At 70.5% G+C, this 55,908-nt stretch carries 47 protein-coding genes and 10 pseudogenes (2 of these 57 only partly in view); 34 read left to right on the top strand and 23 right to left on the bottom strand.

The window, feature by feature from the left end; translation table 11 throughout:
• The 3 genes and pseudogenes from HK415_RS24220 to HK415_RS00590 form a co-directional block, all read left to right on the top strand.
• Positions 1 to 452, top strand: a pseudogene (locus tag HK415_RS24220) (alkene reductase); it begins 651 nt to the left of the window's first position.
• Between the two features lie 37 nt (positions 453 to 489).
• Positions 490 to 1,443 carry an enoyl-CoA hydratase/isomerase family protein gene (locus HK415_RS00585; protein WP_171556388.1) on the top strand — a complete coding sequence of 318 codons (954 nt, stop codon included), beginning with the start codon at positions 490 to 492 and terminating at the stop codon, positions 1,441 to 1,443.
• A gap of 116 nt (positions 1,444 to 1,559) precedes the next feature.
• Positions 1,560 to 2,573: a rhodanese-like domain-containing protein gene (locus HK415_RS00590; protein ID WP_171556389.1), complete on the top strand. Its 1,014-nt coding sequence runs from the start codon at positions 1,560 to 1,562 to the stop codon at positions 2,571 to 2,573.
• Here HK415_RS00590 and HK415_RS00595 read toward each other — a convergent pair.
• Positions 2,518 to 3,828, bottom strand: coding sequence for an MFS family transporter (locus HK415_RS00595; RefSeq protein WP_171556390.1), 1,311 nt, complete (start codon positions 3,826 to 3,828; stop codon positions 2,518 to 2,520). The two genes, HK415_RS00590 and HK415_RS00595, sit on opposite strands and share 56 nt — an antisense overlap.
• 239 nt (positions 3,829 to 4,067) lie before the next feature.
• On the opposite strand from HK415_RS00595, the gene HK415_RS00600 reads away from it, so the two are divergent.
• The 6 genes and pseudogenes from HK415_RS00600 (at position 4,068) to HK415_RS00625 (ending at position 12,690) form a co-directional block, all read left to right on the top strand.
• The gene (locus tag HK415_RS00600) at positions 4,068 to 4,616 is read left to right on the top strand and encodes an NADH-quinone oxidoreductase subunit NuoE family protein (protein ID WP_171556391.1); all 549 of its coding nucleotides are present in this window, start codon (positions 4,068 to 4,070) and stop codon (positions 4,614 to 4,616) included.
• Positions 4,613 to 5,957, top strand: a pseudogene (nuoF, locus tag HK415_RS00605) (NADH-quinone oxidoreductase subunit NuoF). The gene HK415_RS00600 and the pseudogene nuoF overlap by 4 nt, the downstream one beginning before the upstream one ends.
• Before the next feature lie 51 nt (positions 5,958 to 6,008).
• Entirely contained in the window at positions 6,009 to 7,238 is a 1,230-nt protein-coding gene (locus HK415_RS00610; RefSeq protein WP_171556392.1) for an efflux RND transporter periplasmic adaptor subunit, read from the top strand.
• A gap of 16 nt (positions 7,239 to 7,254) precedes the next feature.
• Positions 7,255 to 10,440 (top strand): efflux RND transporter permease subunit, encoded by a 3,186-nt coding sequence (locus tag HK415_RS00615; protein ID WP_171556393.1) that lies wholly within the window; start codon positions 7,255 to 7,257, stop codon positions 10,438 to 10,440.
• The gene (locus tag HK415_RS00620; protein WP_171556394.1) at positions 10,437 to 11,864 is read left to right on the top strand and encodes an efflux transporter outer membrane subunit; all 1,428 of its coding nucleotides are present in this window, start codon (positions 10,437 to 10,439) and stop codon (positions 11,862 to 11,864) included. The genes HK415_RS00615 and HK415_RS00620 overlap by 4 nt, the downstream gene beginning before the upstream one ends.
• Positions 11,865 to 11,934: 70 nt before the next feature.
• The gene (locus tag HK415_RS00625) at positions 11,935 to 12,690 is read left to right on the top strand and encodes a hypothetical protein (RefSeq protein WP_171556395.1); all 756 of its coding nucleotides are present in this window, start codon (positions 11,935 to 11,937) and stop codon (positions 12,688 to 12,690) included.
• On the opposite strand, the pseudogene aceE reads toward HK415_RS00625, so the two are convergent.
• A pseudogene (gene aceE / locus HK415_RS00630) lies at positions 12,687 to 15,378 on the bottom strand (pyruvate dehydrogenase (acetyl-transferring), homodimeric type). The gene HK415_RS00625 and the pseudogene aceE sit on opposite strands and share 4 nt — an antisense overlap.
• Positions 15,379 to 15,536: 158 nt before the next feature.
• Here aceE and HK415_RS00635 point away from each other — a divergent pair.
• Together HK415_RS00635 and HK415_RS00640 are read left to right on the top strand one after the other, a co-directional pair.
• Positions 15,537 to 15,965, top strand: coding sequence for a cupin domain-containing protein (locus HK415_RS00635; RefSeq protein ID WP_373684518.1), 429 nt, complete (start codon positions 15,537 to 15,539; stop codon positions 15,963 to 15,965).
• Between the two features lie 269 nt (positions 15,966 to 16,234).
• Positions 16,235 to 16,675: a carboxymuconolactone decarboxylase family protein gene (locus HK415_RS00640; protein WP_171563026.1), complete on the top strand. Its 441-nt coding sequence runs from the start codon at positions 16,235 to 16,237 to the stop codon at positions 16,673 to 16,675.
• On the opposite strand, the gene HK415_RS00645 is transcribed toward HK415_RS00640, so the two are convergent.
• Positions 16,672 to 18,624, bottom strand: coding sequence for a sensor histidine kinase (locus HK415_RS00645; protein WP_171556396.1), 1,953 nt, complete (start codon positions 18,622 to 18,624; stop codon positions 16,672 to 16,674). The genes HK415_RS00640 and HK415_RS00645 overlap by 4 nt on opposite strands.
• Before the next feature lie 183 nt (positions 18,625 to 18,807).
• On the opposite strand from HK415_RS00645, the gene HK415_RS00650 reads away from it, so the two are divergent.
• Positions 18,808 to 19,305, top strand: coding sequence for a DUF6130 family protein (locus tag HK415_RS00650; RefSeq protein WP_171556397.1), 498 nt, complete (start codon positions 18,808 to 18,810; stop codon positions 19,303 to 19,305).
• A 29-nt stretch (positions 19,306 to 19,334) separates the two neighbouring features.
• On the opposite strand, the pseudogene HK415_RS00655 reads toward HK415_RS00650, so the two are convergent.
• The 3 genes and pseudogenes from HK415_RS00655 to HK415_RS00665 form a co-directional block, all read right to left on the bottom strand.
• A pseudogene (locus HK415_RS00655) lies at positions 19,335 to 20,715 on the bottom strand (FAD-containing oxidoreductase).
• Between the two features lie 38 nt (positions 20,716 to 20,753).
• Positions 20,754 to 21,251: a hypothetical protein gene (locus HK415_RS00660; protein WP_171556398.1), complete on the bottom strand. Its 498-nt coding sequence runs from the start codon at positions 21,249 to 21,251 to the stop codon at positions 20,754 to 20,756.
• Between the two features lie 33 nt (positions 21,252 to 21,284).
• Positions 21,285 to 21,509: a hypothetical protein gene (locus HK415_RS00665; RefSeq protein ID WP_171556399.1), complete on the bottom strand. Its 225-nt coding sequence runs from the start codon at positions 21,507 to 21,509 to the stop codon at positions 21,285 to 21,287.
• 155 nt (positions 21,510 to 21,664) lie between these two features.
• Here HK415_RS00665 and HK415_RS00670 point away from each other — a divergent pair, with 155 nt between their 5' ends.
• Positions 21,665 to 21,928, top strand: coding sequence for a hypothetical protein (locus HK415_RS00670; protein ID WP_171556400.1), 264 nt, complete (start codon positions 21,665 to 21,667; stop codon positions 21,926 to 21,928).
• Positions 21,929 to 21,997: 69 nt separating this feature from the next.
• Here the strand turns inward: HK415_RS00670 and HK415_RS00675 are convergent, their stop codons facing one another.
• The 3 genes from HK415_RS00675 to HK415_RS00685 form a co-directional block, all read right to left on the bottom strand.
• Positions 21,998 to 22,525 carry a DUF4148 domain-containing protein gene (locus HK415_RS00675; RefSeq protein WP_216369699.1) on the bottom strand — a complete coding sequence of 176 codons (528 nt, stop codon included), beginning with the start codon at positions 22,523 to 22,525 and terminating at the stop codon, positions 21,998 to 22,000.
• Positions 22,526 to 22,647: 122 nt separating this feature from the next.
• Complete coding sequence (locus tag HK415_RS00680; protein ID WP_171556401.1) at positions 22,648 to 23,463, bottom strand: AAA family ATPase; 816 nt, start codon at positions 23,461 to 23,463, stop codon at positions 22,648 to 22,650.
• A gap of 107 nt (positions 23,464 to 23,570) precedes the next feature.
• Positions 23,571 to 24,203 carry a response regulator transcription factor gene (locus HK415_RS00685; RefSeq protein ID WP_171556402.1) on the bottom strand — a complete coding sequence of 211 codons (633 nt, stop codon included), beginning with the start codon at positions 24,201 to 24,203 and terminating at the stop codon, positions 23,571 to 23,573.
• Positions 24,204 to 24,460: 257 nt separating this feature from the next.
• Here HK415_RS00685 and HK415_RS00690 point away from each other — a divergent pair, with 257 nt between their 5' ends.
• The 4 genes from HK415_RS00690 to HK415_RS24230 all read left to right on the top strand — a co-directional run bounded on the left by HK415_RS00690 (position 24,461) and on the right by HK415_RS24230 (position 26,545).
• Positions 24,461 to 24,931: a MotA/TolQ/ExbB proton channel family protein gene (locus HK415_RS00690; RefSeq protein WP_171556403.1), complete on the top strand. Its 471-nt coding sequence runs from the start codon at positions 24,461 to 24,463 to the stop codon at positions 24,929 to 24,931.
• On the top strand, positions 24,921 to 25,580 hold the full coding sequence (locus HK415_RS00695; protein ID WP_171556404.1) for a DUF2135 domain-containing protein: 660 nt from the start codon (positions 24,921 to 24,923) through the stop codon (positions 25,578 to 25,580). Before HK415_RS00690 ends, HK415_RS00695 begins: the two co-directional genes overlap by 11 nt.
• Before the next feature lie 75 nt (positions 25,581 to 25,655).
• Positions 25,656 to 26,156, top strand: a complete 501-nt coding sequence (locus tag HK415_RS24225) for a hypothetical protein (RefSeq protein ID WP_253261711.1) — start codon at positions 25,656 to 25,658, stop codon at positions 26,154 to 26,156.
• A complete protein-coding gene (locus HK415_RS24230; protein ID WP_309246528.1) occupies positions 26,153 to 26,545 on the top strand; it encodes a nuclear transport factor 2 family protein in 393 nt (130 codons plus the stop codon). The genes HK415_RS24225 and HK415_RS24230 overlap by 4 nt, the downstream gene beginning before the upstream one ends.
• A 71-nt stretch (positions 26,546 to 26,616) precedes the next feature.
• On the opposite strand, the gene HK415_RS00705 is transcribed toward HK415_RS24230, so the two are convergent.
• The 3 genes from HK415_RS00705 to HK415_RS00715 are packed head-to-tail and all read right to left on the bottom strand — an operon-like array spanning position 26,617 to position 29,758.
• Positions 26,617 to 27,084 carry a RidA family protein gene (locus tag HK415_RS00705; protein ID WP_171556406.1) on the bottom strand — a complete coding sequence of 156 codons (468 nt, stop codon included), beginning with the start codon at positions 27,082 to 27,084 and terminating at the stop codon, positions 26,617 to 26,619.
• 17 nt (positions 27,085 to 27,101) lie between these two features.
• Positions 27,102 to 29,270, bottom strand: coding sequence for a xanthine dehydrogenase family protein molybdopterin-binding subunit (locus HK415_RS00710; protein ID WP_216369700.1), 2,169 nt, complete (start codon positions 29,268 to 29,270; stop codon positions 27,102 to 27,104).
• On the bottom strand, positions 29,267 to 29,758 hold the full coding sequence (locus HK415_RS00715) for a (2Fe-2S)-binding protein (protein WP_171556407.1): 492 nt from the start codon (positions 29,756 to 29,758) through the stop codon (positions 29,267 to 29,269). Before HK415_RS00715 ends, HK415_RS00710 begins: the two co-directional genes overlap by 4 nt.
• A gap of 250 nt (positions 29,759 to 30,008) precedes the next feature.
• Between HK415_RS00715 and HK415_RS00720 the strand changes: the two genes are divergently transcribed.
• From HK415_RS00720 to HK415_RS24235, 3 genes are read left to right on the top strand one after another with little or no spacing between them, the layout of a single operon-like run.
• Entirely contained in the window at positions 30,009 to 30,668 is a 660-nt protein-coding gene (locus HK415_RS00720; protein ID WP_171556408.1) for a response regulator transcription factor, read from the top strand.
• The gene (locus HK415_RS00725; RefSeq protein ID WP_309246529.1) at positions 30,665 to 35,968 is read left to right on the top strand and encodes an AAA family ATPase; all 5,304 of its coding nucleotides are present in this window, start codon (positions 30,665 to 30,667) and stop codon (positions 35,966 to 35,968) included. Before HK415_RS00720 ends, HK415_RS00725 begins: the two co-directional genes overlap by 4 nt.
• Entirely contained in the window at positions 35,923 to 36,195 is a 273-nt protein-coding gene (locus HK415_RS24235) for an ATP-binding protein (RefSeq protein WP_309246530.1), read from the top strand. Before HK415_RS00725 ends, HK415_RS24235 begins: the two co-directional genes overlap by 46 nt.
• 15 nt (positions 36,196 to 36,210) lie before the next feature.
• Here the strand turns inward: HK415_RS24235 and HK415_RS00730 are convergent, their stop codons facing one another.
• From HK415_RS00730 to HK415_RS00745, 4 genes and pseudogenes are all read right to left on the bottom strand, one after another.
• Positions 36,211 to 37,905, bottom strand: a complete 1,695-nt coding sequence (locus tag HK415_RS00730) for a sensor histidine kinase (RefSeq protein WP_171556409.1) — start codon at positions 37,903 to 37,905, stop codon at positions 36,211 to 36,213.
• 20 nt (positions 37,906 to 37,925) lie between these two features.
• Positions 37,926 to 38,546 (bottom strand): MEDS domain-containing protein, encoded by a 621-nt coding sequence (locus tag HK415_RS00735; RefSeq protein ID WP_171556410.1) that lies wholly within the window; start codon positions 38,544 to 38,546, stop codon positions 37,926 to 37,928.
• Between the two features lie 92 nt (positions 38,547 to 38,638).
• Positions 38,639 to 39,423, bottom strand: a pseudogene (locus HK415_RS00740) (ATP-binding cassette domain-containing protein).
• A pseudogene (locus tag HK415_RS00745) lies at positions 39,420 to 40,374 on the bottom strand (ABC transporter permease). The pseudogenes HK415_RS00740 and HK415_RS00745 overlap by 4 nt, the downstream one beginning before the upstream one ends.
• Before the next feature lie 184 nt (positions 40,375 to 40,558).
• Here HK415_RS00745 and HK415_RS00750 point away from each other — a divergent pair.
• From HK415_RS00750 to HK415_RS00765, 6 genes and pseudogenes are all read left to right on the top strand, one after another.
• Positions 40,559 to 41,553 (top strand): annotated as a pseudogene (locus tag HK415_RS00750) (substrate-binding domain-containing protein).
• Between the two features lie 2 nt (positions 41,554 to 41,555).
• Positions 41,556 to 42,527: a PAS domain-containing protein gene (locus HK415_RS00755; RefSeq protein WP_171556411.1), complete on the top strand. Its 972-nt coding sequence runs from the start codon at positions 41,556 to 41,558 to the stop codon at positions 42,525 to 42,527.
• Positions 42,479 to 42,685 (top strand): annotated as a pseudogene (locus HK415_RS24240) (PAS domain-containing protein); the annotation flags it as partial. The gene HK415_RS00755 and the pseudogene HK415_RS24240, both read left to right, overlap by 49 nt.
• 632 nt (positions 42,686 to 43,317) lie before the next feature.
• Positions 43,318 to 43,485, top strand: a complete 168-nt coding sequence (locus tag HK415_RS26760) for an ATP-binding protein (protein WP_373684627.1) — start codon at positions 43,318 to 43,320, stop codon at positions 43,483 to 43,485.
• 124 nt (positions 43,486 to 43,609) lie between these two features.
• Positions 43,610 to 44,188: a flavodoxin family protein gene (locus HK415_RS24245; RefSeq protein WP_253262009.1), complete on the top strand. Its 579-nt coding sequence runs from the start codon at positions 43,610 to 43,612 to the stop codon at positions 44,186 to 44,188.
• A gap of 166 nt (positions 44,189 to 44,354) precedes the next feature.
• The gene (locus HK415_RS00765; protein WP_309246531.1) at positions 44,355 to 44,708 is read left to right on the top strand and encodes a response regulator transcription factor; all 354 of its coding nucleotides are present in this window, start codon (positions 44,355 to 44,357) and stop codon (positions 44,706 to 44,708) included.
• 50 nt (positions 44,709 to 44,758) lie between these two features.
• Here the strand turns inward: HK415_RS00765 and HK415_RS00770 are convergent, their stop codons facing one another.
• Entirely contained in the window at positions 44,759 to 45,406 is a 648-nt protein-coding gene (locus HK415_RS00770) for a VOC family protein (RefSeq protein ID WP_216369701.1), read from the bottom strand.
• Between the two features lie 267 nt (positions 45,407 to 45,673).
• Here HK415_RS00770 and HK415_RS00775 point away from each other — a divergent pair, with 267 nt between their 5' ends.
• The 4 genes and pseudogenes from HK415_RS00775 (at position 45,674) to HK415_RS00790 (ending at position 49,938) form a co-directional block, all read left to right on the top strand.
• A complete protein-coding gene (locus HK415_RS00775) occupies positions 45,674 to 46,990 on the top strand; it encodes an epoxide hydrolase family protein (protein WP_171556414.1) in 1,317 nt (438 codons plus the stop codon).
• A 37-nt stretch (positions 46,991 to 47,027) separates the two neighbouring features.
• A pseudogene (locus tag HK415_RS00780) lies at positions 47,028 to 48,382 on the top strand (epoxide hydrolase family protein).
• Positions 48,383 to 48,403: 21 nt separating this feature from the next.
• Positions 48,404 to 48,859 (top strand): YybH family protein, encoded by a 456-nt coding sequence (locus HK415_RS00785; RefSeq protein ID WP_171556415.1) that lies wholly within the window; start codon positions 48,404 to 48,406, stop codon positions 48,857 to 48,859.
• Positions 48,856 to 49,938 (top strand): thioredoxin family protein, encoded by a 1,083-nt coding sequence (locus HK415_RS00790; RefSeq protein ID WP_171556416.1) that lies wholly within the window; start codon positions 48,856 to 48,858, stop codon positions 49,936 to 49,938. Before HK415_RS00785 ends, HK415_RS00790 begins: the two co-directional genes overlap by 4 nt.
• 10 nt (positions 49,939 to 49,948) lie before the next feature.
• Here the strand turns inward: HK415_RS00790 and HK415_RS26765 are convergent, their stop codons facing one another.
• The gene (locus tag HK415_RS26765; RefSeq protein ID WP_373684519.1) at positions 49,949 to 50,299 is read right to left on the bottom strand and encodes a hypothetical protein; all 351 of its coding nucleotides are present in this window, start codon (positions 50,297 to 50,299) and stop codon (positions 49,949 to 49,951) included.
• Here HK415_RS26765 and HK415_RS26770 point away from each other — a divergent pair.
• Positions 50,180 to 50,656, top strand: a pseudogene (locus HK415_RS26770) (alpha/beta fold hydrolase); the annotation flags it as partial. The gene HK415_RS26765 and the pseudogene HK415_RS26770 overlap by 120 nt on opposite strands.
• 400 nt (positions 50,657 to 51,056) lie before the next feature.
• Entirely contained in the window at positions 51,057 to 51,179 is a 123-nt protein-coding gene (locus HK415_RS25820) for a hypothetical protein (RefSeq protein ID WP_256373033.1), read from the top strand.
• Here HK415_RS25820 and HK415_RS00800 read toward each other — a convergent pair.
• Together HK415_RS00800 and HK415_RS00805 are read right to left on the bottom strand one after the other, a co-directional pair.
• Positions 51,176 to 51,523 (bottom strand): response regulator transcription factor, encoded by a 348-nt coding sequence (locus HK415_RS00800; protein ID WP_171556417.1) that lies wholly within the window; start codon positions 51,521 to 51,523, stop codon positions 51,176 to 51,178. The genes HK415_RS25820 and HK415_RS00800 overlap by 4 nt on opposite strands.
• A gap of 8 nt (positions 51,524 to 51,531) precedes the next feature.
• Positions 51,532 to 51,702 (bottom strand): response regulator, encoded by a 171-nt coding sequence (locus HK415_RS00805; RefSeq protein ID WP_171556418.1) that lies wholly within the window; start codon positions 51,700 to 51,702, stop codon positions 51,532 to 51,534.
• A 481-nt stretch (positions 51,703 to 52,183) separates the two neighbouring features.
• Between HK415_RS00805 and HK415_RS00810 the strand changes: the two genes are divergently transcribed.
• Positions 52,184 to 52,960 (top strand): sensor histidine kinase, encoded by a 777-nt coding sequence (locus HK415_RS00810; protein WP_171556419.1) that lies wholly within the window; start codon positions 52,184 to 52,186, stop codon positions 52,958 to 52,960.
• Here the strand turns inward: HK415_RS00810 and HK415_RS26775 are convergent.
• The 3 genes from HK415_RS26775 to HK415_RS00825 are packed head-to-tail and all read right to left on the bottom strand — an operon-like array spanning position 52,909 to position 54,658.
• Complete coding sequence (locus HK415_RS26775) at positions 52,909 to 53,256, bottom strand: helix-turn-helix domain-containing protein (RefSeq protein WP_171556420.1); 348 nt, start codon at positions 53,254 to 53,256, stop codon at positions 52,909 to 52,911. The genes HK415_RS00810 and HK415_RS26775 overlap by 52 nt on opposite strands.
• A gap of 8 nt (positions 53,257 to 53,264) precedes the next feature.
• Positions 53,265 to 53,969, bottom strand: coding sequence for a cupin domain-containing protein (locus tag HK415_RS00820; protein ID WP_171556421.1), 705 nt, complete (start codon positions 53,967 to 53,969; stop codon positions 53,265 to 53,267).
• On the bottom strand, positions 53,966 to 54,658 hold the full coding sequence (locus HK415_RS00825; protein ID WP_171556422.1) for a gamma-glutamylcyclotransferase: 693 nt from the start codon (positions 54,656 to 54,658) through the stop codon (positions 53,966 to 53,968). Before HK415_RS00825 ends, HK415_RS00820 begins: the two co-directional genes overlap by 4 nt.
• A gap of 617 nt (positions 54,659 to 55,275) precedes the next feature.
• Between HK415_RS00825 and HK415_RS00830 the strand changes: the two genes are divergently transcribed.
• A protein-coding gene (locus HK415_RS00830) for an SDR family NAD(P)-dependent oxidoreductase (RefSeq protein ID WP_171556423.1) crosses the window boundary here: on the top strand, positions 55,276 to 55,908 show its 5' portion. 105 nt of this gene lie beyond the right edge of the window; the window shows 633 of its 738 coding nt (coding positions 1–633); it begins with the start codon at positions 55,276 to 55,278; its stop codon lies beyond the right edge, outside the window.

Below are 55,908 nucleotides of genomic sequence, written 5' to 3' on the forward strand. Positions count from 1 at the left end.
TGCGAGGAGGTCGGCTCCGACCGCGTCGGGCTGCGGCTGTCGCCGGTGGCCACGGCCAACGACCTCGTCGACGAGGACGCGCAGCCGCTGTTCGACCATGTCGCCAGGCAGCTGGCCCCGCTGGGCCTCGCCTACCTGCACCTGGTCGAGGGTTCCCCCGGCGGGCCGCGCGAGGTGGAAGGCACGCCTTCGACTACGAGGCGATGCGGCGCGCCTGGCGCGATGCGGGTGCCACCGGCGCCTGGATGGTGAACAACGGCTACGACAAGGCGCTGGCCGCACAGGCGCTGGCGCAGGGCGCGGACCTGGTGACCTTCGGCCGGCCTTTCATCGCCAACCCGGACCTGGTAGAGAGATTGCGCCAGGACGCGCCGCTCAACGCCGTGGACTTCTCGACGCTGTACGGCGGCGGAGCGAGCGGGTACACGGACTACCCCGCCCTGTCCGCCTGACCCGCCCCCTCGCCCCCAACCGAACAGGACCTTTGCCATGAAAATGAAACTCGCCCTTCCTGCGCTCGTCGCCGCCCTTCTCGCGATCACGGCGCCTGCGCACGCGCAGGGGTCCTCCGCTGCGCCGGAGCCGGCCAAGCGCCGCTCGGCCACGGACGCGCAGGACCAGGTGCGTCTGACGCGCGTCACGGCGGAGTATTGGCGCGTCACCTTCCACAACCCTCCGTTCAACATCTACGGCCCGAACACGATGCCGCAGCTGAACAAGGTGGTGACGGCGATGGAGACCGACCCGCACGTGAAGGTGGTGGTCTTCGACAGCGACGTCCCGGGCTTCTTCCTGACGCACTACGACTTCGTGCCGCCGCTGACCGACACCACCCGCCTGCCGCCGGGGCCCACCGGGCTGCCGCAGCTGCCCGACATGCTGGTGCGGCTCAGCAAGGCGCCCGTGGTGTCGATCGCGTCGATCCGCGGGCGCGCCACCGGCGTCGGCAGCGAGCTGGCGCTGGCCGCCGACATGCGCTTCGCCAGCCGCGAGAAGGCCATGCTCTCGCAGTTCGAGATCGGTGCCGGCTTCGTGCCCGGCGGCGGCCCCATGGCGCGCCTGCCGCGACTGATGGGACGCGGCCGTGCGCTGGAAGTGCTGATGACGGGCAGCTACGTCGACGGCGAACTCGCCGAGCGCTACGGCTACGTCAATCGCGCGCTGCCCGACGCCCGTCTCGACGGCTTCGTCGACACCCTGGCGCGCCGCATCGCCGGCTTCGACAAGCAGGCGATCGCCGACATCAAGCGGCTGGTCGATGCCAGCAGCCTGCCGACCAACGATCAGATGGCAGCCGAGTGGGAAGCCTTCCTGGCATCCGTGCAGCGCCCGGCCGCGCAGCAGCGCATCGGCAAGCTGATGGAGCAGGGACTGCAGATCAACCCCGACCTCGAGAAGCGCCTGGACGACTACACGGGCAGGCTGGGCGGGCGCTCGAAGTGATGGACCCAGGCGCCGCCGCAGCCGGCAAGTGAGCAGCCCGGCCGGCGCTGCAATCCCGTGACGGGAGTGGGGAACGCGCACTCCCGATAATCTGTGGACCCAAGGAGCCGCCGACCATGACCGATGCCGCCCTCCTGTTCCATCACTACGGCGTGCTGGGCATCGTGCTCATCGTGTTCGCCAAGCGGATGGGCGTGCCCGTGCCCGCCATGCCCTTCCTCCTGCTGGCCGGCGCGCGGGGAGCGGACACCGCCTTCGCCCTGCATGCGGTGCTCGGCGCCTGCGCCGCCGCGGTGGCGGCCGACGGTGCGTGGTTCATCGCGGGCCGCCGCTTCGGGCGCGGCATGCTCGCGCTGGTGTGCAGGATCTCGATCGCGCCCGACACCTGCATCCGCAGGAGCGAGGTCTCCTTTGCGCGGCGCGGCGCCGCGACCGTGCTGCTGGCCAAGTTCATTCCCGGCGTCGCCGGCCTGGCGCCCCCGCTGGCGGGAGCCCTCGGCATGTCGGCCGTGCGATTCACGGGGCTCAACTCCGCGGGCACGCTGCTGTGGGTCGGCGGCGGGGTCGCCGCCGGCATGCTGCTGCACCGGCAGGTCATGCAGGTCGTCACGGCCTTGCAGGACCTGGGGAGCCTGGCGCTGCCGGTCGTGGTCGTCGCCGTCGGTGCCTACCTCGGGTGGTTGTCCCTGCGCCGCCGCATGATGACGCGCGCCGCCACGCGAACGCCGCGGATCGCGCCGCAGCAGGTGGCGGAGAAGATGGCCCGCGGAGAGCGCCTGCTGCTCGTGGACGTGCGCGGCCCGGAACCGGCCCTGGAGCAGAGGATCCCGGGAGCCGTTCACGCCTTCCTCGACGACCAGGTGGATGCATCCATCCCCGCGGACGCGGGCGTGCAGCTGGTGGTCTATTGCGACTGCCCGAGCGACGTCTCCGCCGCGCGCGTGGCCACGCGGCTGCGCAAGCGGGGCCTGCGGCCGCTCGTGCTCGCGGGCGGATTCCCCGCCTGGCAGGCTGCGGGCCTGCCGGTGGAACCCGCGCCGCACGCGGCGCCTGCGGCTGGAGCGCAGGCCATCGTCACGCATCCTGCCGCAGGTACGCCGCCTGTTCGGGAAGCCGCAGGCTCACCATGAACACGACGGCCATCATGGCCGTCACGTACCAGTAGAACGCCGACTCGTGTCCCGCGGACTTCAGTCCGAGCGCCACGTACTCCGCCGACCCGCCGAAGATCGCATTGGCGATCGCATAGGAGAGCCCCACGCCGAGGGCGCGGACGTTCGCCGGGAACAGTTCGGCCTTGACGATGCCGCTGATGGACGTGTAGAGGCTCACGATGGTCAGCGCCGCCAGGATTAACGCGGCCTGCGCGTACGGGCTGTCCACCGATTCGAGCGCGCTGAAGATGGGGACGGTCGCCAGGGTCCCGAGGGCGCCGAACAGCAGCATGCTCCTGCGCCGGCCGATGCGGTCGGACAGCGCGCCGAAGAGCGGCTGCATGCACATGTAGAGGAACAGGCAGGCGGTCATGACGCCGCTGGCGGCCTTGATCGAGAGGCCCGCGGAGTTGACCAGGTACTTCTGCATGTAGGTGGTGAACGTGTAGAAGATCAAGGAGCCGCCGGCGGTGTACCCGAGCACCGTGAGGAACGCCGAGCGGTGCCGCCCCAGCAGCTCCCTGACCTGCCCCGCGTTGCCGGCACCGCGTGATTCCGCCGTGGACGTCTCGTGCAGCGTGCGCCGCAACACGAGGGCCACGACCGCGCCCACGGCCCCGATGAAGAAGGGGATGCGCCATCCCCAGCGCCGCAGCTCGCCGTCGTCCAGCAGCTGTTGCAGGACGACGATCACCAGCACGGCGGCGAGCTGGCCGCCGATCAGCGTGACGTACTGGAAGGAGGAGTAGAAGCCGCGCCGGCCGCTCAGCGCCACCTCGCTCATGTAGGTGGCGGTGGTGCCGTATTCGCCGCCGACCGACAGGCCCTGCAGCAGCCGGGCGACCAGCAGCAGGCCGGGAGCCCATGCGCCGATGGCGGCGTACGAGGGCAGGCAGGCGATCATGAGCGAGCCGCCGCACATCAGCAGCACCGAGATCAGCATGGAGGCCTTGCGGCCGCGCCGGTCGGCGATGCGGCCGAACAGCCAGCCGCCGATGGGGCGCATGAGGAATCCGGCGGCGAACACTCCCGCGGTCATCAGCAGCTGCGCGGTCGGATCCGACGCCGGAAAGAAGACGGGCGCGAAGTAGATGGCGCAGAACGCGTACACGTAGAAGTCGAACCATTCGACCAGGTTGCCCGAGGATGCCGCGACGATGGCGGTGATGCGCTTGCGCTTCTCCGCGGCAGAGTAGGCGGGGATGGGGTGGTCGGCGGCGACGGGGCTCATCTCCTGCCTCCGCTTCGGGCAATGGTCGTCATGGGGCGCTCCTGTCCTGGTGGGGAAAGGCCTCCATCAGAGTCAAAGGCGCGCGCCGAATCCATCGGACCTTGGTGTCGGTCGGCCTCGGTGCCAGGTGCGACTCGTTCTTCCGGCGGGTGGGCGGGCATGCCGTCGTCGCATTGTCCGGAGATGCCGCGGATGCGAACGTGCAGCGCGGTGGCCCTTGCCACCGGGAAGGCCGCGCCATGACACCGGACACGATGAACGCCCGCTTCGCCCGCGAAGTCGCCAAGTACCCCGCCGACCAGAAGCAGTCCGCCGTGATGGCCTGCCTGGCGATCGTGCAGCAGGAGCAGGGCTTCGTCAGCAAGGACAGCGAGAACGAGATCGCCGCCTGCCTCGGCATGGCCCCCATTGCGGTGCACGAGGTCACGACCTTCTACAACATGTACAACCAGCAGAAGGTCGGCAAGTACAAGCTGAACGTCTGCACCAACCTGCCGTGCCAGCTGCGTGACGGCATGAAGGCGCTGCAGCACCTGGAGATGCGCCTGGGCATCGGGATGGGCGAGTCCACGCCCGACGGCCTGTTCACGCTGCAGCAAAGCGAGTGCCTGGGCGCCTGCGCCGACTCGCCGGTACTGCTGGTGAACGACCGCACCATGTGCAGCTTCATGAGCACCGACAAGCTCGACCAGATGATCGACGGCCTGCGCAAGGCGGAGGGCGTGTCGACCGCCGCACGGCCGCCCGAAGGCGGTGCTGCCGCAGTGCGCCGCACGGAGGCTTCATGATGCTCGCCGAACAGGTCCTCTCGCAGTTCCAGGCCACCGGCGTCCAGACCTGCTTCCACGGCCGCCACATCAACCCGCAGATCTATGCGGGCCTGGACGGCACCAACTGGCGCATCAAGGACTACGAGGCGCGCGACGGCTACAAGGCGCTGCGCAAGATCCTGTCCGAGGGCCTCACGCAGGACCAGGTGATCGCCACCGTCAAGGAAAGCGCGCTGCGCGGCCGCGGCGGCGCCGGCTTCCCCACGGGCCTGAAGTGGAGCTTCATGCCGCGCCAGTTCCCCGGCCAGAAGTACCTGGTGTGCAACTCCGACGAGGGCGAGCCGGGCACCTTCAAGGACCGCGACATCCTGATGTTCAACCCCACATCGTCGTCGAGGGGATGATCATCGCCGCCTACGCGATGGGAATCACCGTGGGCTACAACTACATCCACGGCGAGATCTTCAGCGCCTACGAGCGCTTCGAGGACGCGCTGGAAGAGGCGCGTGCCGCCGGCTACCTGGGCGACCGGATCCTGGGTTCGAAGTTCAGCTTCCAGCTGCACGCGCACCATGGCTTCGGCGCCTACGTCTGCGGCGAAGAGACGGCCATGCTGGAATCGCTGGAAGGCAAGAAGGGCCAGCCGCGCTTCAAGCCGCCGTTCCCGGCCAGCTTCGGCCTGTACGGCAGGCCGACCACGGTCAACAACACCGAGACCCTCGCGGCCGTGCCCTGGATCATCCGCAACGGCGGCCAGGCCTACCTCGAATGCGGCAGGCCGAACAACGGCGGCACCAAGATCTTCTCGATGTCGGGCGACGTGGAACTCCCCGGCAACTACGAAGTCCCGCTCGGCACGCCGTTCGGCAAGCTGCTGGAGCTGGCAGGCGGGGTGCGCGGCGGGCGCAGGCTCAAGGCGGTCATTCCGGGCGGGGCGTCCTCGCCGGTGCTGCCCGCGGACGCGATCAGGGACTGCCCGATGGACTACGACGCCCTCGCCAAGGCCGGCTCGATGATGGGATCGGCGGCCGTGATCGTGCTGGACGAGACGCGCGACATGGTGGAGAGCCTGCTGCGCCTGTCCTACTTCTACATGCACGAGTCCTGCGGCCAGTGCACGCCGTGCCGCGAAGGCACCGGCTGGCTGTGGCGCGTGCTGGCCCGCATCCACGCCGGACGCGGCCGGCCGGGGACCTCGACCTGCTGCAGTCGGTCGCGCAGAACGTCCAGGGCCGGACCATCTGCGCGCTCGGGGACTCCGCCGCGATCCCGGTGCGGGCGATGCTGAGGCACTTCCCGCACGAGTTCGCGGCGCGGCTGCCTGCATCCACCTTTGGTATCGGCCCTACCAAGGTGTGATGGTCCGCGGCCGCGCCCTGTTGTGAACTCGATCGATCAAAGGAGATACCGATGTCAATCTTGCAAGCGGCCTTCCGGCGCGGCGCGTTCAGGATGGGCCTTGCGCTCACGACCCTCGCCGCCATTGCCGTCGCGGTCTTCATCGCGACGTCGGAGGGCGACGTGACCGCCTCCGAGCGGCCTGCGCCCCCGCCGGCGGTACCGGTGTCGGTCGCGACGGTCGTGCAGGCGGAAGTCGCCGCCTGGGACGAGTTCTCCGGCCGGCTCGAGGCCGTCGAGCAGGTGGACGTGCGTTCCCGCGTCTCGGGCGCGGTGCAGAGCGTCCATTTCCGCGAAGGCGCCCTGGTGCGTGCCGGCGACCTGCTGGTCACCATCGACCCGGCGCCCTACGCGGCGGAGGTGGAGAGGGCGCAGGCGCAGGTGGCCGCCGCCGACGCGCGCCTCATGAACCGGCGCAGCGAGCAGCAGCGCGCCGAGCGCCTCTGGCGGGAGGACGCCATCGCGCAACGGGAGCTGGACGAGCGCAACGACGGCATGCACGAGGCGGAAGCCAACCTGCGTGCCGCCCAGGCGGCGCTGACGTCCGCGCGCCTGAACCTGGGCTACACCCAGGTGCGCGCACCGATCGCCGGGCGCATCGGCAAGTTCGAGGTGACCGCGGGCAACCTGGTGGCGGCCGGCCCGGGCGCGCCCGTGCTCACCACGCTCGTCTCCGTGCACCCGATCTATGCGAGCTTCGACGCCGACGAGCAGGTCATCGTGCGGGCGCTGCGCGACGTCCCGGGCGTCGATGGCGACCGGACACAGATCGACCGGATCCCGGTGCGCATGGGCACCGTGGTCACCGACGGAACACCCCACGAAGGCCGGCTGCAGCTCATCGACAACAAGGTCGACACCCGCAGCGGCACGGTGCGCGTGCGCGCCCGCTTCGACAATCCCCAGGGCGTGCTCATTCCCGGCCAGTTCGCCCGCATCCACCTGGGCAAGGCGAAGGCGAGCCGGGCGCTGCTGGTCTCGGAACGCGCGGTGGGGACGGACCAGGACAAGAAATTCGTGCTGGTCGTCGGAGCCGACGACAAGGTGGCCTACCGCGAGGTGACGCTCGGCGCCGCCGTCGACGGCCTGCGCATCGTCACCAGGGGCCTGAAGGCGGACGAACGCATCGTCGTCAACGGCGTGCAGCGCGTGCGCCCCGGCACGCTGGTGCAGCCGCAGCAGGTGCCGATGGAGGCGCAGGCGGGTGCGGCCGAGCGCACGGCCGCGGCCCAGCGGTCCTGAGAACGGCGGAGCCCCCATGAACTTCTCCAGGTTCTTCATCGACCGGCCCGTGTTCGCCGGCGTCCTGTCCATGCTCATCTTCCTCGGCGGGCTGATCGCGCTGCCCCTGCTGCCGATCTCGGAGTACCCCGAGGTGGTGCCGCCCTCGGTGGTCGTGCGGGCGCAGTATCCCGGCGCGAGCCCGAGGGTGATCGCCGAATCGGTGGCCACGCCGCTGGAGGAGCAGATCAACGGCGTCGAGGACATGCTCTATTTCAGCAGCCAGTCCACCGCCGACGGCCAGCTGACGCTCGTGGTGACCTTCAAGCTGGGGACGGACCCCGACAAGGCGCAGCAGCTGGTGCAGAACCGGGTGACGCAGGCGGAACCCCGGCTGCCCGAGGAGGTCCGCCGGCTCGGCGTCACCACGATCAAGAGCTCGCCGGACATCACCTTGCTCGTGCACCTGTCCTCGCCCACCGGCCGCTACGACATCAACTACCTGCGCAACTACGCACTCCTGAACATCCGCGACCGCCTGGCCCGCGTGCAGGGCGTGGGGCAGGTGGCCCTGTACGGCGCCGGCGACTATTCGATGCGCGTGTGGCTCGACCCGCACAAGGTGGCCCAGCGCAACCTCTCGGCTTCCGACGTCGTGCGCGCGATCCGCGAACAGAACGTGCAGGCGGCCGCCGGGACCATCGGCGCCGCCCCGAACCACGGCATCGACGTGCAGCTCTCGGTCAACGCCCAGGGCCGGCTGCAGACCGAGGAGGAGTTCGGCGAGATCATCGTCAAGACCGAGACCGACGGCGCGGTCACGCGCCTGCGGGACCTCGCCCGCATCGAACTCGGCGCGGCCGACTATTCGCTGCGCTCGCTGCTGGACAACAAGGACGCCATGGCGGTGGCGATCCTGGCTTCGCCGGGCTCCAATGCGATCGCGATCGCCGACGGCGTGCGCGCCGAGATGGCGGAGGTGGCCAAGACCATGCCGCAGGGCGTGGAGTACAGCACGGAGGTGTACGACACCACGCTGTTCGTGCGCGAGTCGATCAAGTCGGTGGTGAAGACCCTGCTGGAGGCGATCGCCCTGGTCGTGCTGGTGGTGATCCTGTTCCTGCAGACCTGGCGCGCCTCCATCATCCCGCTGCTGGCGGTGCCGGTCTCGGTGGTGGGCACCTTCGCCGTCATGTACGCGCTGAACTTCTCGATCAACGCCCTGAGCCTGTTCGGGCTGGTGCTTTCGATCGGCATCGTCGTCGACGACGCGATCGTGGTGGTGGAAAACGTCGAGCGCAACATCCAGGCGGGCCTGTCGCCGCGCGAGGCGACGCTGCAGGCCATGAGGGAGGTGTCCGGACCCATCGTGGCGATCGCGCTGGTGCTGGTGGCGGTGTTCGTGCCGCTGGCGTTCATCACCGGGCTGGCCGGCCAGTTCTACCGCCAGTTCGCGCTGACCATCGCCATCTCCACCGTCATCTCCGCCGTCAATTCGCTGACGCTGTCGCCGGCCCTGTCGGCGCTGCTGCTGCGCGGGCACGATGCGCCGAAGGACGCGCTCACGCGCGGCATGGACCGCGTGCTGGGCCCCTTCTTCCGCGGCTTCAACCGGCTGTTCCAGCGCGGAGCGGAGAACTACGGCACCGGCGTGCGGCATGCGATCTCGCGCAAGGTGGTGATGCTGTCGGTCTACCTCGGCCTCGCCGTGATCACCGTGGGACTCTTCAAGGTCATTCCGCACGGCTTCGTGCCGGTGCAGGACAAGGAGTACCTGGTGGGCTTCGCGCAGCTGCCCGACGGCGCCAGCCTGGACCGCACCGACGACGTGATCCGGCGCATGAGCGACATCGCGCTGAAGCATCCCGACGTGCAGTACGCCGCCGGCTATCCCGGGCTGTCCATCAACGGCTTCACCCGCAGCTCCAATGCCGGCGTGGTCTTCATCCTGCTCAAGCCTTTCGGGCAGCGCAAGCGCGCGGACCAGAACGCCACGGCCGTCGCCGCGGCCCTGAACCAGTCCTTCGGGCAGATCCAGGACGCCACCATCGGCCTGTTTCCGCCGCCGCCGGTGCAGGGTCTCGGCACCACCGGCGGCTTCAAGCTGCAGCTGCAGGACCGCGCCTCGCTCGGCTACGCGGAGCTGGACACGGCGACCAAGGCCTTCCTCGCCGAAGCGCGCAAGGCGCCGGAGCTCACCGGCCTGTGGACCAGCCTGCAGGTCAACGTGCCGCAGCTCTACGCCGACATCGACCGCACCAAGGCACGCCAGCTGGGTGTGCCCATCACCGACGTGTTCAACACGCTGCAGATCTACCTGGGCAGCCTGTACGTGAACGACTTCAACCGCTTCGGGCGCACCTACACCGTGCGGGTGCAGGCCGACGCCGAATTCCGCTCGCACGCGGACGACGTCGCCAGCCTGAAGGTGCGGTCCGCCAACGGCGAGATGGTGCCGCTGTCCGCCTTCGTCACGGTCAAGCCCAGCTACGGGCCCGAGCGCGCGATCCGCTACAACGGCTTCCTGGCTGCGGACATCAACGGCAACCCGGCTCCCGGCTATTCGTCGGGCCAGGCGCAGGATGCGATCGAGCGGATCGCGGCCAAGACGCTGCCGCCCGGCGTGGGCTACGAATGGACCGACCTGACCTACCAGGAGATCCTCGCCGGCGATGCCACCGCGCTGGTGTTCCCGCTGGCCGTGCTGCTGGTGTTCCTGGTGCTGGCCGCGCAATACGAAAGCCTCACGCTGCCGATCGCGATCATCCTGATCGTCCCGATGGGACTGCTGGCGGCGATGACGGGCGTGTGGCTCTCCGGCGGCGACAACAACATCTTCACCCAGATCGGGCTGATGGTGCTGGTGGGGCTATCGGCCAAGAACGCCATCCTCATCGTGGAGTTCGCCCGCGAGCTCGAGTTCGCCGGCCGCACGCCGGTGCAGGCGGCGATCGAGGCGGCGCGGCTGCGGCTGCGCCCGATCGTGATGACCTCGATCGCCTTCGTCATGGGCGTGCTGCCGCTGGTGCTGGCTTCCGGTGCCGGCGCCGAGATGCGGCGGGCGATGGGCGTGGCGGTGTTCAGCGGGATGATCGGCGTGACGGCCTTCGGACTGGTCCTCACGCCCGTGTTCTACGTGCTGCTGCGCCGGCTGGCCGGCAACCGTCCGCTGGTGAACCATGGCCATGCCTCCACCATCCAGCCTGCAGGGGAAGCGCAATGAGTCCCGATCCCCGGCCCTTGCGCCTCTGCGTGCTGGTCGCGGCCCTGCTCGTTGCCGGCTGTGCGACGCCGCCCGCCATCGACCCGGCCAGGCTGCCGCCGATCCCCCTGTCGTTCGCGGGAGCGGGTGGCAAGTGGACCGCCACGGCCCCCGCGGAGCTTCCGGCCTTCGGCGAGTGGTGGAAGGCCTTCGGCGACCCGGTGCTCGATGGCCTGATGGCCGGTGCGATGGAGCGCAACGACCGCATCCACATCGCCGCCTCGCGGCTGGAGCAGGCGCGTGCACTGCTGCGAGCCGCCGAGGGGCGCAGGCTGCCCCAGGTCGGGCTCGCGGCGGGCGCGTTCCGGGGCACCCGGCCGGACATGGGGCCGGCGGCTGCCACCAGCCTGTCCGCGGGGGCCACCTTCTCCTACGAGGTCGACGTGTTCGGCAAGATCGCGCGGGCGACGGATGCCGCCAGGCTGGATACCGACGCGCGCGAGTCGCTGCTGCGAAGCGCGCGCCTGCTGATCCAGGCGGAGGTCGCGCACACCTACTTCACGCTGCGGGCGCTCGATGCCGAAACGGCCATCGTGCAGGACACGGTGCTCGCGTACGCCGACACCTTGCGGCTGACCGAATCCCGCTTCCGTGCCGGCGACGTCGCCGAGCTGGACGTGGTGCGGGTGCGCGCCGAGAAGGCCGCGGCGCAGTCGCAGGCGCTGGCGATCCGGCGCGAGCGCGCCGAGCTCGAGCACACGCTGGCCGTGCTGGTGGGAGAGGTGGCGTCCACCTTCTCGCTGGCGCCTTCGCAGTGGACCGGAAGCGCGCCCGCCATCCCCGCGGGCGTGCCCGCCGTCGTGCTGGCGCGCCGGCCCGACGTGAGCGCGGCGCAGCAGGCCCTGCTCGCTGCGCAGGCGCGCGTCGGGGTGGCGCAATCCGCATGGTTCCCGGACGTGCAGCTGACCGCATCGGGCGGATTCGCCTCGTCCGGGCTGTCGGACGTGTTCAAGTGGTCCGCCCGGGCCTGGGGCGTGGGCGCGCTGCTGTCGCTGCCCATCTTCGACGGCCGGCGCGAGGGCACCATCGCCGCGGCGGCGGCCGAGATGGATGGCGCGCTGTCCTCCTACCGCGAGCAGGTGCTGGTCGCCTTCAAGGACGTGGAGGACCAGCTCTCCTCGCTTCGGTTGCTCGGCGAGCAGGCGCAGGCCGAGGCAGAGGCCGTGGCCTCGGCCCGCCGGGCGACCGCGTTGTCGAACGCGCGCTACCGCGGCGGCTTCATCAGCCAGTTCGAGCTGCTGGATGCCCAGCGCAACGAGCTGCGCAGCCGGCGCATGGAGACGCAGGTGCGGGCCGCGCAGTTCCAGACGACGGTTCGGCTCGTGCGCGCGCTCGGCGGCTCCTGGGACAACCCCGCGGCCCCCGCGGTCGCCACGCGCGAGTGACCGACACCATGGTCTGATATCCCAACCCGCGCTTTGGGCACAGACTGCGCTCCTTTCACAGGAGCACACCATGGAGCCACTTCTCGGCGCGGTCCTCGAGGCCCACGGCGGTCTTTCGAACTGGAAGCACGTCACCAGGATCGTCGCGCGCATGAGCCTCGGCGGGCCCTTCTGGGGCGCGCGCGGCTGGCCCGGCGTGCATGAGGACACGACCGTCGTGGTCGACCCGCATCGCCAGCACCTCACGTTGGCACCCTTCGGGACGCCGGAGGGGTTCGCGGAGTTCCGGGTGGGCCCGGAGCGCATCGCCATCCGCTCCGGTGACGGCAGGCTCGTCGAGGAGCGGCTGGCGCCGCGCGCTTCCTTCCCGAAGGTGTTCGACCCTTTCCGCACCCCGTGGGATGCGGTGCAGGTCGCATACTTCACGAGCGCGGCCGTGTGGAACTACCTGGCGACGCCCTTCGTCTTCACGCACCCCGGCGTCGAGACCGTCGAGATCGAGCCCTGGGTGGAAGGCGGCCAGACCTGGCGCCGGCTGGCGGTGACCTTCCCCGCATCGATCGCCAACCACAACCCACGGCAGGTCTTCTACTACGACGAGGCGTTCATGCAAAGGCGCATGGACTATTCGCCGGAGGTGACGGGCAGCCCGCCGGTGGCCCACTACACGCACGATCCGAGGACCTTCGACGGCTTCGTGTTCCCGACGCGGCGGCGCGTGCACCTGCACGACGCCGCCGGCATCGCGGACCTGCAGTTCGCGCCGATCACCCTCGACGTCGCCTCGGTGCGCGTCGAGCGGTCGAAGGAAGCCGTACCTGCCTAGGCGAGCACGGGATTCGGCTTGGCCGGGTCGATCCCGTACTTGCGGATCGCCTCCGCCACCCGGCTGGCCGGAATGACTCCGTCGTCGGCCAGTGCCTTCAGCGCGGCGATCGCCACCCAGTGGCGGTCCACCTCGAAGAAGTGGCGCAGTGCGGCACGGGTGTCGGAGCGGCCGAAGCCGTCCGTGCCCAGCACGACGTACCGGCGGGGCACGAAGCCGCGGATCTGCTCGGCCAGCGCGCGCACGTGGTCCGTGGCCACGATCACCGGGCCCCTGGTCTGCTGGAGCAGGCGCGTGACGTGCGGCAGGCGGCGCGGCGCTTCCGGATTCAGCAGGTGCTCGCGCTCGGCGGCCTGGCCGTCACGCGCCAGCTGGGTGAGTCCGGGCACGCCCCACAGGTCGGCCGCCACGCCCCAGTCCCTGTGCAGCAGTTCCGCCGCGGCGATCACCTCGTTGAAGATGGTGCCCGCGCCCAGCAAGCTGCACCCGCGGGGCAGCGCCGCCATCGTCGGCCCCCTTGCGGAACGCGTACATGCCCCGGAGGATGTCCGCCGCCACCGTCGGGCCCTCGGGCATGGCCGGCTGCGGGTAGCTCTCGTTCATCAGCGTGAGGTAATAGAACACGTCCTCCTGCTCGGCGACCATGCGGCGCAGGCCGTCCTGCACGATCACCGCCAGCTCGTACGGGAAGGTCGCGTCGTAGCTGATGCAATTGGGCACCCACGAAGCCCACAGCAGCGACTGCCCGTCCTCGTGCTGCAGGCCCTCGCCGTTGATGGTGGTGCGGCCGGCCAGGGCACCGAGCAGGAAGCCGCGGGCCCGCATGTCGGCGGCGGCCCAGGCGAGGTCGCCCACCCGCTGGAAGCCGAACATGGAATAGAAGATGTAGAACGGGATCGTGATCTCGCCGTGCGTGGAGTACGAGGTGGCGGCCGCGATCCAGTCCGCCATGGCGCCGGCCTCGCTGATGCCTTCCTGCAGCACCTGGCCGGTTTCGGACTCCTTGTAGAAGGAGAGGGTGCCGGCGTCCTGCGGCACGTACCTCTGTCCTTCCTGGTTCCAGATGCCGACCTGCCGGAACAGCCCCTCCATGCCGAAGGTGCGCGCCTCGTCCGGGACGATGGGCACGACGCGCCGGCCCAGCGCCGGGTCCTTGAGCAGGGTGTTGAGGATGCGCACGAAGGCCATCGTGGTGGACATGCCGCGGCCCTCGGGCGTCGCCTGCAGCAGCGCCTCGAAGGCGGGGAGCGCCGGCACCGGCAGCGCTTGCGCCTTGCGGCGGCGCGCCGGCAGGTAGCCGCCCAGCGCCTCGCGGCGCGCGCGCATGTAGCCGAGCTCGCGGGATCCCTCCGCAAAGCGGATGAAGGGCACTTCCTCGATGCGCTCGTCGGGGATGGGAAGCGCGTACTTGTCCCGCAGTGCCCGCAGCGCGTCGACGCTCACGGTCTTCTGCTGGTGGTTGGTGTTGGCGGCCTGGGACTGCGCACCCATGCCGTAGCCCTTGATCGTCTTGGCCAGGATCAGGGTGGGGCGGTCGCCGCCACGCGCGGCTTCGGCGAAGGCCGCGAACACCTTCAGGGGATCGTGGCCACCACGGTCCAGGTTCCACAGTTCGTCGTCGGTATGGTCCGCGACGAGCGCCTTCAGCTCCGGCGTGTTGAAGAAATGTTCGCGCAGGTAGGCGCCGGACTTCGAGCGGTAGGTCTGGTAGTCGCCGTCGACCACCTCCATCATCCGCTGCCGCAGCGCCCCCGTGGTGTCGCGCGCGAACAGCGCATCCCACCGGCTGCCCCACAGCAGCTTGATCACCCGCCAGCCCGCGCCCAGGAACAAGGACTCGAGTTCCTGCACGATCTTGCCGTTGCCGCGCACCGGGCCGTCCAGGCGCTGCAGGTTCGCGTTGATGACGAAGACGAGGTTGCCCAGCCGCTCCCGCGCGGCCATGGCGAGCGCCCCGACCGACTCGGGTTCGTCCATCTCGCCGTCGCCCAGGAACACCCAGACCTTGCGGTCGTCGGTCGTCGCGATGCCGCGGGCCTGCAGGTATTTCATGAAGCGCGTCTGGTAGATCGACAGCAGCGCCGCCGAACCCATGGACACGGTCGCGAACTGCCAGAAGTCCGGCATCAGCCAGGGGTGGGGATAGGAGGACAGCCCTTCGCCGCCCACCTCGAGGCGGTAGTTGTCCAGGTGCTTTTCGCTCAGGCGACCCAGCAGGAATGCGCGGGCGTAGATGCCCGGCGAGGCGTGGCCCTGCGTGTACAGCAGGTCGCCGCCATGCTGCGCGGTGGGCGCGCGCCAGAAGTGGTTGTAGCCCACGTCATAGAGGGTCGCCGCGGAGGCGAAGGAGGCGATATGCCCGCCGACGTTGCTGGTCTTCGCGGCGCGCACCACCATCGCCAGCGCGTTCCAGCGCGTGTAGGCGCGGATGCGCCGCTCGAGCTCGGGGTCTCCCGGCATCCGGGCCTGGCGGTGGACGGGAATGGTGTTGACGTAGGGCGTGCCGGCCGCATGCGGCAGCGACTGCCCGCGCAGGCGCGCGTACGCGATCTGCCGCTCGATCAGGTAATGGGCGCGGTCGGGGCCGGCGGTCTCGATCACCGAGTGGATCGCGTCCAGCCACTCGGCCGTCTCCTGCGGATCCTCGTCGACGGCGTCACGGGCTGCATGCATGGATGGCTCCTTCATTCCCGCAGGATGCGTGCGGCACCGGCCCTTGTCCAAGCCACCTTGGTCGCGTCACGCGGCACCGGCTTCGGCAGGAGCGGGGAGTGAACCTTCGGCGGATGCGCCGTGCGGCGCGTGCGCCGACGATGTGCCAGCCACCACTCACGCAAGGAGCCACCGTGAAACGCCTGAACCGTCTCGCACTGCTGCTCGTGCCCGTGCTCACCGCCGTCGTCGCGCCGCCGGCGAAGGCGGCGCCGGGCCCGGTCCTGAAGACCCTGCTGTCCCGGGAGCTTCCCGAGCATCCCGGCAAGGAACTGCTGTCGATCACGGTCGAATACCCGCCCGGCGGGTCCGATCCCGTCCATCGCCACGATGCGCACGCCTTCGTGTACGTGCTGGAGGGCTCCGTCGTCATGGGCCTGCGCGGCGGCCGGGAAGTGACCCTGGCCAAGGGCCAGACCTTCTATGAAGCTCCCGGCGACGTGCACACCGTGTCGCGCAATGCGAGCAGCACGAAGCCGGCGAAGTTCCTCGTCGTCTTCCTCAAGGACAAGGGCACGGATTCCGTGCTCCCGGCGCGCGGAAAGCGGGAACCGGTGCAATGAAGGCACTCGACCTGCACGGATCGCAAGTCACGGCGGACATCGTCGGCAAGGTGCAGTTCCGGCAGGGCGACGGCGTGCTGCTCACCGTCCGCCGCGGCCGCGTGGCCATCGAAGTCTGCACCTGCGATGCCGTCCTCAGCTGGACGGACGATCGCGGCCGCAGCAACGCGGCGATCCCGTGTTCCGAGTTCCACCGCTACGTCGAGGAAGGCGCGATCCGCCTGGCGGTCTCGCCGGTGGACGAATCAATTCATGACCAGGAGCGAACGATGAGCCAGCGGCTCGACTACTACAAGGCATCGCGCGATGCGACCCAGGCGATGCTCGCCCTCGAGAAGGCGGTGGCCCAGTTCGGGCTCGAGGCGAGCCTGCTGGAACTGGTGCGGCTGCGCGCCTCCCAGATCAACGGGTGCGCCTACTGCGTCGACCACCACATCGCCGAGGCGAAGAAGGCGGGCGAGTCGGACCGGCGGCTCCACGGGGTCGTGGTCTGGCGCGAGACGCCGTTCTTCACGCCCCGCGAGCGCGCGGCACTGGCCTGGACGGAATCGCTCACGTCGCTGCCCGACACGCATGCGGCCGACGAGGACTACGCGATGCTGCGCGAACAGTTCAGCGACAAGGAGATCGTGGACCTGACGGTCGCGATCATCGCGGTGAACGGGTGGAACCGGCTGGGCGTCGGATTTCGGCGCAGTCCCGGGCTCTAGGCGAGTTCGCCCGCCGCGCTCTCGACCTGGACGCCTTGCGCCGCACAAGGCGCGAGCAGCGGGATGGCAAAGGTGAACGTGGCGCCCGGGCCTGCGTTCGCCGCGGCCCAGAGCCGGCCGTGGTGGCGCTCGACGATGGAGCGGCTGACCGAGAGGCCGATGCCCATGCCCTCGGGCTTGGTCGTGTAGAAGGCGTCGAACAGCGATTCCGCGTCGGCGACGGCGAAGCCGGTGCCCGTGTCCTGCACGCTCACGCGCGCCAGGCCGTCTTCGCGCCCGCTCTTCACCACCAGCAGCCGGGGCCGGCCTTCCACGGTGCCCATGGCCTCGACCGCGTTCAGCACCAGGTTGAGGATGACCTGCTGCAGCTGGACCCGGTCACCCGCCACGGTCAGCGCCTCGCCGGCGAGGTCGGCCTGCCACTGCACGCGGCTCCTCTGCAGCTCGTTCGCGCACAGGGCCAGCACCTCGCGCGTGGCCGCGTTGAGGTCCAGCGCTTCCGTCGTGAAGGGCTTCTTCGCGAACAGGGACCGCAGGCGTGACACCACCTCCGCCGCGCGGTTGCCGTCGCGGATGTTGCGCCGCGCCGTCTCGCGGGCCCCGCCGACGTTGGGCGGATCGGCTTCCAGCATGCGCAGGCAGGTGCTGGAATTCATGATGATCGCGGCCAGCGGCTGCTGGACCTCGTGCGCGATGGAGGCGGTCAGGGCCCCCAGGCTCGAGATCCTGGCCACGCGCGCGAACTCGGAGCGGACCTCCGCCAGCGCCTGTTCCGACGCGCGCTGCGCCGTCACGTCCTGGACGGCGCCGATGTACTCCAGCACGCCGTCCTTGGTGCGGATCCCGTGCGCCACGACGTGGAGGTGCTTCTCCGCCCCGCCCGGCAGCTGCAGGCGATGCTCGCCATCGACCTGCAGGCCCCTGCCCTCCGGCTGCGCGGCCGGGTCGCCGAGTGCGCGAAAGGTCTCGCTGTCGAAGCACTGCGACAGCAGCTCGACGCCCACCGGCTGCGCCTCGCCGACCTCGAGGATGCGATGGAGTTGCCGCGAGCAGGTGATCTCACCGGTCGGCACCCGCCACCAGAAACTTCCGGTGCGGCTCAGCGCTTGCGCCTCCTCCAGGAAGGCCTGGCTTCTCTCCAGCGCGGCGGCCTGGGCGTGGGCGCGCTGGGCCAGGTGGACGGTGAAGGCCAGCACGGGCCCGAGCAGGGTCCCGATGCCGAGCACCAGCAGGGGCAGCGGCGCGGACGGTGCATAACCGCCGACCAGCAGCGCCCGCAGCAGGGCCGCGGTCAGGCCCGCCATGCCGGCGGCGATGCCGAGCGGCAGCCAGGCAGGCGTCGGCTGTCCGGGCGGGGCGGAGCGCCAGGCCAGTGCCACCAGGCCGGCGCCCGCGATGGCGATGCCCACGCCGGTGTGGAGTGCGGCGAGCGAGGGCTTCACGTGCAGGGCGGCCACCAGTCCGAAGGCCGTGACCACCGCGCCGGCCAGGCTGAGGGCCAGGCCCGTGCGCAGCGGCAGGACGGTGGCGATGGCCAGCAGGGACGCCGAGGTCACGGCCAGCGACACCGCCGTGATGGGCGCCATGCGGCCGGGACTGCGCAGCTGCACGTTGATGTACGAGGGGCCCAGGATCTCGTGGATGCCGGAATCCAGCCGGAACGCGAAGTCGGCGTAGGAGACGCAGCTGACCGCCAGCACGGGCACGGCGCACAGCGCCGCGATCCAGCGCGGCCCCCGCAGCGAAAGCACCAGCAAGGCCACCCCGACCAGGAGGAAGGACGCGGCGACGTTGCGCGTCATCGGCGGCAGTTCGGGCCGGAGCTGGATCAAGGTGGGCAGGTTCGCGATCCAGCCGGCCAGCACGATCGCGCCCAGCAGGATCAGCAGGACCGCGCATCCCGCGGCCAGGCTGGTCGGCCAGGACCTGCCATGCGCGATGCGAGTCATGCCGGACGCTCCACGGGCGCAAGCATGCGCCTGCCGGCGGCAAACGTCCACTTCGCCGATACGAAGGTATCGCTCGACACCATCGTCCAATGTCGGGCAGGAAAAGCTCCTGACAGATTCGGCGGTGCGCTCCGGCGACATCGGCCGGGCGCCCCAGACCCCTTCCTCACCAGGAGCTACCGCATGACCAGACTGCCATCGATCCGCAGGCTCGCGGCCGCCGCCGCCGGCGCCTTGCTTGCCACGAGCCTCTCTGCCCAGAGCGCCAGGGACGTCACCGGACCTTCCGTGTACGTGCCCATCGCGAACGAACCCGCCCCGCGCCTGATCGTGGATCCGCCGCTGGCCGAGGGGCTGCCGCTGGGGGTGTTCTGGGCGCAGTACCGGGTGGAAAACCTGCGCATCGTCCCGGTGTTCGGACCCGGCGCCGCGCAGACCTCGCCCCGCGTGGGCCATCTGCACATCACGGTCGACGACCTGCCGTGGTGGTGGGCGGATCCGAGCGGGACCAACACGATCGACATCGCCGGCTTCACGCCGGGCGAGCACAAGGTGAAGATCGAGCTGGTGGATCCCAACCACAACGTCTACCCCGGGCAGGTGGTGACGCTGACGTTCACCATCCCCGAGTACGACCGGGCCAAGGTGCATCCTCACGCGCCGCCGCTGCCGCGCAAGTGAGGGAAGCCCGGGCCCGCGGGGCCCGCCCCTCAAAGAGGCTTCAGGCGCTGCAGCAGCGTGGGGATCAGCTCGCTGATGGTCGGATGGATGGGGACGGTGGCGGCGATCGTGCGCACGTCCACGCCGGCGGCCTGCACGTTCAGCAGGGAGTGGATCACCTCGTCGGCATCGATGCCGACCAGCGTGGCGCCCAGCAGCCGCATCGACCGGGCGTCGACCAGCACCTTCATGAAGCCGCGGGTCTCCGAGCGCTCCCTGGCCCGGCCGACGTTCTTCATCGGCAGGAAGCCCACGAGCAGCTCGACGACGCGCGCGCGCCTGCTTCTCGGAGTCGCCGATGCGCGCCAGCGGCGGATCGACGTACAGGGCGTAGGGCGCGACCCGCCCGTCCACGCTGCGCTCCTGGCCGTCGAGGATGTTGGCGGCGACCACCTCGTAGTCGTTCCAGGCCGTGTGCGTGAAGGCCCCGCGCCCGTTCACGTCACCCAGCGCCCAGATGCCGGGGACGCCGGTGCGCAGCTGCCCGTCCACCCGGATGTAGCCTCGTTCGTCCAGGTCCACGCCGGCCTGGTCCAGCCCCAGGTCCCCGGTATTCGGCCGGCGCCCGGTGCCGAGCAGCACGTGCGTGGCTTCCACACGCCGGCGCGTGCCGCCCTGTTCGAAGGTAAGGGCAGCGCCGCCACCGGGCCCGTGTTCCACGCCCAGGCAGCAGGCTCCCAGCTCGAAGCGGATGCCTTCGTCGGCCAGCGCCGACTGCACCTCGGCCGCGGCCTCCGCGTCTTCCCGGGCCAGCAGCGCGTCGGCCTGCTCGATCACGGTGACCTCGCTGCCGAAGCGCCGGAACACCTGCGCGAACTCCAGGCCGATGTAGCTGCCGCCGACGATCGCCAGGTGCGCGGGCCGCTCCTCCAGCGCGAGCAGGGTGTCGCTCGTGAGGTAGGGCACGCCCGAGTCCCGGGCCCAGTCGGGCACGACAGGGCGGCAGCCGACGTTGAGGAAGATCCTGGGCGCCTGCAGCAGCCGGCCACCGGCCTCCAGCGTGTCCGGCGCGGTGAAGCGCGCGTGCGCGCGCACCAGCGTGAGCCCCGCGGTTCCTTCCAGCCAGGCCGCGAGGCCGCGGCGGGACTGCGCGACGACCGCCTCCATGCGCGCGCGCACTTTCGCGAAATCGGTCGCCACGGTGCCGCTGATGCCGACGCCGAAGTCCGCCGCGCGGTGCACCAGGTGCGCGACGCGCGCGCTGGCGACCAGCGTCTTGGTCGGCGTGCAACCGGTGTTCACGCAGGTGCCGCCGAGCTCCGCGCGCTCGACGAGTGCCGTCCTGTGGCCCGCCTCGGCCAGCCTCGCGGCCAGCGCCGGTCCGGCCTGGCCTGCTCCGACGACGATGGCGTCCCAATGTTCGACGTTCATGGTGATTCTCCGGGTTGGGTTCGACTGTAGTTGCGCGCTCAGCTGCGCGCCAGGTAGCGGTCGGCGCGCGCCGCGTCGTGCAGGGCTCGCGCGTCGACCCCGATGCAGTCAACGGGCGCCGCGTCGCCCAGCCATGCGTTCGGGCGTGCGAACCACAGGCAGATCTCCCAGTCGTTCAGCACGGCCTCCAGTTCGCGGATCGCCGCCGTGACCTCCGGCCGCAGCGTCATGCCCGCCAGGTCGAACTGGAACAGCGGCAGCATCGTGCCCGCCTTCCATTCGAAGCTCACGACCTCGTGCGCGACGATCCAGCGCGCCAGCCGCGAGATCGGCTGGTCCGTGCGAGCCGCGAGCAGGCCGGTGACGTGGTCCGTGCCCGCGAGCCCGCCACTGGCGCGCAAGGCCTGTTCCATCTCGCGGTACTCGCGCTCCCTCGCCGTCTGCAGCAGCACCGGCACGCCGTGGCGCGCCGGCTTCGGCCGCAGGAAGGATGGGACGGACCGGTGGCCGGCGGAACGGACGGGAAGGTCGCTCATGGCAGCTCCTGGGGAATGGGGGCCGTGCGCGGCTCAATGGCCGCGCGGCTGGATGCGCTTGACCGGCGCGAGGAATTCGCGGCCGACCGAGGCGCTCACGCGCTGGTAGTTCGAACGCGCCTGGTCGCTCAGCAGGGCGACCTGCACGTTGCCGTCGGCGTCGCAGGGGAAGGCGTAGCTGCGGCCGAAGCAGTAGAGGCCCTCGAAGCGCAGCTCGTAGCAGCCGGTGCGCGCGGACTCTTGCGATGGATGGCTCATGGCGGTCTCCGGGAGGTGGAGCACCCATCAGAGCAGGAGCGGCTGCGGCGGTCCATTGAACGATGGTCTCGCCGCTACCTTGGTGCAATGGATCGCGCCTGCCGCATCTGGTGTCATGGCGCGTGACCGGGGACTCCCACCCCGCTGGAGCAGCCATGACAGCGAGAGTCGGTGCAACGTGTGCTTCGCGCAGTGGCGCGACGCAGCGCCATGCGCAACCTGCCCCATGCCGCGAGGCGTGGCCGACCACGCTGCGCTTCAGCCGGCGGCTGGGCGAGACCGTGCGCGATGCCGAATACGCCGCCTGGATGGAGGGGCCGGGCGGCCGGCGCACGCCGCACCTGCAGGAACGCGACGGCCTGGCCGGGGCACTGGAGCGGATCCTCGACTTCCTGCGGCGCACCCTCGCGCGCCCCTAGCCCGCGAAGCCCGCGCACGGACGGCAGAGCGCGGATCCCTCGGGACCCGCTTCCTCGCTGGGGGCTGTATCAGAAGGGCACGGAGAAACTGCTCCGGCGCGCTTCGAAGCGCGGGCGGCGGTCGTCGCGGGCTTCCATGCTGTAGCGCGACGGCGAAACCTGGTTGCGCCTGAGCGCCAGCTCGCCGCCCGTGAGGATGTCGCCCGAGCGGATCGCGGCCGCCAGTTCCGCCTTCGCCTGCTCGCGCGACTTGCCGGCCACCATCGGCACGGCCGGATACAGCTCCGGGAAGATCTCGTTGCGACGGGCGGATGACTCGCCGGAGGCGATGTCGCCCGTGCGCAGCGCCTCCGCGAGTTCGGCCTTGACCTGGTCGCGCGTCTTGCCTGGCACCTGCACCGCCGCCGGGTAGCGGTGCGGGTGGACCTGGTTCAGGGGCAGCCCGAGTTCGCCGGGGGCGAGGATGTCCCCCGAGCGGATCGCCTCGGCGAGCTCGGCACGGACCTGCGCCGGGGTGGACGCGCCCTGTGCCAGCGCGGGATTGGCGCCGGCGAGCAGGGCCAGCAGGGTGACGGGAACGATGGTCAGCAGTTTCATGGTCGGAATTCCTCTTGCAGTGGGTGGGTGGACGAACGCATGCATGCTCTGGAGGACGTGGCCGCCCATTGCAGATGCCCGGGTGAAGGCGCCCGCGGAGTCCTGGCCGCGGGCGCCGCTTGCTAGTGGCGCCTGTCGCGGCGCGGAGGATCGGTGCGCAGCAGCCGGTGCAGCAGCTCCGGCCCCACGAGGTCCGCCAGCGTTGCGATGGCCACGTGCGGCAGCCAGGCGGCGGCCAGCTTGATGGCCAGCGGAATGCCGCCGACGCGCCGGCAGATCGCGATCGCGCCGCGCGTGTTCTCTCCGCTGAGGGCGAAGGTCGGCACGTGCCGCGCCGCCTCCTGCACGAACATTCGCACCGCGGGAAATTCCATCGCTGTCCGCGCGTCCAGCATGGCCGCATCGGGCGGGAAGGCGAGGGGTGGGACAGCGAACGATGGCCCGTCCGGCGCATCGAGCATCCGCCCGGTGATCAGCACGTGCACGTCAGGGCGCACGCGCCGCAGCGTGCGCGCCACGCCGGCGATGCAGGCGGCATGGCGGTCGCAGTTGTCGATCAGCAGCAGCAGGCCGGCGAACTCCCCGGCGTGGTCCTCGGCCGCGGCGTGCGCCGGCCGTTGCGCCCGGATCGCAGCGGCGATCAGGGCACGCAGGTGCTCGCAGTCGAGGGCGCGCGCTGCATCGATCGCGCGGTAGCCGCCGCGGAAGGCGGGCGCGAGCTTCTGCGCGATGCGCAGCGCCAGCGCGCTCTTGCCCACGCCGGCCGTCCCGGTCACGTGCACCAGGCCGCTGTGCCGGACCTGGCCGGCCACTTCCGCGATCTCCTGTCCGCGGCCGACGAGCGCGGAGGAATGCCGGATGGTCGCGCCCGCAAAGGACGTCAGCGTGGCCGAGCCCTGGGGCTCGAGCGTCCAGGATGTTGCGGTGGTTGCGTGCATGGTGACCTCCTTGCGCAGGACCCATGAAACCGCAACACGCGCGCGCCCTCAATTGACTGAAGGTGTCGCCGATACCAAGGAACAGGGGAGGGCGGCCTGCGCGCGGCTCAGGCTTCGCCGGCGCCGGCGGAGCGCAGCTTCGCCGACATCTTCACCAGCTCGGCGAGCGAGCGGGCTTCCATCTTCTTCATGACGCGGCCGCGGTGCGCCTTCACCGTGATCTCGCTGATCCCGAGTTCGCCGCCCACCTGCTTGTTCAGGAGCCCGGAGACGACCAACGTCATCACCTGCCGCTCGCGCTGGCTGAGCGACGCGTGGCGTTCCCGCAGCGACCGCAGCGAGGTCTCCTCCTCCACTTCGACGTGGCTGCGTTCGACCGCCCGGCGGATCGCATCGAGCAGCACTTCCTCGTCGAAAGGCTTGGTCAGGAATTCCGCGGCCCCGGCCTTCATGGCGCGCACGGTCATCGGAATGTCGCCATAGCCGGTGAGGAAGATGATGGGCATGCCCGCGCCGTCGAGGGCGAGGCGCTCCTGCAGGTCCAGCCCGTTGAGGTCCGGCAGGTTGACGTCCAGCAGCAGGCAGCTGGCCGTGAGCGAGCGCGGGCGCGCGAGGAACTCCTGGGCACTGGAGAAGATCTCCGTCGCCCATCCCTCGGACTGGATCAGCAGCTCCAGGGATTCGCGGACGGACACGTCGTCGTCCACGACGAAGATCGTGGGAAGGGTGCTGGACGTCATGCGGACCTCACTTGCGGATCGCAGCGCTGCTCGGCCCGGACGCCTGCAGTCGCTCTCTGCACGCCCGGACAGCATGCGCGCGACCGGCCCCTCGGTAAATCATACTTTGGTTGCGGTTGCCGCCGGACTGCGCAACCGTGTTCCCGAAGGGCATGCGCGCGTCTCCACCCTCCAGCGCACCTGCTGCTAGTGCCGCGGGGCCATGACGGACCGGCGGGCGCGAACGACCATGGGGCCAACCTGCGAAAGGACGACTCATGGTCTCGTATCTCCGATGGTGGCTCCTGTTCCTGTGCAGCGGCGTGGGCCTCGTGCTGGCCGCGATCAGCGGACACCTGGGCGCGATGTGGAACATCGATGCGCACAAGATCAGCTCGATCACGGTCGCCACCTACTTCCTGGTGACCGTGTTCATCGGCCGGCTGACCTGGCGCATCGCGCGCGGCGACCGCACCTGGCACGTGCGCTACCAGGAAGGCTACGACTATGCGGTGACCCTGATGACCATGCTGGGCCTGATCGGCACGGTGGTCGGCTTCATGGAACTGCTCGCAACCTCGTTCGGTTCGCTCGCTTCCGCCGACGTCACGCAGGCACGCGAGGCGATCGGCACGCTGACAGCGGGTTCGTCGACCGCGCTGGTGAACACGCTGGTGGGCCTGCTCGGGGCGGTGGGCCTCAAGCTGCAGGTGATCAACCTCAACCTGGCGGCGCGTCGTGAGCGCTGAGGGCAGCGACAAGGCCACGGCGATGGCCGCGATCGACCTGCTGCTGAACCTGCTGATGCTGTTCATCGTGGTCTCGGCGATCGCCATCGCGCAGATGAACAAGCCGGCGCAGGAGAAGTCGGTCGAACTCAAGGCCGAGATGGTGATCGAGCTGACCTGGGCCGACCTCAACTTCGACGACCTCGACCTGTGGGTGCTGCTGCCCGACGGGCGCAAGGTGGGCTTCAACAGCCGGGATTCCGGCGTGGCCAGCCTCGACCGGGACGACCGGGGAGGCTTCGGCGACACCTACGCCGGCGAGCATGGCGAGACCAGGGTGATCGCGATCAACAAGGAAACGACCGTCATCCGCGCCAACGTGCCCGGCCGCTATGCGGTGAACGTGCACTACTTCCACCGCTACTCGGAGTCGGAGATCGGCGTGGCCCAGGCGAGCCCCGCGCCCGACCCCGTGGCGGTGAAGCTCACGAAGCTCAACCCGCGGCTGGTGGAGCTGGTGGAACAAACCGTCGCGCTGGGCAAGGTGGGCTCGCAGCGCACCGCCTTCTGTTTCGAACTCGATGCCGCCGGAGCGGTCTCGAACGTGGACACCACGTGCGACCTTCCCTTCGTCCCCACGGCCGCGGACCCCGTCCGCCAAGGAACCTGACCATGCTGAAGGAACAACTGGGCCTGCTGTACCCGCTGGTCGCGATCCTGCTCGCGACGGCGGTGCTGGTGCTCTATGTCTACTACGCCAGCCCGCGGCATTACCATCAAGCTCCTGCTCGGCCCCGCGCTGCTGGCGGCGAGCGTGTTCGCGGTGCCGGGCGTCGGCGCCCGGCTGGGCTACGCGTGGCCCTCGCCGCTGCCCGCCTCGTTCCAGTACATCGCCCACAAGACGGTGGTCGTCGAGGGCGAGAAGCGGTGGATCGACGTCTTCCTCGTGTCGCGCAAGCCGCTGCACGGCGATGCGCGCGTGCATCGCATCCGCTGGACCGCGCCGGTGGAGAAGGTGCTCGACCAGGCGCAGCGGATGAAGGAGGATCCCGGCGGGGGCGAGATCGTGGTCAACGGCTCGCGCGAGGCCACGCCGGGTGGCGACGGCCATCCGGGCTATTCGGCGATGCGGGTGCTGCCGCAGGATCGCGTCCACAAGGGGCCGCCGGCGCAGCCGCGGCCGCCCGCCGTCGAGCCCCGGCAGGAACGCCGCCGCAGCCCCGCGGCGCCGGACTACCTGACGTGAGCGCCCGCGCAACGGGGGCCGGCGTGATCGGCAGCGACGACCTGCTGCAGGTCCTGTCCACGTACTTCCAGGCAGTCTACCACGGCGACGTGGTGGCGCTCGAAGGGATCTTCCACCCGAAGGCGATGCTGTTCGGCGAGGTGAAGGGGCAGCCGTACCAGAAGACGCTTGCCGCGTACCTGGAGGGTGTCGCTGCCCGCAATTCCCCCGCGCAGCTGGGCGAGCCCTTCCTGATGCGCACCCTGTTCATCGACGTGGCAGGACCGATCGCGCTGGCCAAGCTGAACTGTCCCATGCTGGGTTTCAACTACGTCGTGTTCCTGACGCTGGTGCGCATCGACGGCGGCTGGCGCATCGTGGGCAAGACGCTGACCCACGTCGAGAGGTAGGCACGCCGCCGCCGCGGGAGACCGTGGCGGCGGGCGAATGGGTTCGCTTGCTCAGTCGTCCACTTCGAAGATCAGCTCAGCTCCACCGGCGAGCCGAGCGGCAGGCTGGCCACGCCCAGCACCAGGCGGCTGGGCAGGCGTTGCGTCCCGAGCACCTGCTGCAGCAGTTCCGATGCGCCGTCGGCGACCTTCGGGTGGTCGCGCAGTTCGCCCGAGCTGGCGATCGCCACGCCGATGCGCACCGCGCGCGCGATGCGGTCCAGGCTGCCCAGGTGCTCGCGCGCGAGCGCCAGTCCGTTGAGGACGGCGAGCCGCGCCGCCATGCGCCCGGTGTCGATGTCCAGCTCGACGCCCACGCGCCCGGAGTAGCGGGCACGCCCGTTCTCGGTGGCGAGCATGCCGCTGAGGAAGAGGAGCCTGCCGGCCTGCACCGCCGCGACGTAGGCCCCGAAGGGCTTCGGCGCCGGCGGCAGCACCAGTCCGATCTCGCGCACGCGCGCTTCGATGCCGGAGGCGGGGAGGGTTCGCGCTTCGGCCATGGCCTATGCCTTCTTCTTCAGCGCGAGCGCCTGCCGGTCGATCGGCAGCCGTCGCAGGGGCACGCCGGTGGCGGCGTAGATCGCGTTGCGCAGCGCGGCGGCGCGGCCGCGGTGCCGGTCTCGCCGATGCCGCCCGGCGCTTCGCCGCTCCTGAGCACGTGCACGTCGATCCGCGGGACCTCGTTCATCCGCAGCACGCGGTAGTCGTGGAAGTTCGACTGCTCGATGCGCCCGTTCTTCAGCGAGATGTCGCCGTGCAGGGCCGCGCTCAGTCCGAACACGATGCCGCCTTCGAGCTGCGCGACCACCGTGTCCGGATGGACGGCGATGCCGGTGTCGACGACGCAGGTCACCTTGCGCACGCGCACCTCGCCCTGCGGGTCCACCTCCGCTTCGACCACCGTGGCGATGAAGCTGTGGAACACCGCCTGCGCGCAGACGCCGCGCCCGGCGCGCGGCCCGATGGGCTGGCCCCAGCCGGAGCGGGCGGCGGCCAGCTCCAGCACGGCCTTCATCCTGGGCGACTTGCCGAGCATCGCCAAGCGGAACGCGATCGGGTCCTTGCCGGCCCTTGCCGCGAGTTCGTCCATGAAGGACTCGATCGCGAACACGTTGTTGTTGCAGCCGACGCCGCGCCAGAACCCGGTGCGCACCGCCTTCGGTTCGACCCGGAGGTACTCGATGCGCAGGTTGGGAATGGCGTAGGGCATGTCGACCGCGCCGTCCACCGCGTCGACGTCGATGCCCTTCTGGAACGCAGCCGGCAGGAAGCGCGCCACCACCGAGGAGCCGCAGACCTTGTAGTCGAAACTCTCCACGCCGTCCTTGCCGAGGGTGGCGGAAACGATGTCGCGGTACATGGGCCGGTAGTAGTCCTGCCGCATGTCCTCCTCGCGGCTCCAGACCACCTTCACGGGAATGCCTTCCAGGCGCTGCGCGATGCGCGCCGCGCTGGCCGCCATGTCGGCTTCCAGCCGCCGGCCGAAGCCTCCGCCGAGCAGGTGGTTGTGCACGGTGACCTTTTCTGGCGGCAGCGCCAGGACCTTCGCCACGGCCTGCTGAACCCGGGCCATCACCTGCGTGCCCAGCCAGACCTCGCACCCGTCGCGCCGGACCTGCACCGTGCAGTTCAGCGGCTCCATCGTGGCGTGGGCAAGCAGCGGCAGCTCGTAGGCGGCTGCCACGCGGACGGCTCCGGCGACATGCTTGCGCGCATCCCCCACGGATTTCGCCACCACGCCCGGCCGGGTGCTGGCCGTCCGCAGCTGTTCCCACAAGCCCTGGCTGGAGGCACGCCCGTGCGGCCCGTCGTCCCAGGCGACCTTCAGCGCCGCCAGCCCTTGCTTGGCGGCCCACATGTGGTCGCCGACGACCGCGACCAGGTCGTCGAGCACGACCACCTTGTGCACGCCGGGAATCGCGCGGGCGGCGCGGTCGTCCACCTTGCGCACCTTGCCGCCGACGACGGGGCTCGCCGCGAGCGTCGCGAACTTCATCCCGGGCAGCAGGGTGTCGATGCCGAAGGCGGCCGTCCCGTTCACCTTGCCGGGGGTGTCGAGCCGCTTGAGCGAACGCCCGATGAGGGTGAACCGGGCCGGGTCCTTCAGGGGTGCGTCCTTCACCGGGGGCAGGGCGGCGGCGGCCTCGGCCAGTTCGCCGTAGGCGAGCTCGCGCCCGGTGCGCGCATGCACCACGTGCCCCTTGCTCGCCGAGCATTCGGAGGCCGGGACCTGCCAGCGCGCGGCCCCCGCCTGCACCAGCGTCGCGCGCGCGGAGGCGGCGGCGCTGCGGAGCGGTTTCCAGAAGGCACGGATCGAGTTGGAGTTGCCGGTGGTCTGGATGCCCAGCAGGGGGTTCACGTACAGCTTTTCGTCGGCGGGTGCGTGCCGCAGCACCACCCGGGAGAAATCCGCGTCGAGCTCCTCCGCCAGGATCATGGCGATCGAGGTGTAGGTCCCCTGTCCCATCTCCACCTGCGGCATCACGAGCGTGGTGGTCCCGCTGCGGTCGATGCGGATGAAGGCATTGGGCACGAACCGGCCCTGCAGGTCCTCCGCCCCCTGGCCGGCCTGCGCGCGCGCAGCCCCGGGGACATGGAAGGCCAGCACGAAGCCGCCGGCGAGGGTGCCCTGCAAGAGGGCGCGCCGGCTCACCCCGGCAGGCGCAAGGTCGGCATGCGTCCTCATGGCCGGCCTTTCGGCGCGCCGGCGGCGAGCTTGATCGCTTCGCGGATGCGCACGTAGGTCCCGCACCGGCAGATGTTCCCCGACATGGCGGCGTCGATGTCGGCGTCGCTCGGGTCCGGCTTGTCCCGCAGCAGCGCCATGGCCGACATGATCTGCCCGGACTGGCAGTAGCCGCATTGCACGACCTCGAGGTCGAGCCAGGCACGCTGCACCCGCGCACCCGCGTCGCTGCGGGACGCGGCCTCGATGGTGGTCACGGCCTTTCCCTCCACCGCCGATACCGGCAGCACGCACGAGCGGGTGGGCTGGCCATCGACGTGCACGGTGCAGGCGCCGCATTGCGCCACGCCGCAGCCGAACTTGGTGCCGGTCATGCCGAGCACGTCCCGCAGCACCCACAGCAAGGGCATGTCGGCGGGCACTTCGACCGGCTTCGCTTCACCATTGATCCGCAAATTCCTCGTTCCAGACACGGGCGCTCCTTTCATGGGTTCCGCGGACCGGGAAGAGGGCCGGCCCGCGGCCACTATCGGATGCGGCCGGCGCGGGGGCATCGACGGAAAGTTCGGGCAGCGCCCCTCCTGGGACGGAGCCGGGCACCGGCCGAAAGGCGGGCCAGCCACTGCGAGACTCATCAATACCAAGGTGTCTGTTTACGTGGCGGATCAATGGGAGCATGCTGCCGCGTGGCCACGGCCGCGGGAGATCGGTGCCGCGCCGGCAGCCCGAGGAGTCGGAATGAGGCATGAAGCTGCAGACCAGGCCCGGACCGCCCCGGCCCAGGCCCTTCCCACGGTGTTCGTCGTGGACGACGACGTGTCCGTGCGGGAGGCGCTGGAGATGCTGATCCGCTCCGCCGGCTGGGAGGCGGAAACCTTCGCGTCCGCCGAGCATTTCCTGGCACGCCCGCGCCTGCTCGCCCCGAGTTGCCTGGTCCTCGACATGGCGATGCCCGGGGTCGGCGGACTGGAGCTGCAGCAGCGGCTGGCGGCGGAACGCACGGACTTGCCGATCATCTTCCTCACCGGCTATGGCGACGTGCCGCAGACGGTGCGGGCGATGAAGGCGGGCGCCAGGGAGTTCCTGACCAAGCCCTTCAGCCCCGACGTGATGCTGGCGGCGATCGCCAGCGCGCTGGAGCGCAGCCGCGCGGCCATGCACGCGGAGGCGCACACCGGCGCGCTGCGCGCGCGCTACGAGTCACTGAGCCGGCGCGAGCGCGAGGTCATGGGGCTGGTGGTCACGGGCCTGCTGAACAAGCAGGTGGCGGGGGAGCTCGGGATCAGCGAGATCACGGTGAAGGTGCATCGCGGCAGCGTGATGCGCAAGATGCAGGCGGGCTCGCTCGCTGAGCTGGTCACCATGGCCGCCGAACTGGGCATCCGGGGCTCGCCGTGAGCGAACTCTCGCTGGACGACGCCGGCCACGATGACGATGCGTCCGGCGAGATGCTCTGGCAGGACGGCGAACGCGCGTTCTGCCGGATCTCGCGCCGCCTGGACACGGGCACCCGGCAGCTGTGCGTCGCGGTCGTCCCGGGCGGCGATCTCCCGCCCGCCGCGATGGTGCGGCGCCTGCGGCACGAGTTCGAGTTGCGCGAACACCTGGATGGTGCCTGGGCCCTGCGGCCGCTGGAACTGATTCCCGAGGGCGGCCGGGCCATCCTGGTGCTGGAGGATCATGGCGGCGAGCCGCTCGAGCGCCTGCTCGGCGCGCCGATGGAACTGGGGCGCTTCCTCAGGGTCGCGATCGCGATCACCGAGGCCCTGGGCCAGCTGCACGGGCGCGGCCTGGTCCACAAGGACATGAAGCCGGGCAACGTGTTCGTGGACGCGGCCGATCGCGTTCGGCTCACGGGCTTCGGCATCGCCTCGCGCCTGCCGCGCGAACGCCAGGCACCGGAGCCGCCGGAGGTCATCGCCGGCACGCTGGCCTACATGGCACCGGAGCAGACCGGACGCATGAACCGCTCCATCGACACGCGCAGCGACCTCTACTCCCTCGGCGTCACCTTCTACCAGATGCTCACCGGCACGCTGCCCTTCAGCGCGTCGGATCCCATGGGCTGGGTCCATTGCCACATCGCCAAGCGCCCGGTTCCGCCCGCGGAGCGCGCGTGGATGCCCGCGGCGGTCTCGCACATCGTGCTGAAGCTGCTGGCCAAGACGGCGGAGGACCGCTACCAGACGACCGCCGGCGTCGCGGCCGACCTGAAGCGCTGCCGCGCGCTGCTGGAGGCGACCGGCGCCGTGCCGGCCTTTCCTCTCGGCACGCACGACGTGCCCGACGCGCTGCGCATCCCGGAGAAGCTCTACGGGCGCGAGGCGGAAGTGGCGGCCCTGCTCGCGGCGTTCGAACGCGTCATCGCGCACGGCACGCCGGAACTGGTGCTCGTGCGCGGCTACTCCGGCGTGGGCAAGTCCTCGGTGGTGAGCGAGCTGCACAAGGCGATCGTGCAGCGCCGGGGCCTGTTCGCCTCCGGCAAGTTCGAGCAGTACCGGCGCGACGTGCCCTACGCCACGGTGGCGCAGGCCTTCCGCTCGCTGATGCGCCAGCTGCTCGCCCGCAGCGAACCGGAACTCGCGCGCTGGCGGCAGTCGCTGACCGAGGCGCTGGCCGGCCAGGGCGAGCTGATGGTGCGCATCATCCCGGAACTCGAGCTCCTGGTCGGCGCGCAGCCCACCGTGCCCGAGCTGCCGCCGCAGGACGCGCAGGCCCGCTTCCAGCGGGTGTTCCGCCGGCTGGTCGGCGTGTTCGCGCGTCCCGAGCATCCGCTGGTGCTGTTCCTGGACGACCTGCAATGGCTGGACGCGGCGACGCTGACGCTGCTGGCCGACCTGGCCACCCACTCGGAGGTGCACGACCTCCTGCTCGTGGGCGCCTACCGCGACAACGAGGTGGATGCCTCCCACCCGCTGATGCGCAGCCTGGAGGCGATCCGTGCTGCCGGCGCGTCGGTCGGCGAGATCGTGCTGGCGCCGCTGGCGCTGCACGACGTGGGCGCACTGATCGCCGATTCGCTCCATTGCGACGTGGACGGCGCCCGTCACCTGACCCGCCTGGTGCATGAAAAGACGGGAGGCAATCCCTTCTTCGCCATCCAGTTCCTCGGCGCGCTCGGCGAGGAGAAGCTGCTGGCCTACGACGCCGGGGCTGCGGCCTGGGTGGCGGACCTCGCGCGCATCCACGCCAAGGGCTATACCGACAACGTGGTCGACCTGATGGTGGGCAAGCTGGCCCGGCTGCCGGGCGCGACCTGCGAAGGGCTCAAGCAGCTCGCCTGCCTGGGAAGCGTCGCGCGCTTCGGCACCCTCGAGCGCATCTTCGGGCAATCGGCGGACGCGGTCCATGCCTCGCTGTGGGACGCGGTGCGCGACGGGCTGCTGCTGCGAACCGGGGAGGGCTATGCGTTCGTGCACGACCGGGTGCAGGAGGCGGCGTACTCGCTGGTCGACCCGCACCACCGGCCGGCCGTCCACCTGAGCCTGGCGCGCGCCCTGCTGCGGGACATGCATCCGGACGAAGTCATCGACGTCGTCGACCAGTTCAACCGGGGCGCAGCGTTGCTGGTCGACCCGCAGGAGCGCGAGCGCATCGCGCAGCTCGACCTGCTGGCGGGACGCAGGGCGAAGTCGTCGGCCGCCTATGCGTCGGCCGCCACCTACTTCGCCGCCGGCATGCGCCTGCTTCCGGACGACGCGTGGAGCAGGCGCTACGAGCTTGCGTTCGGCCTGTGGCTGGAACGCGCCGAGTGCGAGCACCTGGGCGGAAACCTCGATGCGGCCGAGCCGATCATCTGCGGGCTCTTGTCGCACTGCGCCTCCAAGGCGGACAGGGCAGCGGCCTATCGCCTGAAGATCGACCTGCACGTGATGAAGGGCGAGAACGCCAAGGCGATCGACAGCGCGGTGGCATGCCTGGGGCTGCTGGGCATCGAGATCTGCGCGCACCCCACGCGGGCCCAGGTGGAGACCGAGCTCGCGAAGGTATGGCGCAACCTCGGGGACCGCCCGATCGAAAGCCTGGCCGGACTCCCGCCGATGACGGACCCGGAAAAGCAGGCGGCCATGCTGGTGCTGTCGGTGATCTACGCGCCCGCCTATTTCACCGACCGCAACCTGCTGCACCTGCACATGTGCCACATGGTCAACCTGACGCTGGAGCACGGCACGAGCGAGGCTTCGGCGGCAGGCTATGCCTGCTTCGGCGTCACCGTCGGCCCCAACTTCGGCCGCTATGCCGACGGCTACCGCTTCTGCAGGCTCGCCTGCGACATGGTGGAGCGGCCGGAGCTCGCGGGCTACCGGCCCAAGGTCTACGTCTCCACGGAGATGGCCTTCCTGTGGACCCAGCCGGTCGGCACCGCGCTGCACTACGTGCAGGCGGCCCAGCGGGCCGCCATCGAGGCCGGCGACCCGGCCATCGGCTGCTACGCCGCCACCCACATCGTGACGGACCTGCTGCTGCGCGGGGACCACCTCGACGACGTGCTGCGCGAGAGCGAGCGCGGCGTGGAATTCGCGCGCAAGGCGAACTTCCGCGACATCGTCGACGTGATCCGCGGCCAGCAGCAGTTCGTGCAGGACATGCGCGGGCGCACGGCCCACTTTTCCACCTTCAGCGGCGCGGGGTTCGACGAGACCGCCTTCGAGGCGGCCCTCACGCCGGACCGCATGGCCACCATGATGTGCTTCTACTGGCTCCTGAAGCTGCAGGCGCGCTTCCTGTCCGGCGACCTCGACGCGGCGCTGGACGCGGCGGCCAGGGCGAAGGCGCTCCTGTGGTCGGCTGACGGGCACATCCAGCTGGTGGACTACCACTTCCACACCGCGCTCACGATCGCCGCGGGCTGCCGGGCGCCCTCCGGGGCGCGGCCGGAAGCGTCCGAAACGCTGGCCGCGCACCTGGCGCAGCTCGCTCAATGGGTGGACAACGGTGCCGCCAGCTTCAGGGACCGCCATGCGCTGCTGCAGGCCGAGGCCGCCCGCGTGGCGGGCCGCGACCTGGACGCGCAGCGCCTGTACGAGCAGGCGATCCGGCTCGCGCGGCAGGACCGCTTCATCCACAACGAGGCGCTCGCCAGCGAACTCGCCGGTCGCTTCTATGCGGACCGGGGATTCGAGGAGATCGCTGCGCTCTACCTGAAGAAGGCCCGCGGCTGCTACCTGCGGTGGGGAGCCGCCGGCAAGGTGCGGCAACTCGACGAAGCGCACCCCGGGCTGCGGGACGAGGAAGCGGCAGCCGCCGCGACGGGCACGATCGGCGCGCCCGTGGAGCACCTCGACCTGGCCACCGTGCTCAAGGTCTCGCAGGCGGTCTCGGGCGAGATCGTGCTGGAGAAGATGCTCGAGACGCTGATGCTCACCGCCATCGAACATGCCGGCGCCGAGCGCGGGGTGCTGACGCTGGCGGTGGCCGGCGAGCAGCGGGTCGCGGCGGAGGCCACGACCACCGGCGACCGCGTCGCCGTGCAATTGCGCGACCAGGCGCTCGCCGAGGCGGCCGTGCCGCAATCCGTGTTCCTCTACGTCCTGCGCACGCAGGAAGCCGTGGTGCTCGATGACGCGGTGGCGCACGGTCCGTTTTCCGGCGACCCCTACATCGTGGAACGCCGCACGCGCTCCGTCCTGTGCCTGCCTCTGCTCAAGCAGGGCAAGGTGACCGGGGTGCTGTACCTCGAGAACAACCTGGCGGCGCGCGCCTTCGCGCCCAGCCGCCTGGCCACGCTGAAGCTGCTGGCGTCCGAAGCGGCCATGTCGCTGGAGAATTCGCGCCTGTACCGTGACCTCGCCGTGCGCGAAGCGCGGATCCGGCGCCTGGTGGAGGCCAACATCATCGGCATCTTCATCTGGGACACCAGGGGCCGCGTGCTCGATGCCAACGATGCGTTCCTGCGCATGGTCGGCTACGACCGGGAGGACCTGGTCTCCCGGCGCCTGCGCTGGACCGAGCTCACGCCGCCGGAATGGCGCGAGCAGGATGAACAGCACGCGCCGGCGCTGAAGGTCGCCGGCAGCCTGCAGCCCTACGAGAAGGAGTACTTCCGGAAGGACGGCAGCCGCGTGCCGGTGCTGATCGGCGCGGCGATGTACGAGGAGGCCAGCGACGAGGGCGTGGCCTTCGTGCTCGATCTCAGCGAGCGCAAGCGCGCCGAGCACGAGGCGCGCCGCAGCGAACGCCGCCTGCACGAGATGCAGATGCGCCTGGTGGACGCCAACCGCATCGCCACCGCCGGGCACCTGTCCGCCGCGATCGCGCATGAGCTCAACCAGCCGCTGGCCGGCATGGTGACCAACGCCAGCACCTGCCTGCGGCGGCTGGCGGCCGATCCACCCAACGTCGAAGGCGCGAGCGAAACGGCACGGCGCATGATCCGCGACGCCAACCGCGCGTCCGACGTCATCCAGCGCCTGCGCGCGCTGTTCGGCAACAAGGAAACGGCGGCCGAATGGCTGGACCTGAACGAAGCCGCGCAGGAGGTGATCGCGCTGTCGTCGGCGGCGCTGCAGAAGGATCGGGTGTCCGTGCACTGCGAGCTGGCCGAGGACCTGCCGCCGGTGCGCGGCGACCGCGTGCAGCTGCAGCAGGTGATCATGAACCTGTTGCGCAATGCGGGGACGCGATGCGGGACGTGGACGAACGATCCCGGCGCGTGGCGATCCGCACCCGCCGCGACGACGGCGACTGCGTGCGCCTGACGGTTCAGGACGCCGGCGTCGGGCTGGACGCCGGCAGCGCGGAGCGGCTGTTCGAGGCGTTCTACACGACCAAGAGCGCGGGCATGGGGATCGGCCTGTCGGTCAGCCGCTCCATCATCGAGCGCCACCACGGGCGGCTCTGGGCGGAACCGAACGAGGGTCCGGGCGCGAGTTTTTCCTTTTCCATCCCGCGTGAACCGGCGGCCCGCGCCGCGCCGGACGGCTGACCCGCGGCGGGGCCCTCACACCAGCGAAGTCTCGGCCCGCGCCGACTGGCCGGCGGCCATGCCGACCGGAACCGCGAAGCGGAAGGTGGCCCCAGGCCCCTCGTTCGCCGCCGCCCACATCCGTCCCCGGTGGTGTTCGATGATGGAGCGGCTGACCGACAGGCCGATGCCCATGCCGTCTTCCTTGGTCGTGTAGAAGGACTCGAACAGGCGTTCCGGCGCCTGCGTGCCGAAACCCTCGCCGGCATCGCACACCGACAGGTGCACGTTGCCGTCGCCGGGCACCTGCGTCTTCACCAGCAGCCGGCGCGGGCGGTCGTCGACCCGCTTCATCGCGTCGCAGGCGTTGCGGACCAAATTCAGCATCACCTGCTGCAGCTGCACGCGGTCGCCGCGCACCGGCGGCAGGAGTTCGGCGAACTCGGTGCGGACCTCCACCCGGTGGCGTTGCAGCTCGGCGCCGGACAGGGCCAGCACTTCCCTGGCGGCGTCGTTGAGGTCCACCAGCTCGGTGGCCGTTTCCCGCTTGCCGAACAGCGCCCGCAAGCGCCGGATCACTTCGGCGGCACGCGTGCCGTCGCGCAGCAGGCGCTCCGCGGCGCGGGTGGCGATCCTGACGTCGGGCGGGTCGCAGGTCAGCTTGCGCAGGCAGGTGCTTGCATTGGTGAGGATGCCCGAGAGCGGCTGGTTGACTTCGTGCGCGATGGACGCCGCCAGCACGCCGAGGGTCGTGATCCGCGCGACGTGGGCCAGCTCCGAGCTCGCCTTGGCGAGCGCGTCTTCTGCCAGCCGGCGCCCGGTGATGTCCTGGATCGCACCGGTGTAGTCCGGCTCGCCGTCCTCGCCGAGGCGGCTGCGCGCGATCACGTGGAGGTAGCGGACCGACGCATCCGGCAGCTGCAGGCGGCAGTCGAATTCCACGTCCCGGCTGCTGCTGCGCACGTACTGCAGGTGCTGCCGGAAGGAGGCGCGGTCCTCCGGGTGCACGTGCTGCTCCACCAGCGCCATCGTCACGAGCGTGCCCTGCGGGATCCGGAAGATGCGGTACGTCTCGTCCGACCAGGCGATCTCGTCCTTGTCCGGCAGCCAGCTGAAGCTGCCGGTGGCGCTCAGGCGCTGCGTTTCCGCCAGCAGCTCCTTGCTGCGCTGCAATTCCCTGGTGCGCTGCGCGACCCGCCGGTCGAGCTCCTCGGCCACGCCCTTCTGCATGCTGAGCGTGCGCGCTTCCTGCAAGCCCATGGCGGCCTGGTTCGCGGTCACGCTCAGGAGCAGCCGTTCGCCCGGTGTGGGGAATCCGGCGCGTTGCGAAGCCGCGACGAGGACGCCGTCGCCCTGCCAGCCCAGGCGGAACGTGACGACCGTCACTTCGTCACCGGCGAAATGCATGCGTGCCTGCGCGGGCCACGCGGCGGGCGCCGGTCCGAGGCATTCGGCGAGCAGCAGGCCCAGCCCTTCGACCGGCCTTTCCGCGGGCCCGGTCCGGCCCGCCCGCATGATCTCTGCGGGTGTGCCGCCGGCCACCGCTTCCAGCCGCACGTACACGAAGTCCGGCTGCAGGATGCGCAGGATTGCGTCGGCCAGCGCGCGGCCGACGTGGGACGGATCGCCTCCGCGCCAGATGGCCGGCAGCGTCACGACCGCGAGCAGGTCGTTCAGGAACGCCTTGGGGTCGCTGCCGTCGCGCGCCTGGCGCTCCATGTCCGGGTTCATGCCAACTGGGAGCGGGGGCGTCAGTGCGCGTGCAGCTCCTGCAGGAAGCGCTCCGGCTGCACGAAGAACGGGTTCTCCTGGAGGATGCCGCCGATGATGACCATCGGATGGGTCCGCAAGGCCTCGATCACGACGTCGCCCGAGAAGCGGTTCAGGTCGTAGCAGCAGATGACCGCGTCGGCGTCCTCCGGCCACATGGTGTTGACCTTCGCCTCGAACGCGAGCAGCTGCCCGACGTTCGCGCGCGGGTCCAGCGCCCATTCGGCGTGCGCGACGAAGCGCGTGAGGGGGTAGCCCTGCGCGCGCCCGCCCGCCAGCACCGCTTCCAGCTGCGCCAGCATGCGGTCGGCGTCGAAATCGCCCTGGGCGAAGAAGGTGTCTGCCCAGTCATGCACGGCGAGCTGGCCGTCCCGGCCGGCGCTTCCCGCATCGATGCCGAAGGACGCCATGCGGCGCAGGTGCTCGTCGCGCAGGGCCGGGTCGATGATGTGGACCGCCTTGTGGCCGGCGGCCAGGCCATCGCGGATGTAGGGCAGCGTGGCTTCGTACTGTTCGTCCGCGCCGTGGAAGAACGCGCAGACGTGCCTGGCGTGGCAGAGGTGGGATCCTGCAAGGGGAATCGGGGCCGCGGCCGGGGTCATGGCGTACTCCGTCGAAAGAGGGAGCGCAGCTTAGGCCCCCGCCCGTACGCCGTCCATTGCACCTTCGTATGAGCCGCGGACCGGATGGTGTGTCAGGCCAGGACCTCGGGCGGCAGCTCCCCGGGCGCCCGGGCGCCGGTCATCACGGCCACCGTGTCGCTCATGCTGATCCTGCGCGGGTCCACCACCGCGGCCCGCCTGCCGAGGCGGGCGATGTGGATGCGGTCGGCGATCTCGAACACGTGCGGCATGTCGTGGCTGACGAGGATCACGGAGAGGCCGCGGTCGCGCACACGCCGGATCAGGTCCAGCACCATGTTCCCTTCCTTCACGCCGAGGGCGGCCGTGGGTTCGTCCATCAGCACCACGTGGCGCGCGAAGGCGGCGGCGCGGGCGACGGCCACGCACTGCCGCTGGCCGCCGGAGAGGGTTTCCACCCGCTGGTTCATGGAGCGGATGCCCACCTTCAGCTCGCTCATGCGGGCCATGCTCTCCTCCACCATGCGGCGCTTGTCGATCAGGCCCAGCCGGCCCAGCACGCCGGGGCGGCGCAGCTCGCGCCCGAGGAACAGGTTCTCGGCGATGGTCATGGCCGGGGCGACGGCCAGGTCCTGGTACACGGTCTCGATACCCGCGCGGCGCGCGTCCATCGGGCTGCGGAACTGGGCGGGGTTCCCGCCCAGCCAGATCTCGCCGGCATCCGGCCGCAGCGCGCCCGACAGCGCCTTGACCAGCGAGGACTTGCCCGCGCCGTTGTCGCCGATCACGGCCAGGATCTCGCCCGCGCGCAGCTCAGGTCCGCGTCGCGCAGGGCGATCACGTGGCCGTAGCGCTTGATCAGGCCGCGGGCCTGCAACACCAGGGGCGCGGGATTCACGGCGCCCCCTTGCGCGAGAGCTGGTCGGCCGCCACGGCCAGGATCACCAGCACGCCCGTGACCAGGACCTGGTAGATCGAAGACACGCCCATCAGGATGAGGCCGTTGCGGAACACGCCGATGATGAGCGCCCCGATCAGCGTGCCCAGCACCACGCCCCGGCCGCCGAACAGGCTGGTTCCACCCAGCACGACGGCCGTGATGGCGTCGAGGTTCTCGGTGTGGCCCGCGTTCGGGTCGCCGGCGCCGACGCGCGCACCGACAGCAGCGATGCGATGCCATAGAACACGCCCGCCAGCACGTACACCCCCAGCAGCACGCGCTGCGAGGCGATGCCGGCCAGGCGCGCGGCCTCCGGATGGTTGCCGACCGCATAGACGTGCCGGCCGGCGGCGGTCTCGCGCAGCGCGAACCAGGTCGCCAGGTACAGCGCCAGCATCAGCACCGCGCCATGGACGATGCCGGTGCTGCCGATGGCGAAGGTGTTGCCCAGCCAGGTCATGCCCGCCGGCACCTCGGTCACCGTCTGCGACTTCGAATAGAGCTGCGTGACCGCGAACGCGATGTTCAGCGTGCCGAGCGTCACGATGAAGGGGGCAGCCTGGCCTTGGTGACCAGCAGTCCGTTGAGGAGGCCGAACAGCGCCGTCACGGCAATGCCGCAGGCGATGGCCAGCGGCACCGGCAGGCCGGAGTCGGCCGCGAGCTTGGTCATCACGATGCCGCCCAGGGCCATGACCATGCCGCACGAAAGGTCGATGCCCGCCGTGAGGATGACGAGTGTCTGGCCGATCGCGATCACGCCCACCACCATCACCTGCTGCAGGATCAGCGACAGGTTCTGCGCCGACAGGAAGCGGTCGCTTTGCGAAGCGAAGAACGCACACGCGAGCACGAGCGCGAGCAAGGGACCGAGGGGAGCCAGGTGCGGCGGCAGCGCGGAATTCTCCATGTCGTCTCCTGCGGGCGTCGACGTGGCCATCCGGTGCCAACGGCGCGCGTGACTGGTAAGGCCGAGCACGGGGCCCTTTGCCCGCGTAGACCGCATGGGTGCTCGCGTCCTACACTGTCCCGGCCAATGCCATGGGAGTCAACTCCCGGTTCGTCCGCATTCGTCCTGCCCGAGGGGAATCCCGATGCCTTTGCGCCACTCTCTGCTCGCGACTGCATTGTTCGCCGCCTGCGCGGCCCATGCGGCCGACGCCCCGGTCATCGGCCTGATCACGAAAACCGAAACGAACCCCTACTTCGTCGCCATCCGCGAGGGCGCGGCCGCCGAGGCGAAGGCGCGCGGAGCCAAGCTGCTCACGGCCGCCGGGAAGGACGTGCGCGACCATGCAAGCCAGGTGGCCGCGGTGGAGAACATGATCGCCGCCGGCGCGCGCGCGATCCTGATCACCGCGAGCGACTCCAGGGCCATCGTGCCCGTGCTGCGCAAGGCACGCGACCAGGGCGTGCTGGTCATCGCCCTGGACACTCCGACGGATCCGCCGGAGGCGGTCGACGCCTGGTTCGCGACGGACAACTACGAGGCGGGCGTCCTCATCGGCCAGTATGCGAAGGCGGCGCTGGGCGGTCGCAAGCCGGTGGTGGCCATGCTGGACCTGGTGCCGGGGCTGTCGGTCGGCACCCAGCGGCACAACGGCTTCCTGCGCGGCTTCGGCGTCAACGCGCCCGACGCCAGGAGCTCCGAGCTCGGCACGGATGCTTCCGTGGTCTGCATGGTGGACAGCTTCGGCGACCAGGCCAAGGGGCAGGCGGCCATGGAGAACTGCCTGCAGAAGAACGGGGACATCAACCTCGTCTACACGGTCAACGAGCCCGCCGCCGCAGGTGCATTCAACGCGCTCAAGCGCGCCGGGAAGGAGAAGGGGTGGTGATCGTCTCCATCGACGGTGGCTGCGAAGGCATCCGCAACGTGGGAAGCGGCATGATCGCTGCGACCTCGCAGCAATATCCGCTGAAGATGGGCGCGCTGGGCGTGCAGGCGGGCGTGGAGTTCGCGCGGACCGGCAGGAAGCCCAGTGGCTACACGAACACCGGTGTCACGCTGGTGGCCGGCAAGCCGGTGAGCGGAGTGCCCAGCATGGAGATCAAGACCGGCAGGGAGTCGTGCTGGGGCAGGAGGTGAAGATGTCGCCCGGCGCGCCGGCCCTCGTGCTGCGCGCCGACGCGGAACAGCTGGCGCGCCTGGCCGGTTCCATCTCGGACTACCTGTGGAGCGCCGAGGCCGGACCCGGGCAGGCGTTGGCGTACCGCTACTTCTCGCCCGTGGTGGAGCGCATCACGGGGCGGCCGCGCGAGTACTACCTGGCCGAAGGCCTGCAGGTGTGGCTGGCCACCATCGAGCCGCAGGACCGCGCCGCCGCGGCCGCCGGCATGGAGCGCATCCTGGGCGGCGAGCCGGATCGGCTGGACCTCGAATACCGCATTCATCGCCCGGACGGCACGGTGCGCTGGGTTCGCGACAGCATGCATGCCACGCGCCTGGCCGACGGGCGCATGCTGCTGGACGGCGTGGTGAGCGACATCACGGAGCGCCAGCAGGCCGCCGCCGCCCTGCGCGAAAGCGAGGAGCTCTTTCGCAGCCTCACCGAACTGTCGTCGGACTGGTATTGGCGGCAGGACGAGAACCTGCGCTTCACCTATCTTTCCAGCCAGGCGATCTCCCTGACCGGCCACACCGGCGAGTCGTCGGTCGGCAAGTTGCGCTGGGAGCTGGCCGACATGTGGCCGCTGTCGGGATCCTGGGACGAACACAAGGCCGTGCTCGCGGCGCGCCAGCCCTTTCGCAATCTGGAGTGCTGTCGCATTGGAGTGGACGGGGTTGCGCGCTACCTCAGCATGACGGGCGCCCCCTCTTCGACGAGCATGGACGATTCAAGGGCTACCACGGCATCGGCCGCAACATCACGGAGCAGAAGCGCATCGAGGCGGAACTGCGCGCATGGAGCGAGATGCTGGACCTCGCGCAGAGCGCCGCGCGCGCCGCCGCCTTCGAATGGCGCTTCGGGTCGGCGGACCGGCAGACCCGCTGGTCCGCGGACCTCGAACCGATGCTGGGGTCCCCCGGCACCTACGACGGCAGCGTCGACAGCTGGCTGAAGCTGGTCCATCCTGCGGACCGCGCCGTCGCCGAGACGGTGATCGCGCGTGCCCAGGGGCCCGGCGACGTCTCGTTCGAGTACCGCGTGCTCCACAAGGACGGTTCCACCCGCTGGCTGCACCTGAAGGGCCGTGTCGGCGTGGAAGACGGCACGCAGGCCCGCCTGGTCGGCTTCATGCTGGACGTGACCGAACGCCACAAGGCGGAAGAGGAGCTGCAGCGCCTGGAACAGCAGTTGAACCAGGTCCGCTCCGAACTGGCCCGCGTCGCGCGCGTGGCCACCTTGAGCACGCTGGCCGCCTCGATCACGCACGAGGTCAGCCAGCCGCTGTCCGGCGTCATCGCCAATGCCAGCACCTGCCTGCGCGTGCTGGATGCCGAGCCGCCGAACGTCGATGCGGCGCGCGAAACCACGCGGCGCATCCTTCGCGACGGCAACCGCGCCGCGGACGTGATCACGCGCCTGCGCGCCATGTTCAGCAAGCGGGACTTCACGCTGGAGCCCATGGACCTGAACGAAGCGGCGCGCGAGGTGGTCGCCCTGTCGCTGGGCGAGTTCCAGAGGAACCGCATCGTCGTGGTGTCCGAGCTGGCGCCGGACCTGCCGGCCGTGACCGGCGATCGCATCCAGCTCCAGCAGGTCGTCCTGAACCTGCTGCGCAATGCGTCCGAAGCCATGGCCGACGTGCCGGAGCGGCCGAGGCAACTCGTGATCCGGACCGCGGTCGAGGGTGGCGACCGGGTGCGCCTGAGCGTGCGCGATACCGGCGAGGGCTGCCGCCTGGCAGGATGGACAAGCTGTTCGACGCCTTCTTCACGACCAAGACCGCCGGCATGGGCATCGGGCTGTCGGTCAGCCGCTCGATCATCGAGCGGCACCATGGCCGCATCTGGGCCGAGCCGAACGACGGCCCCGGCGCCACCTTCTGCTTCTCGGTTCCCGTCGCTCCGACCTAAGGCGGGGTGGCGTCCTGCGCCCGAGTGGGATGCGACGGCCCCGGCCCGGGGCGACAGTGGGGGTGAAGGGCCGGTGCCGGCGGCACCGGCCCTTCACCCCACCACCACCTTCCCAGGAGCACACATGTCGAACCGGATCGTCGTCGTCTACTTCAGCGGCTATGGCCACACGCACAAGATCGCCGAAGCCGTGGCGGCGGGCGCAGGCGCGAGACTGCTGCGGGTGAACGAGCTGGGCAGCCTGCCGGACGGGGGCTGGGACGCGCTGGCCGCCGCCGACGCCATCGTCTTCGGCTCGCCCACCTACATCGGCAACGTCGCGTGGCAGTTCAAGAAGTTCATCGACGAGTCCTCGAAGGTCTGGGCGACCCAGGGCTGGAAGGACAAGCTGGCGGCCGGCTTCACCAATTCCGCCGGCATGAACGGCGACAAGGGCTCGACCATCAACGCGCTGTTCACGATGTCGCAGCAGCATGGCATGCTGTGGGTGGGTACGGGCATGCTGCCGAGCAACTCCAAGGCCGCGAAGCGCGACGACATCAACTACGTGGCCGCGTTCGCCGGGCTGGCCGCGACCACGCCCTCCGATGCGACGGCCGAGGAAGTCGCCCGCGGCGACCTCGACACCGCGCGGCTCTTCGGCCAGCGCGTCGCCGCCACGCTCGATCGCATCCGCCTGGACGAGGCCGCCCTGGCCGACTGATCCCGGCCCGCCGGCGGCGGGCCTCGACCGCCGGAGCCCGCCGCGGCCGATACCAAGGTATCGTTTACCCCGTCGCCAATCTGGTGCACCCTACCGGAACGAATGACCAGGGGGCGTGATGCAAAGTGAGCGCGGCGGTGCCGCCGCAGGCCGACAGCGCCCGCTGGTGTGCGTCGTGGACGACGACGAGTCCGTGCGCGAGGCCTTGCCGGACCTGCTCGGCGAGTTTGGCTACGCGTCCCTCGCTTTCGCATCCGCCGAGGAATTCCTGGCTTCCGACCGGATCCGCGACGCCGATTGCCTGATCCTCGATGTCGCCATGCCCGGCATGACCGGGCCCGAACTGCACCTGGAACTGAAGCGGCGCGGCCATGCCACGCCCGCGATCTTCATCACCGCCCACACCGATCCTGCCCTGTTTCCGCGGCTGATCGAGCAAGGGGCGGTGGAATGCCTGTTCAAGCCCTTCAGCGACGTCGCGCTGCGCGACGCGGTGGTCACTGCGCTGGCGACGAATTAGGGCGCCCTGGCGTGAGCAGCCAGGGCGTTGCCGGCGAGTCCGGCGCGCCGTCACTCGGGCAGGGGCCGGCCGGCCTGCTCGGCCACCATGAATTCGGCATACCAGTCGGGCCACTCGTCATCGTGCGCGCCAACCTTTTCCTCGTGCGCGTGGTGCGCCGCTGCCGCCCGCCGCAGGGTGGCGGCGAGGTCGCTGGCTGATCCGAAGCGGGTCTCGTCGCCGTCGAGACGGCCGGGCAGGCGCGCGGTGATCTCCTGCATCAGCCAGCTGTTTCCGTCGGGGTCCTTGAAAGTGGCATAGGTGGCGTAGGGCCGCCGCTGCGGATCGCGGCCGGCCGCGGGCGGATCGCCCGGCGTCAGGTGGAACACTTCGCTGACCTCGGCGCCGCAGGCGATGAGATGCTCGCGTGCCGCGTCGATGTCGGACACCGCCAGGAACAGGCCGTGCGCCGATCCGGGGGCGGCGGAGGTGATGCCCTTGCCGAAATGCAGCGAGCACGCGGAGCCGGGCGGCGTGAACTGGATGGCGCGGAAGGCATCGCCGCGGTCGAAGTCGGCGTCGAGCCGCCAGCCCAGGCCGGCGTAGAAGCGCTTGGCACGCTCGACGTCGGACACCGGGATGGTGATGACTTCCAGCTTCATGTCGACTTTCCGACGGGTCTCGGCGAGCGCCTTGCTGCGCTCCAGGGTGCTGCTCATGTCTTGCTCCTTGGTTCAGGGTGCCGCGGCGACGGGCCTGCACCCGCCCGCATGAAATCAGGCCGGCGCCGCGGCGGCAATTGAACCAAGGTAGGGCGAACGGCAGTGCGCCACCCCCGACGCATGCGGGGGTCCCACCAAGGTCTGCCCGACACCATCGTGCAATCGACCCACGCCGGGGCCGCGTGGTGTCATCGCCGCCGCTGCCCCAGGGATTGCGCATCGCGCGGCCCCCATCCTCCCGCACCCCACCAGGACCCGCCCCACATGACTTTCCTGAACCCGAACGACGAAACGCTTTCGCCGGCATTGCGCAGGCGAGTCTTCCTTGCGGCGTCGGCAGCGGCGCTTTCCGCCAGCCCGCTGCTCACCGCCGCCGCTGCGCCTGTCGCCCGCGATTCCGCCGCCCACCCCGCCATCCGGCCGTACAAGGTGATCGTTCCCCGCTCCAGCCTGGTCGACCTGCGCCGGCGAATCGCGGCCACCAAGTGGCCCGAGCAGGAGACGGTGGCGGACCACACGCAGGGCGTGCCGCTCGCCACCATGCGCAAGCTCGCGCACTACTGGGAGAAGGACCACGACTGGCGCAAGTGCCAGGCGAAGCTCAACGCGCTGCCGCAGTTCATCACCGAGATCGACGGGCTGGACATCCACTTCATCCACGTGCGCTCCAAGCATGCCAACGCGCTGCCCGTGATCGTCACGCACGGCTGGCCCGGCTCGATCATCGAGCAGCTGAAGATCATCGAGCCGCTGACGAATCCCACCGCCCACGGCGGCCGCGCCGAGGACGCCTTCCACGTGGTGATCCCCTCGCTGCCCGGGTACGGCTTCTCGGGCAAGCCGGCGAGCACCGGCTGGGGGCCCGAGCGCATCGCCGACGCGTGGATCACGCTCATGAACCGCCTGGGCTACCCGCGCTACGTGGCCCAGGGCGGCGACTGGGGCCAGCTGGTGACGGAGCTGATGGCGGTGAAGGCGCCGCCCGCGCTGGCCGGCATCCACACCAACATGCCGGGAGCCGTGCCGCCCGAGGTCGCGCAGGCGCTGCACCAGCGGCAGCCCGCGCCCGCGACCCTGACCGCCGACGAGAAGCGCGCCTGGGACCAGCTCGATTTCTTCTTCCGCAAGGGCCTCGCGTACGCGCAGGAGATGAGCAATCGCCCGCAGACGCTGTACGGCATCGCGGATTCGCCGGTCGGCCTCGCGTCCTGGATCCTCGACCACGATGCGGCCAGCCTCGCGCTGATCGCGCGCGTCTTCGACGGCCAGCCCGAGGGCCTCACGCGCGACGACATCCTCGACAACATCACGCTCTACTGGCTCACGGGCACGGGCGTGTCCTCCGCGCGCCTGTACTGGGAGAACAGGTTCACCTTCTTCGCGCCGCAGGGCATCCGCATTCCCGTGGCCGTGAGCGCCTTTCCCGAGGAGCTCTATACGGCGCCCCGCAGCTGGGCGGAGCGCGCGTACCCGAATCTCATCCACTACAACCGCCTGGACAGGGGCGGCCACTTCGCGGCGTGGGAACAGCCGCAGCTGTTCGCGCAGGAGCTGCGCGCCGCCTTCCGCTCGCTGCACTGAAGCCTTCTCTCCCTCTGCCCGACAAGGACCCTTCCCCATGACCCACCCGACGCACTCCCGGCGCGGCTTCCTCGCCGGTTCGGCGGCCGCGCTGTCAGCCAGCCCGTTCGCGCTCGCGGCCGCCGCCACGGCGCGCCCCGGCACCGAGCTCCTGGCCGCCGCGCCTGCCGCGCACCGGCCGACCGGCAGCACCGCGATCCGTCCCTTCCGCTACCGTGCGCCCCAGGCGCGCCTCGACGACCTGCGCCGCCGGATCGTGGCCACGCAGTGGCCGGAGAAGGAAACCGTCGGCGACACCTCGCAGGGCGTCCCGCTGGCGACGATGCGTGCGCTCGCGCGCCACTGGGCCACCGGCTACGACTGGCGCAAGTGCGAGGCGAAGCTCGACGCGCTGCCGCAGTTCATCACCGAGATCGACGGGCTGGACATCCATTTCATCCACGTGCGCTCGAAGCACGAGGACGCGCTGCCCCTGGTCGTCACGCATGGCTGGCCGGGCTCGATCATCGAGCAGCTGAAGATCATCGAGCCGCTGGCCAATCCGACGGCGTACGGCGCATCGGCGGCGGACGCCTTCCACGTGGTGATTCCGTCGATGCCCGGCTACGGCTTCTCGGGCAAGCCCGCCGGCACCGGCTGGGGCCCCGAGCGCATGGGGCGGGCCTGGGCGAGCTGATGAAGCGGCTCGGATACGGCCAGTACGTCGCCCAGGGCGGCGACTGGGGCGCGTTCGTGGTCGACCAGATGGGCCTCCAGGCACCGGCCGGCCTGCTGGGCATCCACACCAACATGCCGGCGACCGTTCCCGCCGACGTGGACCGCGCGCTGCTCGCGGGCGAGCCGCCTCCGGCCGGCCTCTCGGCCGAGGAACGGCGCGCCTACCTGCAACTGGTCAGGACCTTCAAGCAGGTGGACTACGCCAGGCTGATGGGATCGCGGCCGCAGACCCTGTACGGCATCGCGGATTCGCCCGTGGGCCTCGCCGCCTGGCTGCTCGATCACAACGACGCGGACGACCAGCCGGCCGCGACGGTCGCTGCCGCCCTGCACCGCACGGCCAGCACCAAGGGCGAACTCACGCGCGACGAGATCCTCGACAACATCACCTTGTACTGGCTGGCGAACACCGGCGTTTCCGCCTCGCGCCTGTACTGGGAATACAAGGGCGGCTTCTTCAACGCCAAGGGCGTCGACATCCCGGTGGCGGTGAGCGTCTTCCCGAGGGAGCAGTACGAGGCGCCGCGCAGCTGGACGGAGCGCGCCTATCCCAGGCTGATCCACTACAACAAGCTGGACAAGGGCGGCCACTTCGCCGCCTGGGAGGAGCCGTTCCTCTTCGCGTCCGAGCTGCGCGCCGGCTTCCGCCCGCTGCGCAGGAACGCATCGAACTAAGCCATCGAACCGAAGGTCACCATGCGAATCCTCCTTGCCTCCATCCTCCTGGCCGCCGGCCTCGGCAGCGCATCCGCGGAAACCGCGTCGCGCGAGGCCGAACTGCGTTCGGCGATCGCCAGCTTCCGCACGGCCCTGAACAGCGGCGACAGCGGTTCCTTCTTCGCCCTGCTCGCGCCGGACCTCGAAGTGCTGGCTCCCGGCGCCGACCCGTTGCGCGGCGGCGCCGCGCACGCCTCGTTCCTGCCGCTGTTCACGCAGGTGCGGCCGCACATCGGGCCCTTCACCGGCGAAGAGATCACGGTGAGCGGCGACATCGCGATCCAGCGGCACAGCTTCGAGCTCTCGACGACGCCGAAGGCGGGCGGGCCGGTCACCACGGTGGCCGGTTCCGGCCTGCACGTCTGGAAACGGACGGCCGACGGCCGCTGGCAGATCGTCAAGGACATCTGGACCAACCCGCCGGCGCGGCCATGAAGCCGGTCCGCTTCGCGCTGGGCCTGCTGGCCCTCGGATGCGCCGTGTGGCTCGGCGCGTACCTTTCGGGCGAGCGGAGCCGGATCGTGGACATGACGCCGCTGCCGGCCGTCCAGGCGCGGGGCACCACGCCCTCGCTGGACGGCGCCGTCGAATGGCTCAACACGAAGCCGCTGGGCGATGCGGACCTGCGCGGCAAGGTCGTCCTCGTGGACTTCTGGACCTACTCCTGCATCAACTGGCTGCGCACGCTGCCGCACGTGCGGGCCTGGGCCGACAAGTACCGGGAGCAGGGGCTGGTGGTGGTGGGCGTGCATTCGCCGGAGTTCGGCTTCGAGCAGGACTTGGCGAACGTCCGCGCGGCGACGGCGCGGCTGCAGGTGGATTACCCGGTCGCGGTCGACAGCAGGCACACGATCTGGCGCGCGTTCGGCAACAGCGCCTGGCCGGCCATCCACATCCTGGATGCCCGGGGCAGGCTGCGGCACACGCACCTGGGGGAGGGCGGCTTCGAGAAAACGGAAAGGGTGCTGCAGGAGCTGCTGGCGGAGGCGGGCGCCGGCACCGTCGATCGCACGCTGGTCCAGGTGCAGGGCAGCGGCAGCCAGGCGCAGGCCGACTGGGCGAGCCTGCGTTCGCCGGAGACCTACGTCGGCCATGCGCGCACCCACAACTTCGCGTCGCCCGGCGGGATCGCGCGCGACCGCGTGCGCGACTACTCGGCGCCGGCGGCGCTGCGGCTCAACGCATGGGCGCTGTCCGGTCCGTGGCGGGTCGGCGGCGAGGCCGCTTCGCTGCACGCCGCCAACGGCCGCATCGTCTACCGCTTCCAGGCGCGCGACGTGCACCTGGTGATGGGCCCGACGTCGCGCGGGCAGGCGGTGCCGTTCCGCGTGCTCGTCGACGGCAAGCCGCCCGGCGAATCGCACGGCGCCGACGTCGACGCGCACGGCATGGGCACCGTCGTCGAGCACAGGCTCTACCAGCTGGTACGGCAGCCGGGGCGCATCGAACCGCGCGAGTTCGAGATCGAGTTCCTGGCGCCCGGCGTCGAGGCCTTCTCCTTCACGTTCGGCTGAGCGCCGGCGTTCACCCAAGGACATGGACATGAAAGACAGCAACCCTGGCCGCCGCGCCTTCCTCGCGGGCACCGCGGTCGCCGCCGTCGCGGGGCCGCTGGCGCTGGCCGGCACCGGCGCCGCCCGGGCGCAGGCACGCCCTTCCTCGCGTGCGGCGCCGGAGATCCGGCAGATCCGCGCGGGCGAACTGGACATCGGCTACTTCGAGGCCGGCCCGCGCGAGGGCATCCCGGTGCTGCTGATGCACGGCTATCCCTACGACCTCCACAGCTACGTCGACACGGCCGACATCCTCGCCGCGCGCGGGTGCCGGGTGATCGTGCCGCACCTGCGCGGGCACGGCAGCACGCGCTTCCTGCATGCCTCCACCTTCCGCAACGCGCAGCAGTCGGCGGTGGCGCTCGACCAGATCGCGCTGCTCGACGCGCTGGGCATCGAGCGCGCCGTGATGGCCGGCTACGACTGGGGCGCGCGCACCGGCTGCGTGCTGGCGGCGCTGTGGCCGCAGCGCTGCCTGGGGCTGGTGTCCGCCGGGGCTACATCATCACCAGCGTGGCAGCCCAGCAGGCGCCGGCGCCGGCGCGCATCGAGCACGCCTGGTGGTACCAGTACTACTTCGCCACCGAACGGGGCCGCGCCGGCCTGGTCCTCAACCGCCGCGACATCGCGCGCATTTCGTGGAAGGCGAACTCGCCGGCCTGGAAGTTCGACGACGCCACCTTCGAGCGCACGGCCGCTTCCTTCGACAACCCGGACTGGGTCGACATCGTGGTGCACAACTACCGCTGGCGCCTCGGCCTGGCCGACGGTGACGTGCGGCATGCCGAGCTCGAGCGCCGGCTGTTCGCGCAGCCCACGATCGAGGTGCCCGCGATCACCATCGATGGCGACAGCAACGGCGTCACGCCGGTGGGCGACGGCAGCGCGTACGCCGGCAAGTTCCGGGGCCGTGGCAGCACCGCGTGGTGCAAGCCGGGCACAACGTGCCGCAGGAGGCGCCGCAGGCCTTCGCGGATGCGGTCTGGGCGCTGGCCTCGCGTGGCTGAGGGCAGCGGCCCCGGCCACCACCCACACGCACCGGGCGAACCAGCATGCGCAAGCCAGGATCCTTGATCGTCTTGCTCGTCCTGCTCGTCCTCGCCGGGTGCGCCGCGAGCCCTCCGAGCTACCCCGGCTCCTCGCACTGCGCCACCCGGCCCGGCAGCTACCAGTGCCAGATCGAGCAGTACATGCGGGTCTAGGACGCGACGAACTGCAGGGAGCGCTCGGGCCCTGCGGCATGGGAGGAACGCGGCGCGGGAGCACTGGCGACGCCTTCCTCGACCAGCCCGCGGGCGGCCGCGATCCGCGCCGCATGCGTGCGCGAAGTGGCGCCCAGCTTGGCCATGATCGCGCTCATGTGCGACTTGACCGTGCCCAGCTCGATGCGCAGCTGTCGCGCGATGGCCTTGTTCGGCTGGCCGTGGGCGACCAGGTTCAGCACCTCGATCTCGCGCGAGGTGAGCGTCGCGCGCGTCAGGCTGTCCGCCATCCGGCGGGCCACCGACATGTTCATGTAGCGCATGCCGTTGGCCACGGCAGCCACGCCGTCGATCAGCTCGTTGAGGGGCTGCCGACGAGCAGGTAGCCGTGCACGCCGGCCTCGATCGCACGGCGGATGTCCGCTTCCCGGTCGTTGGCCGTCAGCGCGAGGATCCGGGCCTCGCCCAGGAAGCCGCGGGCTTCGGCGCCCGCCGCCTCGGCCCAGGCGCAGGGCGTCGGCATAGTCCGCGATCACGACGTCGACCGGCGGGCCGTCGCCCCCGAGGTTGTCCACCCCGTGCACGAAGACTTCGAACAGGGGACGCTGGCGCAGCGCGGCGACGAGGCCGGCGGACAGGAGCGGGTCCGCGTGCATGACCAGGACGTTGGATCGGGGCGGGGGAAGGTGGTTCATTCGGTTCTCCAGCTGGTGTGGCCTGTGCGGTGGATGCGCCGCGGTCCTGCCAGGGCCGCGGTCGACACCGTGAGTTCACGACAAGCGGGCCGTTCGAACCATTAGACGTTGGTAGCGGCTATACCAAAGGAGGGCGCGCAGGGGACCCCGCGCCACCGGGTCGCGGCCCCGCTGAACGGACTGCACACGAGCGTCCGGTCGACTGAACCTGGGCTGACGGCGAACCCCCGCCGCTTGCGAAAAGCGGATGGCGGACGCGCAAAGTGGATGGTCCGGCCGTGGGTATCGCCGACCATGGCGCGCTGACCCATGAACCACTCGCCCGAAAACCAGCCGCGCCCCGACGCCGCGGACGCGTCCGATCAGCTAGCCCGCATGGAGTCCGCATTGCGCGCTTGGGAGACGTTCGGCCACTTCCTGCCGCACGAGCTGGGCTCGCCCCTGCTCCTGATGGAAGCCTATTCCACCCTTCTTCTCGAGGACGAAGCGGAATCGCTGTCGCCGAGCGGTCGCAAGTACGTCGAGCGGATCAGGGCCGCCGCGGCGCACTTGCGGGGCCTGGGCACGGCCCTGCTGGTGATGGCACCCTTGTCCAGGTACTCAATGCGCTGGGAGCGCGTGGACCTCAGTTCCCTGGCATGGCAGGTGATCGACAGCCTGCGCGAACGCGATCGCAAGCGGCAGGTCGAGACCAGCGTCGAGCCGGGGATGTCCGTCACGGGGGATCCGGACCTGCTGCGCGTGCTGCTCGGAAACCTGCTCGCGAATGCCTGGAAGTACTCGGCGCCCCGGACCGTGGCACGCATCGCCATCCAGACGGTGGAGACCGAGCTTGGTCGGGCCGTGCGGGTTTCGGACGACGGCGTCGGCTTCGACATGCAGCATGCGGAGCGCCTGTTCACGCCGTTCGGACGGCTGCACGGCGCGGCGGAGTTCGACGGCAACGGGCTGGGGCTGGCGATGGCCCACGCGATCGTGGAGCGCCATTCGGGCAGGATCTGGGCGGACTCCGTCGAAGGGCAGGTCGCCAGGTTCTACTTCCTGCTCGGGTCCGGCCCGCACGCCGCTGCGGGCGCGCGTCCCTGACAGCGCGCCGCGCCACGGCGCGGCCGGTCAGCGACCTTTGCTGCGCGCACGCTGCAGGGTCTGGCCCGGGTTCTCGCCGAACATTGCCCGGTAATGCGCTGCGAAGCGCGAGAGGGGGGGAAGCCGTGGTGCAGCGCGACGGTGCTGACGGTGGAACTGCTGCTCCCGAGCAGCAGTTCCGCGCGCGCGGAATCCAGCCGCACCCGCCGGTAATACTGTGTCGGCGTCGTCTGCCGCCACTCGCGGAATGCGGCCTCGAGGCTGCGGATGCTGCAGCCGACGGCCTGCGCGATCATGGGGATGGTCAGGCCGGCCCCGGGGAGCCGTTCGCATCATGTGCTCCGCCTCGCGCAGCGCGCGGGGTGGCCAGCCGGTGCGGCCCGCGCATGGCTTGCGAGTGGTTGTGAGGATGCAGTTCGAGCAGCAGCGACTGCATGAACTCGTCGAGCCGCGTGGCGGAGGCCGCCGGCAGGGGCACGCCGCGCCGCTCGAAAGCGAGGACCAGATCCACGGCATCGGTCCACGCACGCTCGAGCGCGGGCGAGAAAGTCCGCAGGTCGAAGCGCAGCGCGGCATCGAGCGGCCGGTTCAGGTAGCCCGAGCAAAGCCTTTCGATGCGGTCGACGTCCAGCCGCACCGAGCGTTGCGCGAAGCTGCGGTCGAAGTCGAGCAGGGTGGGAGTCCAGGGCGACAAGGGCACGGTCTGTCCGCGCGCGAAGGACAAGGACGCGGCGCCCTGCCGCGCGGTCGCGCTCCCGGCCGTGCACGTCTTCACCAGCAGCAGGTTCTCGAAGTCGCCGGCGTCGATGCGCACGCGCGCTGAATAGCGCAGGCTCACCACCGGCTGGATGCCGCCGGAGACTTCGAGGCTGGAGGAAATTGCCTCATCGCCGCCCCGGACGGTCAGCTCGTGGTCGCAGTAGACGCGGCTCACGGCCGCGACGGCCTCTTCCAGGTCCGAGGTGACCATGCGGAATTCGCGTCGGCCGCCGGCATGCAGGACCGTCATTCGCAGCCAGGGTGGGCACAGACCGCCCGGCGCAGCTGCTCCATCCGGTGGTCCTCGATTCCCAGTTCGCGCAGCTTTGCCAGCGTTGCGTCGAAATAGGCTCGGCAGGTGCCGAGGTTGCCTTCGCCGCTGTTGATCAGGCGGGCCGCCTCCGACGCCGGCAGGCCCTTCACATAGCGGACGTGGCCGCGGTTGGCGACGAAGGTGACGGCAGGGACGGGCGCGCCGTCCACCCAGGCCGTCACCCAGCGCGCATCGTACGTGCCCCAGGTCATTTCACGCCGCCAGAGGATGGCCAGCTCCTCGCGCGCGCAGTGCGCCGCGATGCGCAGCAGTACTCCCTTGCAGGAGCCACCGCGGTCCAGGGCGAGCATCAGGCCGGGACGCGCGGGCCCGCCGCGCCCGAACAGGTTGCGAAGGCAGAAGCTCCGATGCCAGCCGTGGACGGTCGCGGTCGCCTGCCCCACGTGCTCGAGCGCGGGGTTCCACATGAGCGATCCATACGCGAACACATGGATGTCGGCGTCCACCGGGTGCTGCAGCAGGGTCTGTTCCAGAGTTTCTTCGAGCGCCGCGGCGGAACGCAGCGTGACGCCGGCGGGGACGCTGCTGCGCACGGTGGCGAGGAAACGCTCGTCGCGCAGCCGCGCGCGCAGTTCCCTCGCGGTCGCGTCCAGTACGGTGGCCAAGATTCGTCGCTCCAATCGGGTGTGACGGATCCAATATAGGCATGCACCTGCTGGAGCGAAACGAGCCACGAGGCAACAGACCGTTGCCGCGGACGCAACAACCGTTCTGCCTCGCTCGTGTGGTGGCCCTGCTAGAGGCCGCGGAGCACGATGGTGGAGTAGGCCGCCAGCGCGGCGGCCGTCCCTGCCGTCCAGGCCGCAAGGCTCACGAGCAATCTCGGGCGGATGGGTCCGGCGGGCTGGCGGTCAGCCGGGCCGTGGGGTACGGGGGCGACGGAGCGCGCATCTTTCTCTTCAGCGGATCACGCATACACGGCGGCAACCGGCGAGGCACTCGTTCATGGCTTCGCGCCAGTCGCGGCGGATGTGAAGGTAGAAGAGGTCCTGTGCAAGCGTGTTCATGAGGGGCTCCTGGCGGCAGGTGGTGGATGCCCTCATGAAAGCAGACGCGGGCCGGGGATTCCATTGCACGTTGGTCTCGCCGATACCTTCGTTTCGGTGCCGGCGCCGCCCTGCCCATCCGTCCAATGGCCGGTCCCGCCCTGTGTCTCAGGCGGCATGCCGAGGCGGCGGTTGCTGGCGATAGTGCTGGGCTGTCCAACCGAAAGGCCCACCCCATGCACAATCCGTCCCCCACCGCAGTCGTCACCGGCGCCTCCAGCGGCATCGGTCTCGCCATCGCCAGGGCACTCCTGGCACACGGATGGAACGTCGTGGCGAATGCGCGGACCGAGTCGCGGCTGGCGGCCGCTGCGGCGAGCCTGGGCGGTGGCGAACGCCTGGTCGAAGTGGCCGGCGACGTTGCTGCGCCCGCCACCGCGAAGGCGGTGTTCGAGCGCGCGATCGAACGCTTCGGCACCGTCGACATGCTGGTGAACAATGCGGGAGTCTTCCTCCCCAAGCCCTTCATCGAGTTCACCGAAGAGGACTTCGCGCAGCAGGTCGCGACCAACCTGAAGGGCGCCTTCTCCATGTCGCAGGAGGCCGTCCGCCACATGAAGCAGCGCGGGCGCGGGCATATCGTGAACATCACGGCCTCGGTGGCCATCAAGCCGCACAGCGAGGTGCCGGCCCTGATGGCGGCGCTGCTCAAGGGAGGCTGGAACGCGGCGACCCCGGCGCTGGCGCTGGAGCTGGCCCCCTATGGCGTGCGCGTGAACGCAGTGGCTCCGGGCATCGTCGACAGCCCGATGCACCCGGGCGAGACGCACGAATGGCTCAAGCGCCTGCAGCCGATGCGCCGGCTCGGG

This window comes from Ramlibacter montanisoli, assembly GCF_013087525.1.
Classification (GTDB): domain Bacteria; phylum Pseudomonadota; class Gammaproteobacteria; order Burkholderiales; family Burkholderiaceae_C; genus Ramlibacter; species Ramlibacter montanisoli.

Excerpts from the sequence above, each read along its gene's own strand:
- HK415_RS00585 (WP_171556388.1), top strand. The coding sequence starts at position 490 with ATGAAAATGAAACTCGCCCTTCCTGCGCTCGTCGCCGCCCTTCTCGCG.
- HK415_RS00590 (WP_171556389.1), top strand. The coding sequence starts at position 1,560 with ATGACCGATGCCGCCCTCCTGTTCCATCACTACGGCGTGCTGGGCATC.
- HK415_RS00595 (WP_171556390.1), bottom strand. The coding sequence starts at position 3,828 with ATGAGCCCCGTCGCCGCCGACCACCCCATCCCCGCCTACTCTGCCGCG.
- HK415_RS00600 (WP_171556391.1), top strand. The coding sequence starts at position 4,068 with ATGACACCGGACACGATGAACGCCCGCTTCGCCCGCGAAGTCGCCAAG.
- HK415_RS00610 (WP_171556392.1), top strand. The coding sequence starts at position 6,009 with ATGTCAATCTTGCAAGCGGCCTTCCGGCGCGGCGCGTTCAGGATGGGC.
- HK415_RS00615 (WP_171556393.1), top strand. The coding sequence starts at position 7,255 with ATGAACTTCTCCAGGTTCTTCATCGACCGGCCCGTGTTCGCCGGCGTC.
- HK415_RS00620 (WP_171556394.1), top strand. The coding sequence starts at position 10,437 with ATGAGTCCCGATCCCCGGCCCTTGCGCCTCTGCGTGCTGGTCGCGGCC.
- HK415_RS00625 (WP_171556395.1), top strand. The coding sequence starts at position 11,935 with ATGGAGCCACTTCTCGGCGCGGTCCTCGAGGCCCACGGCGGTCTTTCG.
- HK415_RS00640 (WP_171563026.1), top strand. The coding sequence starts at position 16,235 with ATGAGCCAGCGGCTCGACTACTACAAGGCATCGCGCGATGCGACCCAG.
- HK415_RS00645 (WP_171556396.1), bottom strand. The coding sequence starts at position 18,624 with ATGACTCGCATCGCGCATGGCAGGTCCTGGCCGACCAGCCTGGCCGCG.
- HK415_RS00650 (WP_171556397.1), top strand. The coding sequence starts at position 18,808 with ATGACCAGACTGCCATCGATCCGCAGGCTCGCGGCCGCCGCCGCCGGC.
- HK415_RS00660 (WP_171556398.1), bottom strand. The coding sequence starts at position 21,251 with ATGAGCGACCTTCCCGTCCGTTCCGCCGGCCACCGGTCCGTCCCATCC.
- HK415_RS00665 (WP_171556399.1), bottom strand. The coding sequence starts at position 21,509 with ATGAGCCATCCATCGCAAGAGTCCGCGCGCACCGGCTGCTACGAGCTG.
- HK415_RS00670 (WP_171556400.1), top strand. The coding sequence starts at position 21,665 with ATGACAGCGAGAGTCGGTGCAACGTGTGCTTCGCGCAGTGGCGCGACG.
- HK415_RS00675 (WP_216369699.1), bottom strand. The coding sequence starts at position 22,525 with ATGAAACTGCTGACCATCGTTCCCGTCACCCTGCTGGCCCTGCTCGCC.
- HK415_RS00680 (WP_171556401.1), bottom strand. The coding sequence starts at position 23,463 with ATGCACGCAACCACCGCAACATCCTGGACGCTCGAGCCCCAGGGCTCG.
- HK415_RS00685 (WP_171556402.1), bottom strand. The coding sequence starts at position 24,203 with ATGACGTCCAGCACCCTTCCCACGATCTTCGTCGTGGACGACGACGTG.
- HK415_RS00690 (WP_171556403.1), top strand. The coding sequence starts at position 24,461 with ATGGTCTCGTATCTCCGATGGTGGCTCCTGTTCCTGTGCAGCGGCGTG.
- HK415_RS24225 (WP_253261711.1), top strand. The coding sequence starts at position 25,656 with ATGTCTACTACGCCAGCCCGCGGCATTACCATCAAGCTCCTGCTCGGC.
- HK415_RS00705 (WP_171556406.1), bottom strand. The coding sequence starts at position 27,084 with ATGGCCGAAGCGCGAACCCTCCCCGCCTCCGGCATCGAAGCGCGCGTG.
- HK415_RS00710 (WP_216369700.1), bottom strand. The coding sequence starts at position 29,270 with ATGAGGACGCATGCCGACCTTGCGCCTGCCGGGGTGAGCCGGCGCGCC.
- HK415_RS00715 (WP_171556407.1), bottom strand. The coding sequence starts at position 29,758 with ATGAAAGGAGCGCCCGTGTCTGGAACGAGGAATTTGCGGATCAATGGT.
- HK415_RS00720 (WP_171556408.1), top strand. The coding sequence starts at position 30,009 with ATGAGGCATGAAGCTGCAGACCAGGCCCGGACCGCCCCGGCCCAGGCC.
- HK415_RS00730 (WP_171556409.1), bottom strand. The coding sequence starts at position 37,905 with ATGAACCCGGACATGGAGCGCCAGGCGCGCGACGGCAGCGACCCCAAG.
- HK415_RS00735 (WP_171556410.1), bottom strand. The coding sequence starts at position 38,546 with ATGACCCCGGCCGCGGCCCCGATTCCCCTTGCAGGATCCCACCTCTGC.
- HK415_RS00755 (WP_171556411.1), top strand. The coding sequence starts at position 41,556 with ATGTCGCCCGGCGCGCCGGCCCTCGTGCTGCGCGCCGACGCGGAACAG.
- HK415_RS26760 (WP_373684627.1), top strand. The coding sequence starts at position 43,318 with ATGGACAAGCTGTTCGACGCCTTCTTCACGACCAAGACCGCCGGCATG.
- HK415_RS24245 (WP_253262009.1), top strand. The coding sequence starts at position 43,610 with ATGTCGAACCGGATCGTCGTCGTCTACTTCAGCGGCTATGGCCACACG.
- HK415_RS00770 (WP_216369701.1), bottom strand. The coding sequence starts at position 45,406 with ATGAGCAGCACCCTGGAGCGCAGCAAGGCGCTCGCCGAGACCCGTCGG.
- HK415_RS00775 (WP_171556414.1), top strand. The coding sequence starts at position 45,674 with ATGACTTTCCTGAACCCGAACGACGAAACGCTTTCGCCGGCATTGCGC.
- HK415_RS00785 (WP_171556415.1), top strand. The coding sequence starts at position 48,404 with ATGCGAATCCTCCTTGCCTCCATCCTCCTGGCCGCCGGCCTCGGCAGC.
- HK415_RS00790 (WP_171556416.1), top strand. The coding sequence starts at position 48,856 with ATGAAGCCGGTCCGCTTCGCGCTGGGCCTGCTGGCCCTCGGATGCGCC.
- HK415_RS26765 (WP_373684519.1), bottom strand. The coding sequence starts at position 50,299 with ATGCAGGAAGCGCGTGCTGCCGTGCCCGCGCAGGTGCGGCACGATCAC.
- HK415_RS00805 (WP_171556418.1), bottom strand. The coding sequence starts at position 51,702 with ATGCCGACGCCCTGCGCCTGGGCCGAGGCGGCGGGCGCCGAAGCCCGC.
- HK415_RS00810 (WP_171556419.1), top strand. The coding sequence starts at position 52,184 with ATGAACCACTCGCCCGAAAACCAGCCGCGCCCCGACGCCGCGGACGCG.
- HK415_RS26775 (WP_171556420.1), bottom strand. The coding sequence starts at position 53,256 with ATGATCGCGCAGGCCGTCGGCTGCAGCATCCGCAGCCTCGAGGCCGCA.
- HK415_RS00820 (WP_171556421.1), bottom strand. The coding sequence starts at position 53,969 with ATGACGGTCCTGCATGCCGGCGGCCGACGCGAATTCCGCATGGTCACC.